The organism is Curtobacterium sp. MCBD17_021 (genome assembly GCF_003234525.1).
Taxonomy (GTDB): Bacteria; Actinomycetota; Actinomycetes; order Actinomycetales; family Microbacteriaceae; genus Curtobacterium.
The window spans coordinates 57,672-115,342 of sequence record NZ_QKTS01000008.1 but is presented as its reverse complement, the minus strand read 5'-3'; the positions used below and the strand labels follow the sequence as shown (position 1 = coordinate 115,342).

Below are 57,671 nucleotides of genomic sequence, written 5' to 3'. Positions count from 1 at the left end.
GGGTCACCGAGAACGGGATCACCTGCGAGGACTCGGTCACACGGACGACGATGCGGTCGTCGCGGGTCACCGAAGGACCGTCACCGTAGCCCGGCAGCAACCCGACGCGGAGGTCGGCATCCGTGCCCTCGGCGAAGAACACGTTGCGCAGCACGGCGACCGTGACGGTCTGCCGCCCGAGGACGTCCTGCAGGTCGAGCACCGTGTCGTCGACCTCGGGACGCAGGGGCAGCGCGTCCTCGTCGACGGTCACCGTGAGGAAGGCGGTGCTCGTCGCTCCCTGTTCGTCGGTGACGGTGTACGACACGGCGAAGTCCCCACGGGACGCCGACGCCGGCGGTGTGACCCGGACGGTCTCCCCGCCGAGGACCTCCGCCCGGACGTCGGACGAGGTCGGTTCGGCCGACGTGACGGTGAGGTCACCGCCTTCCGGGTCGGAGTCGTTCTCGAGCACGCGCACCGTGACCGTGCCACCGGGACGGATCGTGACGGCGTCCGGTTCGGCCACCGGGCTGCCGGCCTGGTCGGCGCGCGGGGCGATCCCGACCCGGACGGTCCCGGTGGCACGGGCGCCGAGCGCGTCGACGACCGTGTAGGTGAACTCGTCGGTCCCGGCCGCGTAGTCGCCTGCCGCGTAGGTGAGGGAGTCACTCGTCACGTCGGCGACGGAACCCTTGGCGGGGTTCGACGCGACGCCGACGACCTGTACCGAGTCACCGTCCGGGTCGGTCCCGGTGAGGGGTACCGCCACGCGGACGGACTGTCCGGCGACGACCCGCGCGGTCACGGTCGGGGGCACCGGCGCGGCGTTCGTCACACGGTCGCGCTCGCGCACCGAGACGGACACGGTCGCATCCGCGGTCTGCCCGTCGGGACCGGCGATGCGGTAGGCGGCGGTGTACGTCCCCGGCGTGGTCGGCGCGAGGTAGCGCAGGTGGTCGCCCGAGACGAAGAGCAGTCCGCCGCCCCGCGGGACGCCCTGCACGAGGTCCGGCAGCAGCGACAACGCCTCACCCTCCGGCTGGCTGTCGTTGTCGAGGACGTCGATGTCCGTCACGGCCCCCACACGGACGGTCGCCGTGTCCGGTTGGGCCACCGGTGGCTGGATGCGGTCCGGTCTCGGGATCTCGACCACGGTGACGGTGCCGGTCGCGGTGGCGAGCCCGTTCGACACCGTGTACCCGAAGGAGACCGGCCCGTCGAGCGGGGCGGTGAGCGCCACCCGGATGACGTGCTGGTCGAGCACACTCGCCCGGACACCGGATGCTGACGGCGGCCCGTCCAGCCCGGTGACGAGCAGCACCCCGCCGGCGGGGTCGGAGTCCGTCGCCGTGACGTCGGTGTCCTTCGAGGAGAGCGTGGTGACGAACACCGTCTTCGGGGTGGTGACCGGGGCAGCGGAGGCGTCCGGTGGGGCCTGCACGGTGACGCGGATGACGCCGCTCGCGGTCTTCGTCCCGTCCGAGACGGTGTACTCCAGCTGCCAGTCCCCTGCGGACCGGGCCTCGACCCGGACCGTGCCGGCGTCGTAGCTCGGGGTCACCGTGAGTCCAGGGGTCGAGGAGACGCTCGTCAGGGTGACCGCACCGTTGCCACCGCGGACGTGCTCGAGCGGCTCCACCGTGAAGGCCTCGTCGGCGTAGCCGTCCACGGGGAAGGCGTCCGCCCGCAGCGGGACGTCCCCCTGGGCGGCGACGGCCACGGTCACCGAGCCCCGACCAGGCTCGCGACCGTCGCTCACCGTGATCTGCTGGACGCGGTCGCCCGTCTTCCCGCTGTCGTTGCGGTAGTCGAGCAGCCCGTCCGGTGTCGTCGAGGTGTGGTCGCCGTCGGACGGGGCTGCCGACGCGAGGTACACGGGGTCGCCGTCCGGGTCGATCCAGTCGCCGAGCACGTTGGTCGAGACGTGTCCGCCCTGCACGACGTCCGCCGTGGTGTCGCGGGCCTGACGCGGCGGGTCGTTCTCGGACTCCGGCCGGACCGTCACCCGGACCGTGGCGGTGGCCGACCCACCGTTCCCGTCCGTGATCGTGTACGGGAAGGACACGACACCGGTAGCGGTCGCCGGCAGGGCGATCTGCAGCTGCTGGCCGTTCGACACCACGGCCACCCGCGCCACGGGCTCGTCGACCGGGCCGAGCTCGTCGATGACGAGCGGGTCGCCGTTCGGGTCGTGGTCGTTCAGCAGCACCGGCAGCGTGGTCGTCCGCCCCGGGCGGGCTCCGAGGTCGTCGTCGACGGCGACGGGCGGCGCCTGGTCCTCCTCGACCTCGGCCTCGTCGTCGGAGGTCCGCTCCTGCTGCTGGTCGGCTTCGCGGTCGACGAGGTCGGCCCAGTTGTCGATGAGCTGGCCGCTGCGGTCGACCGCCCAGGACCGACCCGTCTCAGGGTCGTTCGCGACGACGGCCTCGCCGTTGTGGACGATCTGCAGCGCAGCGCCGCCGGGCATGCGGTCGAGTCGCTGGAGGGCGCGGCCGCTGCACGTGTCGACGGCCTGACCGCCGTTCCAGGCTCCGAAGGTGCACCGCCCGTCGAGCCACGGCCGGGCGGCGCGGCCGGACACGTCGAGCGTCGTCCCCGTCACGGCCCCGGACGTGGAGACGCGGACGAGTCCCGCCGATCCCGCGACCACGACCGTGTCACCGTCGGCGCTCGAGTGCTGCAGCGCCGGCGCCTGACCGACCCGGTCACCGAGCTCGACGTCCCGCCCGTCGACCGAGAGCACGCGGTCCGTCCGGTCGAGGACGGCGACGTGGTCGCCGATCGCCGCGACCTGGAAGTCGTGATCCCGGTCCATCCGGACCGTCCACCGCTGCCGCACCGAGGGCGAGTCGCCGAGGGACACGAGCGAGGCCGTCCCGGTCCGTGGCGAGTACACGCCCACGCGCTCCTCGGACGCGTCGAACACCGCGTCCGCGCCGAGCGTCAGGTCCGGTTCCGTCGATGCGTCGAACTCGTCGAGGTCGGCTGCGGGGGTCGTCCAGAGCCCGCCGGTCTCGCCGTTGCCCACGACTGCGGTCGCACCGGCGAAGAGCACGCGGGGGCTCCCGGGAGGCAGTGTGACCGCGTCCCCGAGGGTCGCGTCGGTGACGTCGACCCGGGCGACGGTGCCCTTCGTCTCGTCCACGCTGTAGACGGTCGAACCCCGTTGGAGGACCGACACGGCGTCCGACGAGGTCTCGACCGCCGTGTTCAGCTCGAGGATGCCCGGGTTCGCGCGGCCGATGGCGCCGTACTCCGCGGACGGGACCCAGACCGTGCCGTCGCCGAGGTCGACGCGCTGGGCGTGGTAGCCGTCGGAGAGGAGCGCGGTACCGGCGACGACCGCGCCCACGACGACCGCGACCGCAGTCGTCACGGTCGCCGAGCGTCGCCCACGGAGGAGCCGTCGGATCACGACGCCGCGCCGATCGTCGCACAGCGCTCGTCACTGCTGTCGCCGGTCCGACCGTCACGGTTCACCGCGACGCTGATGCACTGTTCGGCCCCTGGGCGTCCGGTGACCACGAAGGTCGTGCCGGACTGTTGACTGGTCGTCCCGTCGGCGGTCACGACGAACGTGTCGCCGGGCCGGAGGCCGGGGTCGGTCCACCGGAAGGTGACGGACGAGCCGCCCGCCGTCGCGCGGAGGTCGGTCACGACGGGCACGGCGTCGGCACCACCACGGGTGACCACGACCAGGGTCGTGACGGCCAGGGCGGCGATGACGACGGCCGAGGCGACGGAGGCCCAGAGGACGGCGCTGCGGGGGCCGCGGCGACCGCGGACGGCCGACGCGCTGCGGTGCACCGTCCCGACGCCGCTCGGAGCGGTCGCTGCCGCCCCGCCCCGGAGCGTCGCCGGGGTGCGCCGACGACGTCCGGTGCGGGTCGGGCTGCCGATGCCGCCGACGACGGTCCGCTCGCCCTCGCGCGCCGGACTCGAGACCGCCCATGCCTCGACGGCGACCTCGGCCGGGGTCTGCGGGAGGCTGAGTTCGGCCTCGACCTGCTGGAACCCCCGGACGAGGTCCATGACCGTCGTCGGGCGGTGCTGCGGGCGCCGTGACATGGCCGCCGCGAGCAGGCGCTCCAGCGTCGGCGGGACGTCCGGCCTGCCGGTGGCGCGGGGGCCGCCCTTGTCGATCCGCGCCATCAGCGCCGCAGCGCTGTTGTCGCCACCGGGCACCTCGAACGGGCTGCGTCCGGCGAGGAGCGAGGACACGGTCGCCGCGAGCGAGTAGACCTCGGACTGGATCGTCCCGCGGGACTCGTCGGCGAGGACCTCCGGCGCCGACCACGGGATCGACATGCCGATGGGCTCGTCCGGGTCTGCCTCGCCGAGGGTGGCGGCGATGCCGAAGTCGGACAGGACCGGGTTGCCGTACGCCGTGAGCAGGATGTTCGAGGGCTTGACGTCACGGTGCAGGACGCCCTCACGGTGGGCGGTCTCGAGCGCGGAACCGATGCGCACCCCCACTGAGAGCACCTGCGACACGGGCACGGGCTCACGCCGGTACCGCTCACTGAGGGACGCGGAGCACAACTCCATCACCAGGTACGGGCGACCGTCGGCGGCGACACTGGCCTGGAAGACCGTGAGGATCGAGGGGTGGGTGCTGAGGCGGGCCATGAGGTTGGCCTCGGCCTGGAACATCTGCCGGACCCGGTCGTCGACGACCTCGTCGAGCAGGACCTTGACGGCGACCTGGCGCCGTGGCATGTCCTGCTCGTAGAGGAACACGTCCGCGAAGCCCCCGGACCCGAGGACGTGCACCGGGCTGAACCCCGGGAGGACCGGAGGGGTCGACGGCAGCCTGCGCGCCATGGTCGCTCCTTCCCGTCAGAGTGGCGTGGACACGATACCGCAGTGGTATTCCAGTGCTGGTGGCCCGGAGGTGTCCGGTGCTCCGGTCACGGGGTCGGCGGTCATCGTCTCGGGAGCGTGTCCTCGACGTCGTCGGTCGACTCGGGGGCCTCGTCGACCTGCAGCACCACGACGGTCACGTTGTCCCGGCCGCCGGCGATGACCGCATCGCCGACCAGCCGTTCTGCCAGCTCCTGCGGGTCGTCCACCTTGGCGGCGATCCGCGAGATGCCGACGTCGCCGATCTCCTTGGTGAGGCCGTCGGAGCACACGACGTAGCGGTCCCCCGTGCGCAGCGGGATCGTCCACCAGTCCGGCTCCGGGGGTTCCCCGAACCCGACGGCTCGGGTGATGACGTTGCTGTCCGGGTGCGACTCGGCGTCCTCGGCGCGGAGGACACCGGCGTCGACCATCTCCTGGACGACCGAGTGGTCGATCGTCAGGCGCTTGAGCGGTCCCCCGGCTTCGCTGCGGTAGGTGCGTGAGTCCCCGACGTTGAACACGAGTGCGGCGGGCTGGCCCTGCCCGGCGACGAGCGCGACGCCGGTGACGGTCGTCCCTGCACCGATCGCGTTGCCGCCGGCCGCGCGCTCGATGTCCGCCGTCGCGAGGAGCAGCGCGCGCTGGATGGTCTGGCGCGAGGCGAACGGCTCCCGGGTCGAGTCGGCGAGTCGACGGACGACGGCGTCCGAGGCACGGTCGCCCGCCAGGTGCCCGCCCATGCCGTCCGCGACGACGAAGTAGGGGGCGTCGACGACGTAGCTGTCCTCGTTGTGGTCACGGCGTCGTCCGACGTCCGTCGCTGCTCCCCACGAGAGCGTGAGGGTCGCACCTCCGGCGTCGGGCAGGGCGATCGCGTGGGAGGAGGTTGCACGGCCGAGTTCGGTCACGGTTCAGGATCGCTCTCTGGGGGTGTGGGACGGACCGGTGGAAGACGGTGGGGACGGCCACGGTCCGGACGAGTCACGGCCGCCGGGAGGGACGGACCGCACGAACGGCGACAGCACCTCGATCGTGTTGCCGTCGCCGATGTCGACAACCGTACCGGTCAGCACGACCATCGAGGCACCCGCGGGCATCCGGTGCGGCGGAGCGCCGGGCGAGCGCACGACGGTTCCGTTCGTCGAGTGGAGGTCGTCGACGACCGCGGTGGCACCGGCCGCGTGGACCAGGAGGTGCGAGGAGGACACCAGGCCGGTCGGCGACGGCACCATGACCAGTTCCGGGACCGGACCGAGGGCGACCCGCGGTGGCGACGGGTGACGGCCGACGAGCACCGGGCGGTCGAGACGGAGGACCCGGCCAGCGATCCGGACGGACGGGACCGTGCGGGTCGGTGCCGACTCGTCGCTGCCGTGCCGCGGGTCGCGCGGCGGGGCACGGTCCGGAGCCGGGGCTCCGCTCGGTGCGGAGGCGCCGGACGGAGCCGGGACAGCGGGGACACCCGGCTGGACCGACGGTGTGGCGGGACGGTGAACAGGCCGCACGACGGTGTCCTCGATCGCCGTCGACGGGTCAGCCGCGGACCCGTCGACCGACGGCCGGACGGCAGCGGCGGTGGCCGCCACCGAGGGCCCGTCGTCCGGATCGTTCCCCAGCGCGTGGCGGCCGCGAGGACGGAGCACGGTGTCCTCGACCAGGTCGTCGTCGTGCACGTGCGGCTCCTTCCGTCGGCACCACCACCGTAGACGATGCGGTGCACCCGCTCTCACCTCCGCCACGCCGGGGGCCGGCGGGTCCGGCACATCCGGTCGACGAGCGTCGCGAGGGGGTCGTCGGCGCCGAGGTCGAGGGCGTACCGGGCGCGTGTCGCAGCACGGAGTTCCGAGCCGAGTGCCCAGGAGCACCAGGCGCCGAGAGCCAGGGCTCCGGCGACGCCCACGACCGTCTGTCCGGAACCGCCCGTCCGGCTCCAGGCGCGCCAGGCCTCCACGCACCGGTCCCCCGCGCGACGCACGCGGTCCGGGTCCGGAGCAGGGCCGCGTCCCAGGAGCGCCGCAGGCATCGGCTCGGTGAAGGGATCGACGCCGGTCAGGCCGGACGCATCGGCTGGCGACGGATCCGCGAGGAACCGGAGGAGCGCGATCCGGGTCGCGAGCGCACCGCAGGTCGTCGTCACGACGACAGCCGCGGCGGCGGAGAGCGGCGCGGGGCCGACGAGCGCACGGGCGCCGGCCCGGAGCGTGATCGCAGCCGCGATCTCGTGGCTGTGGCGGAGGAAGGGCGCTGCGGAGGTCGGAGTGGTGGTGTCCATGTCGACGAGCCTGGCGACGACGGGACCAGCGATCCGCTCCCACCGACACGCGGTGGACAACCGCCGTCAGTGCGAGCCCCTGTGGAGGAGGGCCGACCGTCAGACCGCGACCGGCTCCAGGCTCTCGGCGACGAGGTCCCACGAGTTGCCGACGCGCTCGACGACGACCCCGCTGCCTGCGACCCAGTCGGCCAGCTCCGGCATCGACGACACCGACGCACCCGTCCTGCCGAGCAGGGACACCAGGCGCCCCTTCGCCGTCTTGTTCCAGTGGTTCAACGCCTTCCGCCGACCGTCACCGGCGATGCTGACCACCCGCAGCGGGACTGCGCCGGGAACGGGCCCGAGCGCGCGGTACCCCTCGGACCGGAGGTCGAGGACCAATCCGTCGGCCCGCGCCGACAGCGCTGCTGCCGCCGGGACGGGCCAGTGCGACGCCAGACGGAGGCCGGGAAGCCGCGAATCGTGCGACAGCCGGTACGCCGGCACCATGTCACCGGCACCGATCGGGCCGAACATCGCCGACTGGACGACGACGTGTCGGTCCCACCATGCCCGCGTCGCCGCATCCGCACCGAGCGCGTCCAACGGGTCGTAGAGCACACCCGTGTACCGCTCGATCGCTGGCATCGACGGGCTGGTGTCGAGCTCCAGGTTCCGCAACCGCTCGGTGACGGACTTCGGTCCGAGCTTCAACGCCGTCCGGGCAGAGGACTCCTCGGAACTGACGGAGCGGGCCGCGGTGATCACCGCGGCCCGCTCTGTGGCCAGTTCCGGGAAGGAGAGCGCCCCGAGGTCGAGGGGGCGCTCCGTGTCCCCGCCCTCCCGCTTCGTCTCCGACGGCGGGAGGAGGACGGTCAGTCCGGTCAGGACGCGAGCGCGGCCTGCCGCGCCACGATCGTGACCGTGTCGTGCTCGACGGAGAGGAAGCCGTCCTCCGCGTCGACCGCGACGGTCGAGCCGTCCGCCCGCGTGATGCGGACCTGACCCTGCGCGAGGGTCGCGAGCATCGGCTCGTGCCCCGCGAGGATGCCGATCTGGCCCTCCGTCGTGCGTGCGACGACCATGGTGGTGTCGCCCGACCAGACCTCGCGGTCGGCCGAGACGACACTCACGGTGAGACCCGCCATCTCAGCGGTTCTCCTTCTGGATCTGTGCCCACTTCTCTTCGACGTCGTTGATGCCACCGACGTTGAAGAACGCCTGCGTCGCAACGTGGTCGAACTGGCCGTCCGCGATGGCGCGGAAGGACTCGATGGTGTCCTTCAGCGGGACGGTCGAACCCTCGACGCCCGTGAACTTCTTCGCCATGTACGTGTTCTGCGAGAGGAACTGCTGGATCCGGCGAGCACGCTCGACGGTGATCTTGTCCTCTTCGGAGAGCTCGTCCACACCGAGGATCGCGATGATCTCCTGCAGTTCCTTGTTCTTCTGCAGGATCGCCTTGACGCGGGTGGCGGTCTCGTAGTGGTCGGCACCCAGGTACCGGGGGTCCATGATCCGCGAGGTCGACGTCAGCGGGTCGATCGCCGGGTACAGACCCTGCGACGCGATCTCACGCGACAGCTCGGTCGTGGCGTCGAGGTGCGCGAACGTCGTCGCCGGTGCCGGGTCGGTGTAGTCGTCGGCCGGCACGTAGATCGCCTGCAGCGAGGTGATCGAGTGACCACGCGTCGAGGTGATGCGCTCCTGGAGCACACCCATCTCGTCGGCGAGGTTCGGCTGGTAACCCACCGCGGACGGCATACGACCGAGCAGCGTCGAGACCTCGGAACCGGCCTGCGTGAAGCGGAAGATGTTGTCGATGAAGAGCAGGACGTCCTGCTTCTGCACGTCGCGGAAGTACTCCGCCATCGTCAGCGCCGACAGGGCCACGCGGAGGCGCGTTCCCGGCGGCTCGTCCATCTGGCCGAACACGAGGGCCGTCTTGTCGAAGACCCCCGCCTCTTCCATCTCACCGATGAGGTCGTTGCCCTCACGGGTGCGCTCACCGACACCGGCGAACACCGAGACACCACCGTGGTCCTGCGCCACGCGCTGGATCATCTCCTGGATGAGGACGGTCTTGCCGACGCCCGCACCACCGAAGAGGCCGATCTTGCCACCCTGCACGTAGGGGGTGAGGAGGTCGATCGACTTGATGCCGGTCTCGAACATCGTGGTCTTGGACTCGAGCTGGTCGAAGGCCGGGGCGTTGCGGTGGATCGGCCAGCGCTCGGTGATCTCGAGCTTCTCGTCCGTGTTGAGCACGTTGCCGAGGACGTCGAAGACCTTGCCCTTGGTGACGTCACCGACGGGCACCGAGATCGGGGCGCCGGAGTCGCGGACTTCCTGGCCGCGGACGAGACCGTCGGTCGGCTTCAGCGAGATCGCACGGACGAGGTCGTCGCCGAGGTGCTGCGCGACCTCGAGACCGATCTCCTGCGACGAGTCACCGATGGTGATCGTCGTGAACAGGAGGTTGTACATCTCGGGGATGGCGTCGTGCGGGAACTCGATGTCGACGACGGGACCCGTGACACGGGCGATCCGGCCGACACCGGGCGCCGACGACGTCTCGACCGCGGTGGTGGCGGTGTCGGTCATGGCTGGTGCCTTCCTGAGGGTGGGTTCTGTCCGCGAGCTGCGCGGACCACTACTTCTTCTTCGACGAGAGTGCGTCGGCGCCGCCGACGATCTCGGAGATCTGCTGCGTGATCTCGGCCTGACGCGCGTTGTTGGCGAGTCGGGTGAAGTCGCGGATCAGCGAATCGGCGTTGTCGCTCGCCGACTTCATCGCCTTCTGGCGGGCGGCGTGCTCGGAGGCAGCCGACTGCAGCATGGCGTTGAAGATGCGGCTCTCGATGTAGACCGGGAGCAGGGCGTCGAGGACTGCGTCGGCGTCCGGCTCGAACTCGTACAGCGGGAGGGGCTCGTCGTTCGACGGGGCCTCGACCCCGTCGACGACCTCCAGCGGGAGCAGCCGGACGACCTGCGGCTCCTGCGTGGCGAGGCTGAGGAAGCGGTTGAACACGATGTGGATCTCGTCCACGCCGCCCTCAGCCGTGTCCTGGAGGAACTTCGACACGACCGCGTCGCCGATCTCCTTGGCCGTCGAGAACTCCGGCTGGTCGGTGTTCCCGACCCACTGGCGCTCGGACGGACGCTCACGGAACGCGAAGTACCCGACGGACTTACGCCCGACCAGGTAGAAGACGACGTCCTTGCCCTCGCTGCGGAGCAGGGAGGCGAGCTCCTCGCCCTGCTTGAGGACGTTCGTGCTGAACGCGCCGTTCAGGCCCCGGTCCGACGTGAACAGCACCACGGCTGCGCGGGTCGAGGTCGCCGGCTCGGTGGTCAGGACGTGGTCGACGTTCGAGAACGTCGCCACGGCCGAAACCGCCCGCGTCACGGCCCGTGAGTACGGGCCGGACGCGGCCATGCGGGCCTGTGCCTTTTGGATCCGCGACGCCGAGATCAACTCCATCGCGCGGGTGACCTTCTTGGTGGTCTTCGCCGACTTGATTCGCTGTCGGTAGACCCGGACCTGTGCCGCCATCTAGCGACGACCCTTGACGATCTGCTCCTGGTCGACGTCGTCGGCCGAAGCGGACTCGACCTGCTCGGAGCCCAGGGTCTTGCCGTCGCTGGTCTGGAAGCCCTTGGTGAAGGCGTCGATCTCGCGCTCCATGGCGGCGACGGTCTCGTCGCTGAGCTGGTTCGTCTCACGCAGGGTGGTGAGCACGTCCGAGTTGCGGCGCAGGTGCTCGAGCAGCTCGCCCTCGAAGCGCAGCACGTCGGAGACGGGGACCTCGTCGAGCTTGCCGTTGGTGCCGGCCCAGATCGACACGACCTGCTCCTCCACCGGGTACGGCGAGTACTGCGGCTGCTTGAGCAGCTCGGTCAGGCGCGCACCGCGGTCGAGCTGACGACGCGACGCCTGGTCGAGGTCGGACGCGAACATCGCGAACGCCTCGAGCGAGCGGTACTGCGCCAGCTCGAGCTTCAGCGTGCCGGACACCTTCTTGATCGACTTCACCTGGGCGTCACCACCGACGCGGGACACCGAGATGCCCACGTCGACGGCCGGACGCTGGTTCGCGTTGAACAGGTCCGACTGCAGGAAGATCTGGCCGTCGGTGATCGAGATGACGTTGGTCGGGATGTACGCCGAGACGTCGTTCGCCTTCGTCTCGATGATCGGGAGGCCCGTCATCGAACCGGCGCCGAGCTCGTCGGACAGCTTCGCGCAACGCTCCAGCAGACGGGAGTGCAGGTAGAAGACGTCACCCGGGTAGGCCTCGCGTCCCGGCGGACGGCGGAGGAGGAGGGACACGGCTCGGTACGCCTCGGCCTGCTTGGACAGGTCATCGAAGATGATGAGGACGTGCTTGCCCTGGTACATCCAGTGCTGGCCGATGGCCGAACCGGTGTACGGGGCGAGGTACTTGAAGCCGGCCGGGTCGGAGGCCGGCGCGGCGACGATGGTCGTGTACTCCATCGCGCCGGCGTCCTCGAGCGCACCCTTGACGGACGCGATCGTCGAGCCCTTCTGGCCGATCGCGACGTAGATGCAGCGGACCTGCTTGTCGACGTCGCCCGACTCCCAGTTGGCCTTCTGGTTGATGATCGTGTCGATCGCGATGGCCGTCTTGCCGGTCTGGCGGTCGCCGATGATCAGCTGACGCTGACCGCGGCCGACGGGGATCATCGCGTCGATGGCCTTGATGCCGGTCTGGAGCGGCTCGTGCACCGACTTGCGGGACATGACGCCGGGAGCCTGCAGTTCGAGGGCGCGACGGCCTTCCGCGGCGATCTCGCCGAGACCGTCGATCGGGGCGCCGAGCGGGTCGACCACGCGACCGAGGAAGGCGTCGCCGACCGGAGCCGAGAGGACCTCGCCGGTGCGGGTGACCTCCATGCCCTCCTCGACGCCGCCGAACTCGCCGAGCACGATGGCGCCGATCTCGTCCTCGTCCAGGTTCTGCGCCAGGCCGAGCGTGCCGTCCGCGAAGCGGATGAGCTCGTTGGCCATGACGCCGGGGAGGCCTTCGACGTGGGCGATTCCGTCACCGGCGTCGGTGACGTGCCCGACCTCGGCCGTGGAGGCCTTCGTCGGCTCGTAGTTCGAGACGAAGTCCTTCAGGGCATCACGGATCTCATCGGGGCTGATGGTGATGTCTGCCATGGGATTTTCCTTGTGGTTTTCCGGGGCCCTTCGGCTCCGAGAGGGTGATGCTGCCGCGAGCGACAGTTCCCGTTGTGGACTTGGGTGGGGCGTCTTCGACCGTACGCTCAGCGCGCGAGCTGGAGACGGAGGTCGGCGAGCCGGGACGAGACGGTGCCGTCGATGACGTCGCCGCCGACCTGCACCCGGACCCCGCCGAGGACGGTGGGGTCGACGACCTGGTTGACGCTGATGTCCCGGCCGTACCGCTCGCCGATGCCGCGGGCGACGCGAGCCGCCTGCTCGTCGGACAGCGGGGCCGCCGTGATGACCGTGGCGACGAGCTTGTCCGCCTGGTCGGCGACGATCCGCGAGGCGTCACGGACGATCTCACCGATGCGGCGGCCGCGGGGCTGCTGCACGAGGTTCGACACGATCGTGATCGTCTGCACCGAGACCTTGCCGCCCAGGAGACGCTCGGCGAGCGAGCCCTTCTGGTCGGGGCTGCCGAGCTTGGTCCCGAGCGCGAGCTCGAGTGCGGCATCCGAGCGGACCGCGGTCTCGAAGGCGAACAGCTCGGCCTCGATCGAGGTCGACTGGTCCGCCGTCGCTGCCACGGCCCGGACGGCCGCGTCCTCGATGCCGGCGAGCAGGTCCCCCTGGGAGGACCAGCGCGACCCGGCCACCGCGCTCAGGACGGCGCGCGAGGCGTCGCTCTGACCGGCGAAGACACGGTCGATGAGGACCTTCTTGCCGGCGGTGTCGGCGGTCGGGTCGGCGAGCAGGTTGAGCAACTGCGGCGCACGGGCGATCGCACGCCCTGCGGCGAAGATCTCCGTCCCGACCGCGAGGTCGACGGCGCCGCCGAGGTCTGCGACGGCCGCCCGGGTGGACGACATCGCTTCGCGGGTGGCGCTACGCATGCTCAGTGCTCCGTTCCGGCAGCCGTCTGGGCGCCCTTCGACGACTCGAGGTCGGCGAGGAAGCGGTCGACGACGGCGGTCGCCTTGGCGTCGTCCTGGAGGGACTCGCCGATGACACCCGACGCGAGGTCGAGTGCGAGCGTTCCGACCTCGGTGCGGAGCGACTGGAGCGCGCTCTGGCGCTCGGCCTCGATCTGCGCCTGGGCGTTCGCGGTGATGCGTGCGGCATCGGCTGCGGCCTGCTCACGGACCTCGTTGCCGATCGCGGTCGCGTCGGCGCGGGCCTGCTCACGGATGCGCGATGCCTCGGCACGCGCGTCCGCCAGCTGCTTGTTGTACTCGTCGAGCGCAGCAGCGGCCTGTTGCTGGGCGGCTTCGGCCTTCTTGATGCCGCCCTCGATGGCCTCGGTGCGCTCATCGAGCATCTTCGTGATCCGCGGCGTGACGACACGCCACATGACCAGGAAGATGATGACGAAGGCGACCGCTGACCACACGATGTCGTAGATCTCTGGGATCAGCGGATTGTGGGTTTCCTCCGCCGCCAGGATGAGTGCAGTCTGCATCGAGAAGCCTTACGCAGTGAAGATGAAGTACGTCGCGATGCCGATGAAGGCCAGGGCCTCCGTGAAGGCGATACCGATGTACATGAGGGTGGTCAGGCGGCCCTGGAGCTCGGGCTGGCGAGCGACGGACTCGATCGTCTTGCCGACGACGATGCCGACGCCGATGGCCGGGCCGATCGCAGCGAGGCCGTAGCCAACCGTCGCGATGTTGCCGTTGATCTCCGCGAGAACGGTCGTTGCGTCCACGTGTTTTCCTTTCGAGGTGCGGGCCCGGCGGTCGCCGGCCCCGTAGGGGGTCAGAAGGGTGTCAGTGCTCGTCAGCCAGCGCGAGCTGGATGTAGACGGCCGTCAGCAGCATGAAGACGTACGCCTGGAGCAACCCGACGAGGACTTCGAAGAAGCTGAAGGCGATGCCGAACGCGAGCGTCCCGACACCGAACAACTTGAACAGGCTCTCGGCATCGAAGAAGAAGAACCAGGTTGCCGAGAAGAACAGCACCAGGAGCAGGTGCCCGACGACCATGTTCATGAGGAGTCGCAGCGTCAGGGTGACCGGACGCAGGACGAAGGTCGAGACGAGCTCGATCGGCGTCACGATGATGTAGAGGAACCACGGCACCCCGGGCGGGAAGAGCGAGTTCCGGAGGAACGTGCCCGGGTGCTTGCGCAGCCCCGCGTAGATGAAGGCGACGTAGGCGACGATGGCCAGGATCATCGGCATCGCGATGCGGCTCGTGCCGGCGATGTTCATGAACGGGATGAGACCCGTGAGGTTCATGAACAGGACGCCGAAGAAGATCGTCGCGAGGAGCGGCAGGAAGCGCTTGCCGTCCTTCTCACCCAGGTTGTCGAAGGTGTTCCGACGGACGACGTCGAAGGCGTACTCGATGAAGGCCTGTCCACGGTTGGGGACCAGCTTGAGCGCGCGGGTTCCGGCGAACGCGAAGACGAGGAGCACGGCCACCGCGAAGAAGCGGATGAGGACGATGCGGTCCATCTCGAACGCAGTACCGGCGAAGAAGATCGGGTCCGGGAAGAACTCGTTGATCGACGGACCATGGAACTCGGCGGCCTTGCTGCTCCCCGCCGCGACGGGGTTACCCGCAGCGATGAGGGACAGGGGAAGAGCGTGGGATAGCAGCGCTGTCTCCTGTGTCGGGGCGCGCACGCATGGCACGCGGAGGTGGACTGAAGTGGAGGCTTGCCCGTCCGAGCTCAAGCTCCGGCAGCGGGCTCCAGAAGCCTATCAGGTGTGTGCGGCTTCTCGGGCTCTCAGGCAGCCGGGTCGCGATCCTCAGCGTCCGTTCGGTCTCCGGGCAGGGACACACCGATCGGGACCCGCGACCTCGCGATGACCGTGACGTCGATCACGAGCGAGCCGATGACGCCGACGATGATCGCGACGGCGAGCACCGGGGTGCTCACCCAGTCCCGGTCCTTGAGCGCGACGAGCACGACGATGAACAGCACGAACTTCACGAGGAACGTGCCCATGATCGTGCCGAAGAAGGCACCCGAGACCATCTGTCCACCGGAGAACCGGATCGCCAGCAGGACGCTCACCGCGGTCAACCCGCAGAACACGACGCTCATCACCGCGCCGATGAGCCCCCCGGTCAGTCCGGGGCCGCCGTCGACGAACCAGCCGACGACGCCGCCGACGAGGGCGAGTGCGGCCGCCAGGCCCGCGCCCTGCACGAGGATGCGGCGGAACACCGGCCGGACGTGGTCGAGCGCGTTCGGTGCGGTCACGATGGGTCTCCAGAGGTCGAGCGGGGCCGGGGGCTGGTGTGCGGGTCCCGGACGGCGGCTGCGCGGTCGAGCGGGTCGTGGCTCGCGTCGAAGGGCGCACCCGGCGACGCGGTGGTCTGCGCGGCGATCTCGACCCGTTTCCGACCGAGCGGTGCGAACGTGACGATGGCGCACACCGTGAAGCCGACGGCGACGAACGCCGCGACCCACCACCAGTTGACGAACAGGAAGAGCAGGCACCCGAACGCGACGACCGCGGTCCAGGCGTAGAAGATGAGCACCGCGTGGAAGTGCGAGTGTCCCATGTCGAGCAGGCGGTGGTGCAGGTGCTTCCGGTCCGCCGAGAACGGGGACTTCCCCGCGCCGACCCGTCGGATCACGGCCAGGCCGAAGTCGAGGATCGGCACGACCAGGATGGCGAAGGGCAGCAGGATCGGGATGAAGGCCGGCAGGAGGTCGGTGCGGGTCCGGACCGCGGCGGGGTCGATGTTGCCCGTGATCGACACCGCACTGGTCGCCATGAGGAACCCGACGAGCAACGCACCGGCATCACCCATGAAGAGCTTCGCCGGATGCCAGTTGAGGACGAGGAAGCCCGCGCAGGCCCCGACGAGCACGGCGGTGAGCAGTGACGGGAGGTTGAAGAAGAACTCGGTCTCCACCACCACGCGGTTGATGAAGAACGTGTAGAGGAAGAACACGCCGCCGGCGATGATCGCCACCCCGGCCACCAGCCCGTCGAGTCCGTCGATGAAGTTGACGGCGTTCATGACGAGCACGACCGCGAGCACGGTGAAGATGAGGCTCATGTACGACGAACCGACGCCGAGCGTGTTGCCGATGGGCAACGAGACGATCGCGACGCCCTGCCACGCCAGGATCCCCGCCGCGATGATCTGTCCGGCGAGCTTCGTCATCCAGTCGAGGTCCCAGATGTCGTCCGCCACGCCGAGCACCACGATGATCGTCGCGCCAGCCAGGACCGCGATCACCCGGCCGGGTTCGGCGAACACGAGCCGGAAGTAGTCCTGGCCCGCGATGACCGGGAACAGGAACCACGCGCACAGCAGCGAGACGATGACGCCGAGGAACATCGCGATGCCCCCCAGCCGCGGCGTCGGCGTGCGGTGCACGTCCCGTTCGCGGACCTTCGGGTACCACCTGTACCGGATCCCGAGCTTCCAGACGAGCCAGCTGACGAGGAAGCTCACGACCGCCGAGATGACCCCCGCGAGCAGGTAGAACTTCACAGGACGAGGTCGTCCCCGACGACCCGCCGGATCTCGTCGTCCGGGATCACGCCGTGGCGGACGATGCGCAAGCCCTCCCCCGCGGCCAGGCCCGTCGCGTCCACGATCGTCGAGCCCGTCGACGCGGCGGCACCGTCGTGCGGCGCCAGCGCTCCGCCGTCGAGGTAGACGGCGACGCTGTCGCCGAGCATCCGCTCGGCGTCGTCCACGTCCATCGCCGCCGGGTCCCCGGTCGAGTTGGCCGACGAGACCGCCAACGGACCGACCTCGCGCAGGAGTTCCAGCGCGATGCGGGAGTCCGGCATCCGGAGCGCGACGGTCCCCCGCGTCTCACCGAGGTCCCAGTCGAGCGACGGCTGCGCACGGAGGATCACCGTGAGGCCGCCGGGCCAGAACTCCTCGACGAGCCGACGGACCGGCTCCGGGACCTCGCTCGCGAGGGCGTCGAGGGTGGCCACACCCGGGATGAGCACGGGCGGCGGGGACTGCCGCGTCCGACCCTTCGCGTCGAGCAGGCGCTGCACGGCCGACGCGCTGAACGCGTCCGCCGCGACGCCGTACACCGTGTCGGTGGGCACGACGACGAGTTCGCCCCGACCGAGGGCGGTCCGTGCGAGCCGCATGCCGGTCAGGAGCCCGTCGGGGTCGGAACAGTCGTATCGGGAAGCCATGACCTGCACGATGATAGTGCGCGAGGATAGGTGGCATCGTGAACGAGACGCCCGCGCCCCCACTCCTGTTCCTCTTCGACATGGACGACGTGCTCGTCCGCTACGACTGGATGACCCGCATGGCCGGGTTGACCGAGCTGACCGGGCACGACTTCGCCGAGCTCCGTCGCCGCTGGTGGGACACGGGCAACGAGCAGCGCGCCGAGGCGGGGCACTACGCCGACGGAGACGAGTACCTCGCGGCCTTCCAGGAGGCGATGGGGTGCGAGGTGCCGGAGTCCGAGTGGGCCCGGGTCCGCGGCGCCGCGATGACCGAGCTGCCCGACCGGGTCGAGGCCGTCCGGATCGCCAAGCAGCACGGCCGGGTCGCGCTCCTCACGAACAACGGGCCGCTGGCCGGTCGGTGGCTGCACCAGTGGGTCCCGTCCCTGCCGCCGCTCTTCGAGGAGCACCTCGACACCTCGAGCGCCTTCGGCGCCCGCAAGCCGGACCCGGACGTGTTCCGGCGCGTGCTCGAGCACCACGGCGTCCCCGCCGAGCGCACGTTCTTCGCCGACGACATGCCCGAGAACGTCGCCGGTGCACGGAGCGTCGGCATCACCGCCGTGCTCGTCGAGCGCGACACCGACCTGCGCCACGCGGTCCGCACCTTCGTCTCCGCGCACGAGACCACCCCGGTCGCGTAGGCGTCGCCGGCCTCGGCCCACGCCGCCGGTCCCCGGCCGACGCGCCAGCGGCGGACGGGCCGTGCCGGTGGGGAGAGACCCGGCACCGGTCACGCACGCCCCCGCCCGCTGGCTCCTCGGTGTCGCTGCACCGACACGACCGGACTACGCGCGGGTCGCGGTCGTGGTCCGGTCGCGTCCGGTGAGGTCGACGTGCGTCTGCGGGGACCGGAACCCCCGGTCCGCGAGGACCCGCCGGACGCCCTCACCCTGCTGTTCCGCGTGCTCGACGACGAGCGTCCCACCGGGGACGAGCAGGCGCCACGCGGTCTCGGTCAGGGCGCGCACGGCGTCCAGACCGTCAGGTCCCCCGTACAGTGCGAGTGCCGGGTCGTGGTCACGGACCTCCGGGTCGACGGGAACGGCGTCGTCGGGGACGTAGGGCGGGTTCGAGACGACGACCGACACCCGACCGTCGAGTTCCGGCAACGCGTCCGCGAGGTCACCCTCGACGAGGTGCACCGTGCCGCCGTGCGCCGCGGTGTTGCGCCGCGTCCAGGGCAGGGCCTCGGGCGAGCGTTCGACGGCGTACACGACGGCGTTGGGCACCTCGGTGTCCATGGCGATCGCGATGGCACCGCTGCCGGACCCGAGGTCGACGGCGATCGGCTCGGCGACGGCCGTGGCACGGAGCGCGTCGATGCCGAACTGCACGACCGACTCGGTCTCGGGCCTCGGGACGAAGACGCCCGGTCCGACGGCGAGGGTCAACGCCCGGAAGTGCGCCTCGCCGGTGACGTGTTGGAGCGGCTCACGGGTCCGCCGACGGGCGACGGCGTGCCGGAAGCGCTCGACGTGGTCCGGGGCGATCGCTCCCCCGGTCATCGCACGAGCCTGGACGGCCCCGCGGGAGGTGTCCGTCGCCCAGGCGAGCAGGAGTTCCGCGTCGACCTGTGGTGTCACCACGCCCGCCGCGGCCAGCGCCACGGCCGCCTCACGCAGGAGGCGGTCCGCCGCGAACGCGGGCTGCGGGCCGGACGCGGGGCGGGCCTCCCGGCCGGTCGCGTCCCCGGTGCGGGACGGGCCGGAGTCGGACGTGTCGTCCACGTCGGCGTCAGGCGTCCTGGTCGCCGATGGCGGCCAGCCTGGCCTCTTCGTCCGCCTGGATGGCGGACTGCACGACCGGCTCGAGCGCACCGTTCATGACGCGGTCGAGGTCGTACGCCTTGTAGCCCGTGCGATGGTCCGCGATCCGGTTCTCCGGGAAGTTGTACGTCCGGATCCGCTCCGACCGGTCCATCCCGCGGATCTGCGACTTGCGCGCGTCCGAGGCGATGGCGTCGCGCTCCTCCTGCTGCCGCGCGAGGATGCGGGCACGGAGGACGCGCATGCCGGCCTCACGGTTCTGCAGCTGCGACTTCTCGTTCTGCATGGCGACCGTGATGCCCGTCGGGAGGTGGGTGATGCGCACCGCGGAGTCCGTCGTGTTGACGGACTGCCCGCCGGGACCGGACGACCGGTAGACGTCGATCTTGAGGTCGTTCTGGTTGATCTCGACCTCTTCGGGCTCGTCGACCTCGGGGAAGACGAGCACCCCGGTCGTCGAGGTGTGGATGCGGCCCTGCGACTCGGTCGCCGGCACACGCTGCACGCGGTGCACGCCGCCCTCGTACTTGAGGTGCGCCCACACGCCCTGCGACGGGTCGGTCGTGTTCGACTTGATCGCGACCTGGACGTCCTTGTAGCCACCGAGGTCGGACTCGGTGCGCTCGAGCATCTCGACCTTCCAGCCCTTGCCCTCGGCGTAGTGCGAGTACATCCGGAGCAGGTCGGCAGCGAACAGCGCGGACTCCTCGCCGCCCTCGCCGCCCTTGATCTCCATGATGACGTCACGCCCGTCGTCGGGGTCACGCGGGATGAGGAGCCGGCGGAGACGCTCCTGGCGCTCCGCCAGCTGCTCCTCGAGCCCCGGGACCTCGTCCGCGAACGCCTCGTCCTCACGCGCGAGTTCCCGGGCGGCGGCGAGGTCGTCCCCCGCCGCCTGCCATGCCTCGTACGCGGCCTTGATCTGGCTCAGCTCGGCGTACCGCCGGTTGACCTTCTTGGCGCGGGCCGGGTCGGCGTGGAGCGCGGGGTCCGACAGCTGCTGCGTCAGTTCCTCGTGTTCCGCCAGCAGCCCTGCCACCGACTCGAACACGCGTTACTCCTGGTGGCCGTTGCCGTGGTGACCGTTGGTCGCCGGCACCGACTTCTGGATCTGGACGAGGAACTCGACGTTCGACTGCGTCTCCTTGAGGTTCCGGAGCACGACGTCCAGCGCCTGCTGCGGGTCGAGCCCGGCGAGGGCCCGGCGGAGACGCCACGTGATCGCGACCTCGTCGGCGGAGAGCAGCTGCTCCTCGCGACGGGTGCCCGAGGCGTTGATGTCAACGGCCGGGAAGATCCGCTTGTCGGCGAGGTGCCGGTTGAGGCGGAGCTCCATGTTGCCGGTGCCCTTGAACTCCTCGAAGATCACCTCGTCCATCTTCGCCCCGGTCTCGACGAGCGCGGTGGCGAGGATCGTGAGCGAGCCACCGTTCTCGATGTTCCGGGCGGCGCCGAAGAAGCGCTTGACCGGGTAGAGCGCGGCCGAGTCCACGCCACCGGAGAGCACGCGGCCCGACGGCGGGGTGGCCAGGTTGTACGCACGACCCAGGCGGGTGATCGAGTCGAGCAGCACGACGACGTCGTGGCCCAGCTCGACCAGGCGCTTGGCGCGCTCGATGGCGAGCTCGGCGACCGTCGTGTGGTCCTCGGCGGGGCGGTCGAAGGTCGAGGCGATGACCTCGCCCTTCACCGTGCGCTGCATGTCGGTGACCTCTTCGGGACGCTCGTCGACGAGGACGACCATGAGGTGCGCTTCGGGGTTGTTCGTCGACACGGCGTTCGCGATGGCCTGCAGCACGACGGTCTTGCCGGCCTTGGGCGGCGACACGACGAGACCGCGCTGGCCCTTGCCGATCGGCGACACGAGGTCGATGATGCGGGTCGACAGCTTGCCCGGCTCCGTCTCAAGGCGCAGGCGCTCGTTCGGGTACAGCGGGGTGAGGTCCTGGAAGTCGACGCGGGCCGCAGCCTCGTCGGCGGTCTGGCCGTTGATCGTGTCGATCTTGACCAGCGCGTTGTACTTCTGGCGGCTCTGCTGCTCGTTGTCCCGCGGCTGCTTGATGGCACCGACGACGGCGTCGCCCTTGCGGAGGTGGTACTTCTTCACCTGGCCGAGCGAGACGTACACGTCCTCCGGCCCCGGCAGGTAGCCGGTGGTGCGGACGAAGGCGTAGTTGTCGAGGACGTCGAGGATGCCGGCGATCGGGATGAGGACGTCATCCTCGGTGACCTCGGGTTCGAACTCGTCGTTCTGACCACCGCGGCCGCGCTTGCGGTCACGCTGGCGACGGGTCCGACCGTTCTCGGCCTCCTGCTCGGCGGCACGCTGCTGGTCGGCGCGCTGCTGGTCGCCACGCTGCTGGTCGCCGCGCTGCTGGTCGGCCTGCTTCTGCTGACCGTTCTGCTTCTGCTCGGCCTTGTCGGCGTTCTGCTGCTTGCCGTTCTGCTGCTTCTGCTCGCCCTTGTCGGCCTCGGCCTGCTGACCGTTCTGCTCGGCCTGGTCGCCGTTCTGCCCGCGGCCACGACCGCGGCCTCGGCTCCGACGGCCGCGACGGGCGCCGCCCTCGCTCTGCTCGCCCGCGTCGGCCTGGTCGGCCTGCTGGCCCTCGTCCTGCTGGACGGCGTCCTGGTCACCCTGCTCGAGCGCGTCCTCGACGGGGACCTGCGCCTCGGCGGTGGCGCCACCCCGGGCCTCCTGGCCGTCGGCCTGCTGCGCCTGGCGGTCACGACCGCGGCCACGACGCTGACCGCTCTGCGCGGCCTCCTGGGCGTCCTTCTCGGCACGGACCTGGTCGAGACCGGCGAGCAGGTCCTCGGTACCGGTGTGTCCGGCGTTCGTGTGCGACGCGGCGGCGGTCGGCTCGGTGGCGGTCACGGTGCCGCCGGAGGAGGCGCGGCGGCTGCGGCGGCCGCGCGACGGGGCCTCGGCGACCGGCTCGGCGGTCTGCTGGGCCGGAGCGGCGGCGACCTGCTCGGCAGGTGCCTGCGCGGCGGCGGCGTCCTGGGACGAGGCGTCCTCCGTACCCGGCGTGCCGGTGCCGGCACCGTCGAGGGTCGGCGTGACGGAGGCGGTCGCCTCGGCCGGGCGCTTGTCCTCGATGGAGGCGATGAGGTCGCCCTTGCGGAGCTTCGAGAGCCCCGTGATCCCGAGGGACGAGGCGATGCGCTGGAGCTCCGGGAGACGGAGCGCGCGCAGGTCAGTGGGGATCTCCACCGAACCGGTGGAGGTGGTGACGTCGGTCACGATGCTGTTGTTCCTTCCGACCGCAGAACGCGGAGAGTTTCCACCGTTCCCGTGGCGGGTGTGCGACGGCCGTCGTTCAGACGACGGACCGGGAACGGTGATCTGGAGAGAGTGCCCCACGCACCGGATCAGCGTGGCGGTCGACCTGGGATGGTCGACGCCTCCGCGAGTTCGGCTTCGAGCGTCGGGTGCGGCTTCACTGTAGCACCACCGAGGTCGACGGCCAGCATGAGCGGACGCCAGGCGGATTCGGCGTGTCGCTCGACCAGTTCGGCGGCCGCGAGGCGCTGCGCGGGGTCGCTCCCCATCACCAACAGGCTCGGTCCGGCCCCCGAGACGACGGCCGCGAGACCGTGCTGGCGGAGCAGGCCGATCAGGGCGTCGGTCTCGGGCATCGCGCTCGCCCGGTAGGCCTGGTGGAGGCGGTCCTCGGTCGCGGCGAGCAGCAGCTCGGGACTCTGGATGAGGGCCGCGACGAGCAGTGCCGAGCGCGAGACGTTGAAGGCGGCGTCCTCGTGCGGCACGGTCATCGGCTGCAGGGAGCGCGCGAGCTTCGTCGACAGCGTCGAGGTCGGCACGAAGACGACGGGCGAGACGCCGCGGTGCACGAGCAACCGCTTGTACGCGGGGCCGTCGGCGGTCATCCACGCGATCGTCAGGCCGCCGAAGAGGGCCGGCGCGACGTTGTCCGGGTGCCCCTCCATCTCGGTGGCGAGGGTCAGCAGCGTCGACGCGTCGAGGTCGACCACGCCGGCGAGGAGGCCGCGTGCCGCCATCAGTCCGGCGACGATCGCGGCGGCGGAGGACCCCATGCCGCGGCCGTGCGGGATGGCGTTCGTCGCGTGCAGCTCGAGCCCCGGCTGCTCGACGCCCGCGTGCTCGAAGCCGCGGCGGACCGCCCGGACGACGAGGTTGGTGTCGTCGGTCGGGACCTCACCCGCGCCGACGCCCACGATGGTGACGGTCGATCCCGGGGCACGGCGGACGCGGACGTCGACCTCATCGTAGAGGGACAGCGCGAGTCCGAGCGAGTCGAACCCCGGCCCGAGGTTCGCCGAGGTCGCCGGGACGCGCACGCGGACCGCCCGTCCGGCCGGTACAGCATCCAGGGCGGTCACGCCCTCCCCCGGTCCGGACGAGCGGTCGACGCTCACCGCGCGCTGACCAGTCCGAGCACGCCGGCGACGGCGGCGGTGTCGACCGGCACGCTCGTCGGCGTGACCTCGCCACCGTCCTGGGTACGGAGCGCCCACTGCGGGTCCTTGAGGCCGTGACCGGTGACCGTGATGACGACCGTCGCACCCTTCGGGACCACGCCGGCGTCGGACCGCTCGAGCAGTCCTGCGACACCGATGGCCGAGGCGGGCTCGACGAAGACGCCGACCTCGGCGGAGAGGATGTGGTGCGCGGCGAGGATCGCCTCGTCGGAGATCGCGCCGAAGTAGCCGTCGGTCTCGTCCCGGGCCTCGAGTGCGTACTTCCAGGACGCCGGGTTGCCGATGCGGATCGCCGACGCGATGGTCTCCGGGTGGGGCACGACCTCACCGCGGACGATCGGCGCCGAGCCGGCCGCCTGGAAGCCGAACATGCGCGGCATCTTCGACGAACGGCCCGAGGCGACGTCCTCGCGGTAGCCGCGGGAGTACGCGGTGTAGTTGCCCGCGTTGCCGACGGGCAGGAAGTGGAAGTCCGGCGCGTCGCCCAGGACGTCGACGACCTCGAACGCGGCGGTCTTCTGCCCCTCGATACGGTCGTTGTTGACCGAGTTGACCAGGTGCACCGGGTAGTTCGCCGACAGGTCCCGCGCGATGTCGAGGCAGTCGTCGAAGTTGCCCTGCACCTGCAGCAGCTGGGCGTCGTGGGCGACGGCCTGGCTGAGCTTCCCCATCGCGATCTTGCCCTCGGGCACCAGCACCGCGGCGGTGATGCCGGCGTGCGTGGCGTACGCGGCCGCCGAAGCGCTCGTGTTGCCGGTCGAGGCACAGATGACGGCCTTCGCGCCGTGCTCGACGGCCTTCGAGATCGCCATGGTCATGCCGCGGTCCTTGAAGGAACCCGTCGGGTTCATGCCCTCGTACTTCACGTACACCTGCGCACCGGTGCGCTCCGAGAGCCGTCGCGCCGGGATGAGCGGGGTCCCGCCCTCACCGAGCGTCACGATCGGGGTCGCGTCCGTCACGTCGAGTCGGTCGGCGTACTCGCGCAGGACTCCCTGCCACTGGTGGGCCATCAGGCTTCTCTCTCTGTCCGGTGGATCGGTGTGGGGTCGGTATCGGTGGTGCGGGTCGATCCGGGCGGACCCGGTGTCGGCCGGGAGGCCCGTGGTGCGCTCAGACGCCGACGACGCGCAGGACGCTGGTCACGTCGCGGACGACGTCCTCGCCGCGGAGTGCGACGACGGTGTCGGCCAGGTCGGCCTCGCGCGCCAGGTGCGTGCCGATGACGAGCGTGGCCGTCCCCTCGGCGGCACCCGTGGTGGTCTGCTCGACGGTCTCGACGCTGACGCCGTGGGCGGCGAGCACGCCGGCCACGGTCGAGAGCACCCCGGGGGCGTCCGACACGTGCAACGCGATCTGGTACCGGGTCCGGACCGTCCCGATCGGGAAGACCGGCAGCGCCGACTGGGTCGACTCCGCGACACCCGGGCCGCCGATGACGTGACGACGGGCCGCGGACACCAGGTCGCCGAGCACCGCCGAGGCCGTCTCGACCCCGCCGGCACCAGCGCCGTAGAACATGAGGTCACCCGCGGCCTCGGCCTCGACGAACACGGCGTTCTTCGCGCCGTGCACGCTCGCGAGCGGGTGCGACTCGGGGACGAGCGCCGGGTAGACACGAGCGCTGACGCCCTCCTGCCCGTCGGCGTCGGTGAGCCGTTCGCAGGTCGCGAGGATCTTCACGACGTAGCCGGCCTTCCGGGCGGCACGGACCTGCTCGATGGTCACCGAGGTGATGCCCTCGCGGTGCACGGCGGCGAGCGGGACCGACGTGTGGAACGCCAGCGAGGCCAGGATCGCGGCCTTCTGCGCGGCGTCGTAGCCCTCGATGTCGGCGGTCGGGTCGGCCTCGGCGTACCCGAGTTCCGTCGCGGTCGCCAGGGCGTCCTCGAAGGTGGCGCCCTCGCGGTCCATCAGGTCGAGGATGAAGTTCGTGGTGCCGTTGACGATGCCCATGATCCGCTCGATGCGGTCCCCCGCGAGCGAGTCGTGCAGCGGGCGGATGATCGGGATCGCGCCGGCGACCGCGGCCTCGTAGTAGAGCTGTGCGCCGACCTGCTCGGCCGCGGCGAACAACTCCGGCCCGTGCGTGGCGAGCAGCGCCTTGTTGCCGGTGACCACGTCCGCGCCCGACTGCAGCGCCTGCAGCACCAGCGTCCGAGCCGGTTCGATCCCCCCGATGAGCTCGACGACGATGTCGGCCCCGAGGATGAGCGACGCGGCGTCGGTCGTGAACAGCTCGCGGGGCAGGTCGACGTCCCGCTCGGCGTCGACGTCACGCACGGCGATCCCGACCAGCTCCAGACCGGCGCCGGCACGCGTGGCGAGCTCCGGACCGTGCTCGAGCAGGAGTCGGGCAACCTGTGAGCCGACCGAGCCGGCTCCGAGCAGCGCGACGCGGACGTTGCGGTATTCGATCATCTGGTGGGTGTCTCTCCGGTTCGGGCGGTCAGCGGGCGGCACCGGTGCCGGACACCGGCGCGACGCCGGTGTCGCGGGCGAGGAGGTCGTCGACGGTCTCGCCCCGCACGAGGATACGGGCCGCCCCGTCGGCGACCGCGACGACCGGCGGGCGTCCGACGTGGTTGTAGTTGCTCGCCAGGCTCCAGCAGTAGGCGCCGGTCGCGGCGACTGCGAGCAGGTCGTCCCGCCGCACGTCACCGGGCAGGTACTCGTCGTGGACCACGACGTCACCGCTCTCGCAGTGCTTGCCGACGACACGGGTGAGCACCGGGTCGGCGTCGGAGGTCCGGGCCAGGCGGGCCGTGTAGTCCGCGCCGTAGAGCGCCGGGCGGACGTTGTCGCTCATGCCGCCGTCCACCGACACGTACGTGCGGGTCGCCGACGGGCCGTCGTCGGTCTCCACCGTGACGGGCTTGATCGTGCCGACGCGGTACAGCGTCACGCCGGGCGGCCCGACGATGTAGCGGCCGGGCTCCACCGCGATCTCCGGCACCGGGATGCCGCGCGACGCGCACTCCTCGGCCACGATCGCGGCCAGGGCGTCGGCGACGTCCTCCGGCGCGAGGGCGGAGTCTGCCTCGGTGTAGTCGATGCCCCACCCGCCGCCGAGGTTGAGCTCCGGGACCGGCCCGCTGGCGACGAGGGTGGCGTGCACGTCCATCAGCCGACGAGCGGCTTCGCGGAAGCCGCTGTCGTCGAAGATCTGCGACCCGATGTGGGAGTGCAGTCCGACGAACGCGAGGGACGGTTCGGCGCGGACGGCCGTCGCTGCCGGCACGGCCTCGGACAGCGGGATGCCGAACTTCTGGTCCTCGCGAGCGGTTGCCAGGAACTCGTGGGTCGAAGCGTGCACGCCGCTGTTGATGCGGATGCGCACGCGCTGGACGACACCGGCGTCGGCGGCGATCCGGGCGACGCGGCCGATCTCCTCGTGGCTGTCGAGCACGATCGTGCCGAGGCCGATCGAGACCGCGCGCTCGAGCTCGGCGTCGGACTTGTCGTTGCCGTGGAAGCCCATGAGCGCGGGGTCGACGCCCGCGGCCAGCGCGACGGCGATCTCCCCCATCGTGCAGACGTCGAGACGGAGGTCGGCGTCGGCCATCCACCGGGCGACGTGGGTCGTCCAGAACGCCTTGGCCGCGTAGTAGACGTGCGCCCGCGTGCCGATGCGCGTGAAGGCGTCGGTGAACGCGTTCCGGACGCGCACGGCCCGCGACTGCACGTCACGCTCGTCCACGACGTAGAGGGGTGAGCCGAAGCGCGCGACGAGTTCGTCGGCAGCGACCCCGCCGATCGCGAGCATGCCCGCGTCGGTGCGGGTCGCGGAGGCGGGCCAGATGCGGTCGACGAGTTCGGAGGCGTCCGTCGGGAACCGCAGTCGCGGCGGCGCAAGGGGGTTCTCGCTCACGGGACCCGATCCTATCCGGCCGTGACGACCTCGCCGGCCCATGTGACGCCGATCGGGACGGGCCCGAGCTCAGCAGCGGCCGGTGGTCCGCAGGCCGTCCTCGCTGAGGGGCAGTTCGTCCGCCGTGATCCGGACCGTCGCGGCGGACTCCGTCACGCGGAGCGAGCGGACCCGGAGCTGCTCCGGCAGGAACTGCGCCGTGCAGACCGGGACCGGCACGTCGGAGACGCCGGGGATGTCGTCGACGTCCAAGCCGAGGGACGAGTTCGTGATCCGGACCGTCTCCGGGGTGATCGTGACGCCCCGACCGTCGGACTGCGCCGCGACCGACCCGTCGGCCGCGTACCCGATGTCGAAGCCGAGCACCGAGGTGGTGCCCCGCAGCTCGACGCCCCCGTCGATGAGCCGCAGCCGTTCGAAGAGCGGCGAGTACTTCGCCAGGTCCTCGACCGCTCCGGCAGCGAGCCTGACCGTGCCGTCGACGTCGTGCACCGCGCCCTGGCCGTCCACCGGCAGGTCGCGCGCCGTCACGTCGGCCGCGAGCGGGATGCCGTCCACCGTCAGCCGGTCCGACGTGATGTGCACCCGGTCGAACGTCCCCCCGACGAGCTGCGGGATCACCACGCCGTCGACGTGCGCGTCCACGGTGCCGGACGTGCCGTCGGGCAGCGACTGCTCGACCTGGTGCGCGATCGTGCGGTCGACGACCCCGCGGAGGACGGACTCCGCCACCACGACGAGCGCCGCGAGGACCAGGAGCACGACGACCAGGACGATCGCGAGCGTCCGGCCGCGGTGCCCCCGGGTCCGACCCGCGGCAGGTGCCGGCGTCACCACTACATCCGTTCGGGTGCGCTGACGCCGAGCAGACCGAGGCCGTTGCGCACGACCTGTCCGGTGGCGTCGTTCACCCAGAGACGGGTGCGGTGCAGGTCCGTCACCGGCTCGTCGCCGAGGGGCGTGACGCGGCAGGAGTCGTACCAGCGGTGGTACAGGCCCGCGAGCTGCTCGATGTACCGGGCGATGCGGTGCGGTTCGCGGAGTTCCGCGGCCTGGCGGACCACCCGCGGGTACTCGGCGATCGCCCCGAGGAGCGCGCTCTCGGACTCGTGCGTGAGCAGCGACGCGTCGAACACCGAGCGGTCCACACCGGACGCCGCTGCGTTCCGCGCGACGGAGTGCGTGCGGGCGTGCGCGTACTGGACGGTGAAGACGGGGTTGTCGTTCGTCCGCTTCGTCAGCAGGTCGAGGTCGATGTCGATCGCGGTGTCGCTCGCGAACCGGACGAGGGCGTACCGACCGGCGTCCACACCCACGGCGTCGACCAGGTCCTCCATCGTCACGACGGTGCCGTTGCGCTTCGACATCCGGAGCGGCTGGCCGTCCTTGAGCAGGTTCACCAGCTGCCCGATGAGGATCTCGAGGTTCTTGCCCGGCTCGTCGCCGAACGCCGCGCACATCGCCATCATCCGGCCGACGTAGCCGTGGTGGTCCGCGCCGAGCATGATGAGGTTCCGCTCGAAGCCGCGCTCGCGCTTGTCGAGGTAGTACGCCAGGTCGCCGGCGATGTACGCCGGCTCGCCGTCCGACTTGATGACGACGCGGTCGCGGTCGTCGCCGAAGTCGGTCGTCCGGAGCCACAGCGCGCCGTCCGCCTCGTACATCCGCCCCTGCTCCTGCAAGCGGGCGATGGCGCGGTCGACGGCCTTCGACTCGTGCAACGAGTTCTCGTGGAAGAAGACGTCGAAGTCGACACCGAAGTCGTGCAGCGAACGCTTGATGTCCGTGAACATGAACTCGACGCCCTCACGCCGGAACAGCTCCTGCGCCTCGTCGCGCGGCAGGTCCGCCACGTCGACACCGGGCTCGAGCGTCGCGAGCACACGGGCCGCGATCTCGCCGATGTACGCACCGCCGTAGCCGTCCTCGGGCGTCGGCTCCCCCAGTGCGGACGCCAGGAGGGACCGGGCGAACCGGTCGATCTGGTTGCCGTGGTCGTTGAAGTAGTACTCCCGGGTGACGAGCCCGCCCTGTGCCTGGAACACCCGGGCCAGGCTGTCGCCGACCGCGGCCCACCGGACGCCGCCCATGTGGATCGGCCCGGTCGGGTTCGCCGACACGAACTCGAGGTCGATGCGGACACCGTCGTAGAGGTCGCCGTGGCCGAAGGACACGCCCTGGTCCACGACGGTGCGCGCGACCTCGCCGGCGGCGGCGGCCTCGAGCGTGATGTTGATGAACCCCGGGCCGGCGATGTCGACGGACTCCACGCCGTCGAGTTCGGTCAGCTCGCCGGCGATCTCCGTCGCGAGCTCGCGCGGGTTCGTCCCGAGGCGCTTCGCGAGCTGCATGGCCGCGTTCGACGCCCAGTCGCCGTGCGCCCGGTTCTTCGGTCGTTCCAGGGCCACGTGGGACTCCTGGACCGTCACCGTGTCGGCAGCGCCTCGGCGCTCGACGATGCCCGTGAGGATCGACAGGTACGCGGCGGAGAGTTCGGCAGGAGTCACGGCGATCGAGTCTACCGGGACGCTCAGCCACCGCCCGGACCACGCCGGGAGCGATGCAGCATCATGGTCCGTCATGACCTCCCGCAGCCTCCGGGCGTCCGGCCTCGCCGCACTCGTCGTCCCCGCCGCGCTCGTGCTCGCGGCCTGCTCCGGGACGGACGGTGGTGGCCCCTCCGCCTCGGCCTCCCCCGGCGTCGTCGGGGAACGGGTCACGCAGTCTTGCCGCACCCTCGTGCCCGCGGCCGCCTTCGCCGTCTACGGGCAGGAGTTCGAACGGGTCCGGACGCCGCAGCCGGCGGACGGGTCACCCGTCGCGCAGATCGCCGCGCAGGACGGTCGCGTCTGCACCTGGCGGTCCACGACCGACGACAGCGTCACCGTCACCGTCGCCGTCGCCCACCTGCCCGCCGAGTCGCTCACCCGGCTCGAGGACGCCCTCTTCGAACAGGGCGGGTCGGTGCCCACCTACACCGTCGAGGGGTACTTCTCGCTCGCCGACGACGCCGGACGCGCCGACGCCTTCGCCGGCCCGTACTGGATCCACACCACTTCCGGCCTGTACACCGAGCCCGGCACCGCGCAGCCCGTCGTCGACGCCGTCCGGCAGGCGGTCGCACCGGACGCGACCGCACCGGCGACCGCGCCGAGCGGGTCGCCGACACCCTGAACGACCCACCGCCGGACGGGAGGCCCGCGCCGGCCGGGTGGGAGCCTCTCGTGACGACACGGCACGCCCGGGGAGCCGCCCGGGCGTACAGGAGGCCGGTCCGGACCTGCTACGGTTGGTGACACCCCAGGGCCCCCATAGCTCAGGGGATAGAGCACTGCCCTCCGGAGGCAGGGGCGGAGGTTCGAATCCTCCTGGGGGCACGGTCACATCCCCGCGCAAGCTGTCGTCCTCGCTGCGCTCGGTCGGCAGCGCTCGACGTCGCCTGCGGCGACCTTCCTCGGTGGTCACCGGGACGTCATCGCCTGCGGCGACCTTCCTCGGTGGTCACCGGGACGTCATCGCCTGCGGCGGCCGTCGCCCGCGGTCGCCGGGGCGCCTCGTTCCCGAACGCGACACCTTCGGGCTCTAGGATCACGCGGCGTGACGACGAACGTGCAACAGGAACTCGACCGCGGTGACCGGGCCGCACCGGCCAGGACCCTGCTCGACGTGCTCACCGCCACCGCCGAGGCGCACCCCGACGCCCTCGCCCTCGAGACCCCCGAGGGGCCGCTCGACTACCGCGCCCTCCTCACCCTCGTGCACGAGCGCGCCGACGACCTCGCCCGCCACGGTGTCCGCCGCGGCGACCGGGTCGGCGTCCGGATCCCCTCCGGCGGCCGGGACCTGTCCGTGTCGATCCTCGCCGTCCTCGCCGCCGGCGCCGCCTACGTCCCCGTCGACGCCGACGACCCCGAGGAACGCGCCACCCTCGTCTTCGGCGAGGCCGGCGTCGTCGGCGTCATCGGCGCCGGCGGCGTCCTGCGTGACCGCCAGGGGTCCGCGCTGCCCGTCACCGACCCGGCCGCGACCGCCGAGCAGCCGACGACCGAGGACGACGCCTGGGTCATCTTCACCTCCGGCTCCACCGGGGTACCGAAGGGCGTCGCCGTCACCCACCGCTCCGCCGCGGCCTTCGTCGACGCCGAGGCACGGATGTTCCTGCAGTCCGCACCGCTCGGCCCGACCGACCGGGTGCTCGCCGGGCTGAGCGTGGCGTTCGACGCCTCGTGCGAGGAGATGTGGCTCGCCTGGGGACACGGCGCCTGCCTCGTCCCCGCGCCCCGGTCCCTGGTGAAGAGCGGCGTCGACCTCGGCCCGTGGCTCATCGCGCACGGCATCACCGTCGTGTCGACCGTCCCCACCCTCGCGGCGCTGTGGCCCGACGACGCGCTCGAGTCCGTGCGCCTGGTGATCTTCGGCGGTGAGGCGTGCCCACCCGATCTCGCCGCCCGCATCGCCTCGCGCGACCGCGAGGTCTGGAACACCTACGGTCCGACCGAGGCGACCGTCGTGGCCTGCGGCGCCCTGCTCGACGGCAGCACCCCGATCCGGATCGGTCTGCCGCTCGACGGGTGGGACCTCGCGGTCGTCGACGCCGAGGGAGCACGCGTCGCTCCGGGGCAGGTCGGTGAGCTCGTCATCGGGGGCGTCGGCCTCGGCCGCTACCTCGACCCCGCGAAGGACGCCGAGAAGTACGCCCCCTTCCCGCAGCTCGGGTGGGAGCGGGCGTACCGGAGCGGCGACCTCGTGCGCTACGACCCGGAAGGCCTCGTCTTCCAGGGCCGTGCCGACGACCAGGTGAAACTCGGTGGACGGCGCATCGAACTCGGCGAGATCGACGCCGCCCTGCAGGCCCTCGACGACGTCGCCGGTGGAGCCGCGGTCGTGCAGCGGACCCCGGCGGGCAACCAGGTCCTCGTCGGCTACGTCGCTCCGGTCGCCGGCGCCGTGATCGACACCACGGCCGCGAACACCCGCCTGCGTGCGGAACTGCCCGCCGCACTCGTCCCGCTCCTCGCCGTCGTCGACTCGCTGCCGACGCGGACCTCCGGCAAGGTCGACCGGGCGGCACTCCCCTGGCCTCTCGAGGGAGCGGTCGGGACCGACCTGCCGCCGACCGTGGCCTGGATCGCCGAACGCTGGTCCGCGATCCTCGGTGTGCCGGTCGCCGACGTCGACGACGACTTCTTCGCGCACGGCGGTGGGTCCCTGACCGCTGCGCAGCTCGTGTCCGCGATCCGCGAGCGCTACCCCACCACCACCGTCGCCGACGTCTACGACCACCCGCGCATCGGAGCGCTCGCCGCCGCGCTCGACGAGTCCGGGCTGGTCGCCGCGGCCCGCCGGGACGTCCGCCCCGTCCCGCCCCGCACCGGGCTGGTCATGACGCTGCTCGGTCTGCCCCTGCAGGTGCTCCGCGGGCTCCGGCTGCTCAGCTGGACGGCCCTCGTCGCCGCGGTGCTGCACGCCACGACGATGCCGTTCCTGCCGGTGCTCCCCTGGCCGGTCCTCGTGCTCGCCCTCGTGCTGTTCGTCACCCCCGCCGGCAAGATGGCGCTCACCGTCGTCGCCGCGCGGCTCCTGCTGGCCGGGGTCCGACCCGGCGACCACCCGCGCGGCGGCTCGGTGCACGTGCGGGTCTGGCTCGCCGAACGGATCGCCGAGGCCGTCGACGGTCCCTCCACCGCCGGGGCACCGTGGATCAGCTACTACGCCAGGGCACTCGGCGCGACCGTCGGCCGGGACGTCGACCTGCACACGCTGCCGCCGGTGACCGGCATGCTGACCATCGGCAAGCGGGCCTCGGTCGAGCCGGAGGTCGACCTGGCCGGGCACTGGGTGGACGGCGACGTCTTCCGCCTCGGCACGGTGCACGTCGGAGCCGACGCGGTCGTGCACAGCCGCTCGACCCTCATGCCCGGGGCGCACGTCAGCGACGGCGCCGAGGTCGAGGCCGGCTCCGCGGTCGCGGGGACCGTCCCCGCGGGCGAACGTTGGGCCGGGTCCCCCGCCGAGCGCGTCGGCTCCGCACGCCACGGCCGGGAGGCCCGTCCCGCCTCCCCGAAGCGCTGGCTGCTCGCGTACGGGGTCGGGTCCGTCGCCGTCGCCGGGCTCCCCGTCGCCGGGGTCGCCGCCGGACTGGGCGCCGCCGCGGTGGTCGTCGGACGCCCGGCCTCGCTCGGTGCCGCGGTCGGCCCCTCGCTGCTCAGCGTCCCGCTCGTCACGGTCGTCGCCGGGCTGGTCTACGCCGGCCTCGTCGTCGCCGCGGTCCGGCTGCTCGGGCTCGGGCTGGCCGAGGGACGCCATCCGGTCCGGTCCCGGATCGGGTGGCAGGTGTGGAGCACCGAGCGCATCCTCGACGCCGCCCGGACGCTGCTGTTCCCGCTGTACGCGAGCCTCGTCACCCCGCTGTGGCTGCGGCTGCTCGGCGCCAGGGTCGGCCGGGACACCGAGATCTCCACCGTGCTGCTCATCCCGGCGCTGACGCAGATCGCCTCCGGGGCCTTCCTCGCCGACGACACGATGGTCGCGACCTACGAACTCGGCGGCGGACGCGTGCGGATCGGCCGGTCCAAGGTCGGGCGACGGGCCTTCCTCGGCAACAGCGGCATGACCGGAGCCGGTCGGTCGGTGCCGCGCGAGGCCCTCGTCGCCGTGCTGTCCGCGGTTCCGAAGAAGGCCAAGCGCGGGTCCTCGTGGCTCGGCAGCCCGCCGGTCCGACTCCGCCGGGCCGCCGCGCAGTTCGACGAGGAGCGCACGTTCCGCCCGCCGACGCGCCTCAAGGTCGCCCGCGGCGCGTGGGAACTCCTCCGCATCGTGGCACCGATGGTGTCGACGGCGATCGGACTCGGCGTCGCCGTCACGCTCCTGGCGCTCTGGACCGCCGTCGGCCTCGGCTGGACGGTGCTGCTCGCCGGCCCCGTGCTCATCGTCGCCGGAGCCGTCGCGGCCGGCGTCTCCACGCTCGCGAAGTGGGCGTTCGTCGGGCGCATCACCGCCACCGAGCACCCGCTGTGGTCGTCGTTCGTCTGGCGGAACGAGGTGCAGGACACCTTCGTCGAGACCGTCGCACGTCCGTGGTTCGCCGAGCAGGCGATCGGCACCCCGGCACTGGCCGCCTGGCTCCGGAGCCTCGGGGCGACGATCGGGCGCGGGGTCTGGTGCGAGACGTACTGGCTGCCGGAGGCGGACCTCGTCACCATCGGTGACGGGGCGACCGTCGCTCGCGGCACGGTCGTGCAGACCCACCTGTTCCACGACCGGGTCATGCAGCTCGACACCGTCACGCTCGACGCCGGTGCGACGCTCGGGCCGCACGGCGTGGTCCTCCCCGCCGCCGGCATCGGCCCGGGCGCGACGGTCGGCCCCGCCTCGCTCGTCATGCGCGGCGAGCTGGTACCGGGCGGCACGCTGTGGGCCGGCAACCCGATCGGTCCGTGGGAGCACCCGCCCTGGCGGAGCGGGACGACCGACCACGGGGGCCGCGAGCACCCTGGGCCGGTCGAGTCCGTCGAGTCCGTCGAGCGCGCCGAGGACCCGAGGCCGGTCGACGCCGTGGCAGACTGACCGGCACCGTGAAGCAGACCGACCCCGCCGCCGACCCGTACACACCCCACAGCGGCGACCGGCGGTGGACGAGCCGCCACTACGACCTGCAGCTCGACTACCGCGTCGCCACGAACCGGCTCGACGCGACGGCGACCGTCACGGCGACGGCGAACGAGCCGCTCGACAAGGTCGTGCTCGACCTGCACGGGCTCGGCGTCGACCGGGTGGACGTGGACGGTGTCCGCGTGAAGAAGGTCTCCGTCGGCGCGCACAAGACCACCGTGACCCCGGCGACGCCCATCGCTGCGGGAGCCGACTTCACGGTCCACGTGCGCTACCGCGGCGCTCCCCGACCGCTCCGGAGCCCCTGGGGGACGCTCGGGTGGGAGGAGCTGACCGACGGCGTGATCGTCGCGAGTCAGCCCGTCGGTGCACCGTCCTGGTTCCCCTGCAACGACCGCCCGGACGACAAGGCGACGTACCGCATCGAGGTCACCTGCGAGGCCGGGTACGAGGTCGTCGCGAACGGCGCACTCCTCGGGCGTGACCGGACCGCCCGCGGGACGCGGTGGACCTTCGCCGTGACCGAGCCGATGGCGACGTACCTGGCGACCGTGCAGATCGGCCGGTACCGAACGACGAAGCTGCGGGGCGGCGACGTCCCGGTCACCCTGCACCACCCGGCGGACCTCACCGCCGCCGCGAAGACCGACTTCGGGCAGGTCCCCGAGATGATCGCGCTGTTCACCGACCGGTTCGGGCCCTACCCGTTCGCCGAGTACGGGGTCGTGGTCACCGACGACGAGCTCGAGATCCCGCTCGAGGCGCACGGCCTCGCCGTCTTCGGCCGGAACCACGTCGACGGCGAGCACGGCACCGACCGACTCATCGCACACGAGCTCGCCCACCAGTGGTTCGGCAACTCGGTGACGCTCGGCGTGTGGCGTGACATCTGGCTCCACGAGGGGTTCGCCTGCTACGCCGAGTGGCTCTGGTCCGAACACCGCGGCGGCGCCACGGCGGACGACCTCGCGGCTGCGTACCGCGCCGGGCTGCTCGACCATCCTCAGGACCTCGTCGTGGCCGATCCGGGGGCGCCCGACATGTTCGACGACCGGGTCTACAAGCGCGGCGCCCTCGCACTGCACGCCCTCCGTCGGACGATCGGTGACACGGCCTTCACCTCGGGTCTCCGCACGGTGACGGAGCGACACCGTCACGGCACCGTGACGACGCCCGACGTCGTGGACGCGTTCGCCACCGCTGCGGGTTCCGACCCGGCCGCGGTCCTGCTGGTGCTTGGTCCCTGGATCGACGAGCCCGGCGTCCCGGCACTGCCCTGAGGCGTGTGCCGAGCACGGCGGAGACGACGTCCACGTCGTCCCTCGACGCCCCGCGTCAGGCCGGGGTCGACCTGAGCAGCCGGGTCACCGCGATCATCGCGCCGCCCACCACCGCCGGGATGCCGCCGCCGGGGTGCACCGACGCGCCCACCCGCCACAGCCAGGGCCGCCAGGGGTCGTTGTAGGAGGGGCGGTGGAACGGCCCGCTCAGCCACGGCGGACGCGCCGCCCCGTAGAGCGCGCCGTGCGGTTCGCCGCCGCCGCCGTAGTACTGCGGATCGAGCACCGTGTGCTCGTCGAGCAGGTCGGTGAGGGGCCGGTCGAGCCCCATCGCGCGGGAGACGCGGTCGACCTCACGGCGGACGAAGGGGTGCTCGATCGTGTAGTGACCGCCGTCCGCTGGCGCGGTGAGCAGGATGCCGAGGGTGCTGCGCGCGTTCGGGTACACCTCGCCCGCGCGGTACTGGTTGACGAACACCATGGTGTCCGCCGGTTCGTCGCCCGCCTCGAGGCTGCGGTGCAGCGCGGCCGGCTTCGTCGGCAGCACCACGCTGTGCGTCGCGATCCGAGCCGGCAGTTCCTCGCGCAGCACGCCGTACACCGCGATGGCCGAGCACGAGAGGGTGCGGTGGCGCCGGCGGCGAAGCACCGGGATCCGCGACGGACCCGTCAGCGTGGCGAGCCGGTCGGCGTCCAGGGCACTCACGACGAGGTCAGCGGGATGGTGCCCGGAGTCGGTGGTGACCGACCCGCGCTCGATGTGGGTGACGGCTTCGCCGGTGCGCACCTCGACCCCGGCGGCCTCGGCCAGCCGGCCCAACGCGAGCACGATCTCGTACACTCCGCCGCGCGGCACCCAAGCGCCGGTCTCGGCCATGATCGCCGGCATGCTCGCGTAGAGCGCGGGGGTGCGGGAGGGCGAGACGCCCGCGTTGAGGGTGTGGATCGCCATGATCTCGCGCAGCCCGTCCGGCAGCCACGGCAGGCTGTCGAGGTACGCGCGTGTGGTGAGGCGCGAGCCGTAGACGGCCAGCAGCCTGCGGAGCGCCGGCAGGGCAGCTCGGTCGAGGGGGTCGGCGAGCAGCAGTTCGGTCACGTCGTCGGCGAGGGGCGCGTGCAGGTCGGAGAACCGTCGCCAGGCGGGGTACCAGGGGTGGTCGGGTGCCACCGGGAGGGCCGTCTCCTCGCCGTCGTGGTGGTAGCGGCCCACCTCGGGCATCCGCACCAGGTCGAGGTGTCCGTCGTCGCGGGCGCGTCCGGGGGCATGCCCACCGTCGCCGAGTCTCCGCAGCAGCTCGTCCCACACCGCTGGGAACGTCACCAGCGACGGCCCGGTGTCGATGCGGTCCGCGCCCAGCTGGATGCGACGGCTCTTGCCGCCGAGCTCGGTGGAGGTCTCGAGCAGGGTGACGCGGTGACCCGCGTGCGCGAGCAACGCGGCGGCGGTGAGCCCCCCGATCCCGCCACCGACCACGACGACGCGGCTCACGGGGTTGCCCCCAGCACGATCGAGACCATGAGCAGCACCCCGGCGAACGACCCGGCGATGTACGGGAAGGCGACCGACAGTCGGTAGAGGCGGTGACCGGTCTCCGGCGTCGGGTCGCGCAGCAGGCACACCACGAGGATGCCCGCGATCAGGAGGTTGACGGCGGCCACGGGCACGCTCACCACGGCGAACAGCGCCGTCGAGAGGATCCACCAGGCGCCGCTCCACAGGGCGGTCCCGCGCGCACCGAGTCGAACCGCGGTGGTGGTGATGCCCGCGTCCCGGTCCTCCACGATGTCCTGGACCGCATCGAAGGCGTGCTTGGCCACGCTCCAGGCCATCAGGCCGAGGGCGGCGGGCCAGACCGGCGTCACCGCGAGGGCCGCGGGCACGATGACCAGTGGCAGCGCGTAGGCCGCGTTGCTCAGGGAGTCGAGGAAGGGCCGCGCCTTGAAGCGCAGCGGCGGTGCGGAGTAGAAGACGAAGACGCCCACGTAGAGCAGGATCGCCGCGTTCGCGAGCGGCGGAAGCGTGAGCAGGAAGAAGACGAGGAACGGGACGTTGACGGCAGCGACGGCCCAGGCGATGAGCCGCACCTCGGACTGCCGGATCCTGGCACCCTCGATGGAGCCCTTGCGGGGGTTGGCCGCATCCGTGTCCTGGTCGTAGATGTCGTTGACACCGTAGATGAGCAGGTTGAACGGCAGGGTGAGCCACAGGATGACCGGCAGTGCCCGCAGGTCGAACAGCGCGCCGGTGAGCCACACGGCGACGAGACCGGAGCCGATGGTGTTGATCCACAGCACCGGGCGCGAGATGAGCACGAGGCGGCGCACGGCGACACCGATCCCCGACGGCACGGTGCGCGACATCCGCTCACTGCCGTCAGTCACGGGTCCGAGGGTACCCGGCTCGCGTCGACGCCGGCCGACGGCTTCCGGGCCAGACTGGGTGGATGCGCATGATGCTGCTCACCGCCGGCACCCGGGGCGACGTGGAGCCCTTCGCAGCCCTCGCGCGACACGCCGCATCCCGCGGTCACGACGTACGGCTGGCGCTGCCCGACGACGCGGACGCGCCCGAAGAGGTGGACACCGTCGCGCTCGGTCTGGACGTACAGCGGGTGCTCTCCCCGGCCGGTCGCACCCCGTGGGCTCTCGCACACCACGTCCGCGCCGAGGTGCGGCCCGCGATGCGGCGGATGCTCGCCGCCGCGGTGCGCGAGACGGTCGCCTTCGACCCCGATGTGGTGGTGCACCACCCGCTGGTCCTCAGTGCCCCGATGGTGGCGGACTCACTCGGTGTGCCCCGCGTGCTGGTGGAGTTCGCGCCGGTGGCGACCCCGAGCGAGCACTTCCCCGCTGCCGGCGGTCCCACGGCCACCCGCGATCTCGGCTCGCACAACCGGTCCACGTACGCCGTACCGCGCACTGCCGCTCGCCTCTTCGACGCCGACGTGGCGCGCGCCGCTGCCGAGCTGCCGGACGGCCGTCGTCCCGCCCGACGGTCGCCGTCGCGGGCGACGCTCATGGCCGTGAGCCCCGCGCTGCTGCCGCGGCCCGACGACTGGCCGGAGCGGGTGCACCAGACGGGGGCCTGGTACGAGGAGGAGCCGACAGTGTCCCCCGACCCCGTCGTCGGCGACTTCCTGCGCACCGGCCCCTTCATCGTCGCCTCGTTCGGCTCCATGACGACGGGGGATGCGGAGGCCCGGGGGCACGCGATCGTCACGGCCGCCCGCTCCCGAGGCCTGCGGGTGCTGCTCGTCACCGGGTGGGGCGGGCTCGCGCTGCCGGCGGAGTGCCACGGCCCCGACGTGCTGGCGGTGCGGTCGGTGCCGTTCGGTGCGGTGCTGCCGGGCGCGACGCTCGCCGTCCACCACGGCGGGGCCGGCACCTCGCACGCCGTCGCCCGGGCCGGCGTGCCCGCCGTCGTCGTACCCGTCACCGCCGACCAACCGTTCTGGGCCGCCCAGCTGCATCGACAGGGGGTGGCCGCCGCCCCGATCCCGCTGCGCCGCTTGTCGGCCGGCGCCCTCGTGCCCGCGATGCACGAGGCACTGTCCCGCAGAGAGCGGGCGGCCGAGGTCGGCGGACTCATGCGCCGGGAGCACGGGGTGCATCGGGCGCTCGACGTGCTCGAGTCCCTCTGAGACCTGCCTCCCGTGGACGGTACGGACCGGGACGTTCCGACAGCCCAGCCCGTCGAGGAGACACGACCGAGCGGTCCCGCGCGCGCAGGTCCTGCACCCGGACGGCTGCACCGCCGGCAGCCACGGCGAGCACCAGGTCCGCGTCGAGCACGACGACGGTGACGGGGTGGTCCACTCCGTCGAACCGCGCGTGTCCACCGCGGACGGTCTCGCGGACGGTCCGACCGAGGACCGCTTCGACCCGCACCGGCTCGACCCGCAGACCGCGTCCGTCGCGTTTCAGCACCGCCTCCTTCACCGCCCAGCAGGCCGCGAGTTGCAGGCCGACGCCGTCCGGTCCCGCCGCCGCACGATCCCGCTCGCCGGCGGTGAACGCGTCGAGCGGAGCGGCCGTCACCCGTGACGGGCGCTCGACGTCGACCCCGATCCGCCCCGGTCCGACGGCGAGGACGAGGACCCCGGAAGTGCGCGCCAGGCCGACGCCGACCGGACGGCCGTCGACGAGGGCGTCCGGACGCCCGTGGTCGACGGCACCGCAGTGCGGACAGCGCCGGCGGACGCGCACCAGCGCGGGGTCGGACCGGGTGACCTCGGCGACGAACGCGAGGAGGGCCTCCCGATCGGCTGTGCGGGACGCCCCGGCGGCGGCCACACGGACCGACACGGTCCGCACGGCTCGACTCACCACCCGGGCAGCCTACGGTGCCGCGCACACGACGACGGCCCCGGTCCGATGGACCGGGGCCGAACGGGGTGCGGCGTCGTGCCGTCGCGCTGGTTCAGGCGTGGGTGAGGGCGATGAGCGCGACGTTCATCGTCGCGTACTTGCCCTCGGACCGGGTCGCCTGACGGACGCGTCCGCGGAGGACCTCGTACCGTCCGTCACGCTCGCGCACGAACCCGATCACGCCGCTCGCCGGCGTGGACACGCGGTGGTACCCGTCCTCGAGTGGGACGACTTCTGCGGTGGTCGCTCGCTCCATTGCTGCTCCCCTTCCTTCATTGGCGTGACATGACCATACCCCGTTTCGGGGGACAGCCGCCGGGCTCTGTCCGCAGAGTGCACCCCGCGGCTCGATCTCGGCGGGGTACAAGCGTTCTCGACTCGCTCCCGTCCTCCACAGCCCCGGCTCGTCCAGGAGTCGCCTGGATAGACTCCGGACGACGGCCACTGACCAGCTGGACGATGGCCACGGACGGAGGACGGATGCGCACGGTCGAGGTCAGGACGGACTCCGGGTCGTCGGGGGTGCCTGCCCGGGACGGCACTGCTCGGCCCTCCCGTCTCGCTCGCCTGCTCGCGGGAGTCGCTGCCACCGCGGTCGCCGCCTTGCTCGTCGTCTCCCCGGTCTCGGCTGCGCAGGCGAACCCGCCGGTCGACCTCGCCGGCGCCTACGTCCTCGACGACGCCGACGCCCTCACCGACGCGCAGCAGGCGGACGTCGAACAGGCCGTGCAGGACCTGTACCAGGAGACGCAGACGCAGCTGTTCGTCGTCTTCGTGCCGTCCTTCACCGACCCGAGCGACCACACCGCCTGGGGCACCGCGACCATGCAGCAGAACCAGGTCGAGACCGACAGCATCCTGCTCTCCGTCGCGGTCGACGAGCGCAACTACGACGTGCAGCAGACGAACGAGACCTCGATCACGTCGGGCGACGTCGAGCGCGCCGTCGACGGAGACCTGCTCCCGCGCCTCAAGCAGGGCCAGTGGGCTGCCGCCGCGGTCGCCTTCGCCGGCGGACTCCAGCAGAGCCAGCAGCCCGCCGACCTCACCTGGCTCTGGGTGCTGCTCGGTGTCGCCGTCCTGGCCGCGGTCGTCGCCGTCCTCGTCATCCGGCGCCGCAACAAGGGTCGTGCCGCCGCAGCCCGACGCGAGCAGGAACAGTCCCTCGCCGAACTCCAGCGGCGAGCCGGCGGAGCACTCGTCACCATCGACGACGAACTCCGTACCGCCGAGCAGGAGGTCGGCTTCGCGGCGGCACAGTTCGGCGACGAGGCAGCCGCCCCGTTCGCCGAGACGGTCTCGATCGCCCAACGCGAGGTGCGCAAGGCCTTCGCCCTGCAGCAGCAGCTCGACGACGAGGTCCCGGACACGCCGCAGGAGCGCGCCGAGTGGTCGAACCAGATCATCGCGATCTGCGAACAGGCCCACGCGGCGATCGAGTCGCAGACCGAGGCGTTCGACCAGCTCCGGGCACTCGAGCAGGGCGTGGACACCGCGTCCGCCGACCTCACCGCCGCGCTCACGGCCGCGCCGACCGCCGTGGCCGAGGCGCGGAGCGCCCTCGAACGGGTCCGGACCGCGTACCGCGGCCGGACGCTGGCGACCGTGGCCGACAACGTCGACCAGGCCGAGCAGGTGCTCGCCTACGCGGGCGAACGCGCCGACGCCGCCCGCACCGCCCTCGCCGCGGGCGACCGGGGCGAAGCCGTCGTCGCCGTCCGCGACGGTCAGCACGCGCTGGCCCAGGTACAACAGCTCACCGGGGCCGTGACCACGGCGGAGCGCACCTTCGCCGAGGCGTCCGACCGCGCCGAGGCGATGCGCGCCGACATCGAGGGCGACATCGCCGCGGCCGGCGCACTCCGCTCCGGCGGCCCCGACCTCGCGGCCGCGGTGGCGCGGGCACAGCGCGTGCTCCGGGCCGACGTCGACCCGCGCGACCCCGTCGGGGCGGTCGACGCGCTCACGAAGGCGAACACGGACATCGACGCCGCCCTCGCGACGGCTCGAACCGCCGAGGAGCAGCACCGACGTGCGACCCAGGCGCTCGACGCCGCCCTCCGCGATGCCCGCTCCCGGATCGGCCAGGCGCGCGAGTTCATCACCGTTCACCGCGGAGCCGTCGGCCCCACCGCACGGACCCGCCTGTCCGAGGCCGAACGGGCCTTCGACGACGCGCTCGACCTCGCCACCACCGACCCGCAGCGGGCGCTGCAGGCCGCCCGTGCCGCGGAGCAGTACGCCGCGGCGGCCATCGACGAGGCGAACAACGACACCACCGGTTGGCCCGGCGGTGGCATGGGTGGCATGGGCGGCGGTCGTGGCGGCCCACAGCTCGGTGGCCTCGTCACCGGCCTCGTCCTCGGCGGGCTGCTCGGCGGCCGCGGTGGCAGCTACGGCGGCGGCAGCTTCGGGGGCGGCGGCTTCTCCGGCGGCGGCCGCTTCTGAACGGCCCTCCATCGACCCAGCACTTCCATCCACGAAAGGAACCAGCAATGGCTAAGCAGACCATCTTCGGCCGGATCTCCTCGCTCGTCCGGGCGAACATCAACCAGATCATCGACGACGCCGAGGACCCGCAGCTGATGCTCGACCAGCTCGTCCGGGACTACTCGAACAACATCGCGGACGCCAAGAGCGCCATCGCCCAGACGATCGGGAACCTCCGCCTGCTCGAGCAGGACAACGAGGAAGACGTCCGCGCTGCGCAGGAGTGGGGCCAGAAGGCGGTCAACGCCTCGTCCGCCGCCGACAAGTACCGCGCCGAGGGCAAGACCGCCGAGGCCGACAAGTTCGACAACCTCGCCAAGATCGCCATCGGCAAGCAGATCGCCGCCGAGCAGGAGGTCAAGGACAACGCCGCACCGCTCGCCACCCAGAACGAGCAGGTCGAGAAGCTCAAGCAGGGCCTGGCCGGCATGGAGCAGAAGCTCGAGGAGCTGCGCGCCAAGCGCAACAGCCTCGTCGCCCGCGCGAAGACCGCCGAGGCGCAGTCGAAGGTGAACGACGCCATCGGCACGATCGACATCACCGACCCGACGAGCGACCTCGCACGCTTCGAGGAGAAGGTCCGCCGCGAGGAAGCGAAGGTCATCGGCCAGCAGGAGCTGCAGGCATCGAGCCTCGACGCGCAGTTCGAGAGCCTCGAGGACGTCGGCCGTGACGCCGAGGTGGAGGCCCGCCTCGCCGCCCTCAAGTCGGGTGGCAGCACCGGGGCCTGACCCGCGGCACCACGGCTGCTCCGGACGACGTCGGACCCGGCTGACAGACTGAAAGGATGCGCTTCCTCGTGGTCGGTCAGTGGCAGGGTTCGGCGTCGTCGCGCGCCATGCGGCTCGCGGACGGAGCGGCCGCCGTCGCAGCCGACCTCCCCCGGTCGGCGACGACGACGATCGACGTCCCCGCGGGCGCCGGCGACCGGCTCGACACCGCGGTCGCCCGGTACACCTCGGTCCTGGCCGTCTCCGGCTCCGTCGCCGAGGAGTCGGCCGTCGCCACCGAACCGGTGCTGGTCATCGGCGGGGACGGGTCGGCGGTGCTCGGCGCCTCCGTCCTGGTCGGCCCGGACACCGCCGTCGTCCGTCTGTCCGGATCGAGCGGCTACCGGGCCCTGAACCGCGCGCAGCCGGTGGCCGCGGAGACCGCCGCACTGCGCCTCCTGGTCGACCGCCCGGCCGACCTCTTCCCCGGCCTCCCGGTCGTCCCGGCCGGCTCGGTCGTCATCGCGGGGACCCGCGGGACCGAGGGCGCCGAGGCCGCTGCGCTGGACCGGGCGGGGATCGCGCACCTCGACGTCGACGCGGCCACTCCCGACGCACTCGCCGACGCCGTGCAACGGACCGGGGCCGACCAGGTGTTCGTGCACGTCGACCTGGACGTGCTCGACCCGTCGGAGGTCGACGGCCTGCTCGAACCCGTGCCCTTCGGCCTCGACGGGGCCGCGCTCGTCGCCCTCCTGCAGGCGGCGACCGCCGGACGACGCCTCGTCGGCGCCGCGTTGACCGGTTTCGCGCCCGTCGACCCGGACCGGGCCGTCGATGACCTCGGCGTGATCCTGCGGATCGTCGGTGCGTTGTCCACCGCAGCCCGGGCCTCCTGACCCGGCGGGCACCACCCGACCCGACCGTCCGCACCGGCCCCTCCACAGAGCGCACCGCTCCCGGCCGGGACTCCGCTCCGGGCGGCTACGCTCGGCCCCATGACGGACTACGACCTCATCGTGATCGGAGCCGGCGCTGTCGGCGAGAACGTGGCGGACTACGCCCACAAGCGCGGCCTGTCGGTCGCGGTCGTCGAAGCCGAGCTCGTGGGCGGTGAGTGCTCCTACTGGGCGTGCATGCCGTCCAAGGCCCTCCTCCGCAGCAGCCACGCGGTCGCCGCGGCCAAGCGCCTCGGTGGCGCGAAGGAGGCCGTCACCGGCACGGTGGACGCGGCCGCCGTCCTGGCCCGTCGCAACTCGTTCACGAGCAACTGGGACGACGCGTCGCAGGTGCAGTGGCTCGAGTCGTCCGACATCGCCCTGATCCGCGGGTACGCGAAGTTCACCGGCGCGAAGACCATCGAGGTCGACGGTACCTCGTACACCGCAGGGGCCGTCGCCGTCGCGACCGGCTCGCTGCACACGCTGCCGCCCGTCCCCGGGCTCGACGAGGCGAAGCCCTGGGGCACACGTGAGGGCACGAGTGCACAGGAGGTCCCGGAGAGCCTGCTCGTCATCGGCGGCGGGGTCGCCGGGTCCGAGCTCGCCACCGCATGGGCGGCCCTCGGTGCGAAGGTGACGCTCGTCGCCCGTCACGGCCTGCTGGGCGGCATGGAGCCGTTCGCCGGTGAACTGGTCGCCGACGCCATGCGCGAGGCCGGCATCGACGTCCGCACCGGCGTCAACCCGACGCGCGTGGACCGTGACGAGCACGGCCTCGTCACGACGACCTTCGACGACGGTACGACGCTCGTCACGAGCGAGGTCCTCGCCGCGACCGGCCGCGCCCCGGGTACCGGCAACCTCGGGCTCGAGGCCGTCGGACTCACCCCGGGCGAGTGGCTCGACGTCGACGACACCATGCTCGTCGCCGGCACCGACTGGCTCTACGGCGTGGGCGACGTCAACCACCGTGCCCTCCTCACCCACCAGGGCAAGTACCAGGCCCGCGCGGCGGGCGAGGCCATCGCCGCCCGCCTCCAGGGCACGCCCGTGCACGCCGAGCCGTGGGGCGCCCACGTGGCCACGGCCGACCACGCCGCGGTCCCGCAGGTGACCTTCACCGACCCCGAGGTCGCCAGCGTCGGCCTCACCGAGGAGCAGGCCCGGCAGCAGGGCATCGACGTCCGTGCGGTCGAGTACGACCTCGGCGCGGTCGCGGGATCGGCACTGCAGGCCGACGGCTACACCGGGCGCGCCAAGATGGTCGTCGACGAGTCCCGCGGCGTCGTCGTCGGCGTGACGTTCGTCGGTCAGGACGTCGCCGAGATGCTGCAGGCCGCGACGGTCGCCGTCGTCGGCGAGGTCCCGGTCGACCGGCTCTGGCACGCCGTCCCCGCGTACCCGACGATGAACGAGATCTGGCTCCGCCTGCTCGAGACGTACGGCCGCCCCGAGTAGTCGATGCGCAACCCGCTCGTCGACTCGCCGGTGTCCCGCGCCGGATGGGTGTTCGCGACGGCGGTCGGCCTGGCGATCGGCCTCCCGCTGTCGACCGGGCCCGTGCGGGTCGTCGACGGGTTGATCGTCTGCCGGGGCCTGCCGCGCTGGGTGTTCCGGCGCGGCGGGACGTGCGTCGGCTCGGTGTACCTGACGCGGGACAACGACGGTGACCGGGTCCTGCGGCACGAGCGGATCCACGTCGACCAGTGGCGGCGCTACGGCATGCTCATGCCACTGCTGTACGCGGTCGCCGGGCGTGACCCGCTGCGCAACCGCTTCGAGGTCGAGGCGGGGTTGGCGGACGGCGGCTACCGCTGACGGACGGCCCGGCCGCCCGCGCAGGACCCGCTCAGCGCGAGCGGCGCGGGACGACCAGGGGCGTGCCGGTCTCCGGGTCGGGCACGACCACGCACGGCAACCCGAAGACGTCCTCGACGAGCTCCGCGGTCACGACCGACGTCGGCGGCCCCTGCGCGACGATGGCCCCGTGCCGCATGGCGATCACGTGCGTCGCGTACCGGGCAGCCTGGTTGAGGTCGTGCAGCACCGCCACGACCGTGCGACCGGCCGCGTGCAGCGTCGAGGCGAGTTCGAGCACGTCGTACTGGTGCGCGATGTCGAGGAACGTGGTCGGCTCGTCGAGGAGCACGATGTCGGTCTCCTGCGCGAGCACCATCGCGATCCACACGCGCTGCCGCTGGCCACCGGACAACTCGTCGACGCCGCGGTCCGCGAGCCCGACGATGTCGGTCTGCGCCAGGGCGGCCTGCACGACCTCCCGGTCGGTCCCGCTCGACGGGTGCAGCAGGTCCTGGTGTGGGAACCGCCCGCGGGACACGAGGTCGCGCACGCTGATGCCGTCGGGTGCGATCGGCGTCTGCGGCAGCATCGCGACCCGTCGGGCCACGGCCTTCGGGCGGTACGAGGTGATCGGGCGACCGTCGAGGTAGACCGTCCCGGCGGTCGGCTTGAGCGTCCGCGCGAGCGCCTTGAGGAGCGTCGACTTGCCGCACGCGTTCGGACCGACGATGACGGTCAGCTCGCCGTCGGGCACGTCGACGTCGAGCCCGTCGACGACCACGCGGTCGTCGTAGCCGAGCCGCAGCCCGCGGGCACCCAGTGCGGTGACCGGCGCCTCAGGGGTGAGGTCGCTGGCAGGGCTCAACACTCCGCCTTGCCGTGCCGCCAGTACCCCATGAACGCGACCTGCTTCCGGTCCAGCCCGACGCCGCGCACGAGGTGCCGGCGGAGCTCCTTGACGCAGCCCGCCTCCCCCGCGATCCAGGCGTAGACGGGCAGGTCGTCGTCCTCGCGCGGGACGTCCCAGAGCACCTGGTGGTCGACGTCGACGTCCGCGAGTTCCACCGCCGCCGCGTCACGCCCGCCGGCGAGGACGGGCTGCGGCACCGCGACGGTGGACGCCCAGGCCTGCACGTGGTCGGCCATGCGGACACCGTGCGAGGCGCCGTTGCGGGCGATCCACCGGACCTCGACCCCGGCGGGAGCGGAGACCGGCAGCCGGTCGGCGTCGGTCGGGACCTCGATGAACACGTGTCCGACGGCCGAGACGTCGAGGGCCTCGAGGATCGCGCAGATCGCGGGAGCGGCGGTCTCGTCGCCTGCGAGCAGGATCCGGTTCGCCGAGCCGGGCGCGAACTCGGCGGCACCCGAGGGCAGGTCCTCGGGCGACTCCGGCACCCTGGGACCGACGATCCGGAGCTCGTCGCCGACCCGGCACGCGGAGACCCAGCGCGAGGCCGGGCCGGTGTCGCCGTGGGCCACGAAGTCGATGTCGAGCTCGTGGGCGTCGGGCCGGAACGACCGGACCGTGTAGGTGCGGATCGGGTTGCGGGTGGCGTCCGGCAGCGCACGCCAGGCGGCGAACCAGTCCGCGCCCTCCGGCAGGTCGGAGAAGCCGTGTCCGTCGAGCGGCAGGAGCACCTTGATGCGCTGGTCGAGACCGACCGCGGAGAAGTCGGCGAGCTCGTCGCCCGTCAGCGTCACCCGGACGAAGTGCGGGGTGAGCGAGGTGACGGCCGCCACGCGGACGGAGAAGACGCGGTACCGGGCTGCCACCCTCTGAGTATGGCATGCCTTACCTAACGAGGCCAGGACGGTCGGGGAGCGCAGGCCGTCGGGGAGCGCAGGCCGTCGGGGAGCGCAGGCATCGCGCACTGCGGGACACTGGACGGGTGTCCGAGCACGATGACGAATTCGCCGACGTCCCGACCCTCGCCGCCGCGAGCGGCGTGACGGAGCCGCTCCGCGCCTCCAGGCAGGTGGTCCAGGCGGGTGACGGCGACGTCTCGGCGATCCGCTGGTCCCGGACGGACCCACCGGCACCCGGACGGGAGGCCCGGATCACCTACCTGCACGGGCTCGGCATCGACGCGCACAGCTTCGACCAGACCGCGATCGCCGTGGACGCGCCCGCCGTCGCGCTCGACCTGCCCGGTCACGGCCGGTCCGCGTGGCGGGAGGACGCCGACTACGCGGCGGCCGCGACGGCGCCGACGGTCCTCGCCGCGCTCGACGCCCTCGACGTCCCGCCGGGGCTCGTCGTCGGGCACTCGCTCGGCGCGATCCTCTCCGCCCGGTTGACCGCGCTCGCACCGGACCGGGTCACCGGTCTCGTGCTCGTCGACATGTCGCCGGACTTCGCGCAGCGCGCCGTCGACCGGATCGCCCGCGCCCTCGAGACGGAGGAGCCGTTCGCCGACCTCGACGAGGTCGTCGAACGGGCGATCGCGGCCCGGGTCGGCGACGATCGACCGGCGTTGATGCGGGAAGCGCGGCACACCACCCGTCTCGGAGCGGACGGGCGTCTCGTGCGGCGGCACCACTTCCCGCACCTCGGTGCCGGCCGGACCGCCTCGGTCGGACGGTTCGCCGACGCGTGGCCGGACCTGGAGCGCCTCGACGTCCCGCTGCTGCTCGTGCGCGGCGACCGCGGCTACGTCTCCCCCAGACTGCAGCAAGGGTTCGCGGAGCGGCTGCCGCAGGCCACCGTGGTCACGGTCGAGTCGCGGCACGCCGTGCAGACACAGGCGCCGCTGGCCCTCGCCGCCGCGGTCCGGGAATGGGCCACGACGCACCGTTTGTTGGATGGCGTCGAAGAACCGCCGACGACTTCGTCCCCGACCTGACACCGCCGGTACCGCACCGGCCGGTAACCTCGTCCGAGCGCCGCTGACGACCGTCGTCGCGTCGCCCTCGTTCCGGCCCACCGTGGGACGGCTCCGGGAAGGAACCCAGCATGCGTCCGCTCCACCGCACCGCCCTCGTCGCGACGGCTCTCGCCGTCGCGACCTCGGTCGCCCTGGCCGGCTGCTCCGGCGGCTCCGACGACACCCGCGGCGGTCCCGACGCGACGGTCCGGGTCGGCCTGGTGCTCGAACCGACGAGCCTCGACATCCGCACCCAGTCGGGCAACGCACTCGACCAGGTCCTCATCGACAACGTGTACCAGGGGCTCGTCGGTCGGACCGCGGCCGGCGGGATCCGCGACGTGCTGGCCTCGTCACACGAGGTGTCCGACGACGGGCTGACGTACACCTTCACGCTCCGCGACGGCGTGACCTTCCAGGACGGCGAGCCCGTCACCGCGGACGACGTCGTCTGGTCGCTCGAGGACGTCAAGGCGAACGACTCGTACGTCGACGCGGACGACCTCGCCTCGGTCGACACCGTCACGGCGACCGGGGACGACCAGGTGCGACTGCAGCTCACCCGCCCCGACTCCGACCTGCTCTGGAACCTGACCGGACGCGCCGGGCTCGTGCTCGAGCAGGACGCCGACAACGACCGGACGGAGACCGCGAACGGCACGGGCCCGTTCGAGGTCGCGAACTGGAAGCAGGGCGATTCGCTCACGTTCCGGCGGAACCCGGACTACTGGGGCACCGAGGCGAAGGTCGCGAAGGTCGTCTTCCGCTACATCACCGACCCGTCGACGGCCGTGAACGCGATGGCCGGCGGAGACCTCGACGTGCAGACCGCGGTCGACGGCACGCTGAAGAGCCAGCTCGAGGGCACCTCCGGCATCACCCTGCACACCGGGAAGACGACCGACAAGTACACGCTCGCCTTCAACGACCGCGAAGCCCCCTTCGACGACGTCCGCGTCCGCCGGGCCATCCGTCAGGCGATCGACCCGAAGGCGGTCATCACGGCCATCGGCGGCGGTGGCGTCGAGCAGGGCGGGCCCATCCCGGCGCTCGACCCCGGGTACCAGGACCTCACCGACGTCGACGCCTACGACCCCGCGGCCGCGCGGAAGCTCCTGCGTCAGGCCGGTGTGACGAAGCCGACGCTCACCCTGACGTACGCGAACGTGTACCCGACGGCGATCGGGGACGTGCTGACCTCGCAGCTCGCCGACGTGGGCATCACCCTGGAGGTGCAGCGCGTCGACTTCGCGACCTGGCTCGACACCGTCTTCACGAAGAAGGACTTCGACCTCAGCGTGGTGAACCACACCGAGGCGCGGGACTTCGGCAACTGGGCGGACCCGGACTACTACTTCGGCTACGACAACGCACAGGTCCAGCGGCTGTACGCGGCCTCCCTCGCCACCACCGACCAGGACGAGAAGGTCGACGCCCTGCGGCAGGCGGCACGGATCGTCAGCGAGGACGCGGCCGCCGAGTGGCTCTACACCGCCACGACGACGACGGCGGTGCGCGAGGGTGTCACGGGCTTCCCGTTCGACAGCACCACGACACGGTTGGACCTGGCGGACCTCGCCGTCTCGTAGCATCGCACCGTGACCCGATTCCTCGTCGGGCGGGTGCTCCTGCTCGCCGTCGGCCTGCTCGTGGCGAGCCTGATCGTCTTCGCGACGCTCCGGGTGCTGCCCGGCGACGTCGCCCAGGTCGTCGCCGGGGCCGAGGCGACGCCCGCACAGGTCGCCGCCCTCCGCGAGCAGCTCGGGCTCGACCGACCGGTCGTCCTGCAGTACCTCGACTGGATCGGTGGGCTGTTCCACGGCGACCTCGGGACCTCGCTCGTCACCCGTGGTCCGGTCGCTCCCGAGATCACGCAGAAGCTCGCGGTCACCCTGCCGCTGGCCGGCATGTCCCTGGCGGCCGCGCTCGTCATCGGCGTCCCGCTCGGGGTGGTCGCCGCGGTCCTGCATCGCCGACCGGGCGGAGCGGTGATCTCCTTCGCCGCCCAGGCCATCGCCGCGATCCCCGTGGTCTGGGCGGGGATGCTCCTCGTCGCCCTCTTCGCGGTCACCCTGCACTGGCTGCCGGTGCAGGGCTTCCCGCTCGACGGCTGGCAGACGCCCGACCGGGCGTTGGCGGCGCTCGTGCTGCCCGCGCTGACGATCGGCGCGGTCGAGGGCGCCGTCATCCTCCGGTTCACCCGGTCGGCCACACTGTCCGTCCTCGACGCCGACCACGTCCGCACCGCCGCCGCCGTCGGCCTCACCAAGAACGCAGCACTGCTCCGACACGGTCTGCCGAGCGTCGCCCTGACCGTGCTCGCCGTCCTCGGGGTGCAGATCGCCGGGCTCCTGGTGGGGGCCGTCGTCGTCGAACAGCTCTTCTCCCTCCCCGGCGTCGGCCGCATGCTCGTGACCGACGTCGGACGGCGGGACATCACGAAGGTGCAGTCCGAACTCCTCGTGCTCACCGGGCTCGTACTGCTCGTCGGGTTCGCCGTCGACGTGCTGCACCGAGCACTCGACCCCCGGCAGCGGGAGGCCGCATCGTGACCGTGCTCCGTCGTCTGCTCGCCACCCCGACCGGGGTGTTCGCCGTGGTCGTCCTCGGGTTGCTCGTCGTCCTGGCGACGGTGTCGCTCGTCTGGACGCCGCAGGACCCGTTCCGCACCGATCCCGTGGCGCAGTGGGAGCGGCCGAGCGCTGCGCACTGGTTCGGCACCGACGCCGTCGGCCGGGACATCGCCAGCTACCTGCTCGCCGGCACCCGGACCGCTGTCGTCGTCGCGGTCGGCTCGGGCGTCATCGCGAGCGTCGTCGGCATCGTGCTCACCGCGATCGGCTCGCTCACCGCACGCTGGGTCCGCGAGACCACCGCCGTGCTGCTCGACGTCCTGGTCGCCTTCCCCACCCTGCTCACGGCGATGCTGCTCACCGCCGTGTACGGCGGGTCCCTCGGGGTCGTCGTCGTCTCGGTGGGGCTCGCCTTCGGCGTCACGATCGCGCGCGTCGCCCGCGGGGAGATCCGCCGCATCGCCCGGAGCGACTACGTGGTCGCCGCCCGCGCGTCCGGCGTGGGTCCGGTGGGCGTCCTGTTCCGCCACCTCGTGCCGAACGCCGCGCCCCTGTTCACCGTGCAGCTCTCGCTGGCGATGGCGACGGCCGTCCTCGCCGAGGCCGGGCTGTCCTACCTCGGCTACGGCGCCGACGCGGGCACGGCATCGTGGGGACGGTTGCTGTCGGACCTGCAGACCTACATCGGGGTGCACCCCTGGAGTGCGACCTGGCCGGGTGCCGCGATCGCGGTCGTCGTGGCCGCGCTGTCCCTGCTCGGTGACGCCGTCCGGGACGCGACCGATCCCCGCCTCACCTCGGGGCGCCGCGGTCCCGACGGGTCGGCGAGCCCGACGAGCCCCGCCGTCACCGGGACGGAGGGCATCGCATGAGCGGCGACACACCGGCCCCGCCCGGCCTCGACGTCCGCGGCCTGACGGTGCGGATCGCGGGGCGGACGGTGCTCGACGACGTGACGTTCGCCGTGCCTCCCGGCCGCCGGGTGGGCGTGATCGGCGCGTCCGGCTCCGGCAAGTCCATGACCTCGCTCGCCCTGATGGGCCTGGAGCCGGCCGGTGCGAGCGTCACCGGCAGCATCCGCCTGGACGGTCGGGAGCTCGTCGGCCTGCCCGACCGTGAGCGCGCCCGGATCCGTGGGGCGGCCATCGGGATGGTCTTCCAGGAGCCCGGCTCCGCCCTCGACCCGCTCCGACGGGTCGGCGCGCAGGTCGTCGAACCGCTCCGACTGCACCGCGGGCTCGACCGCCGCGCCGCCGCCGCGGCAGCGGTCGGACTCGCCCGCGACGTGGGCCTGCCCGACCCGGAGACACTCCTGCGGCAGTACCCGCACCAGCTGTCGGGCGGACAGCGGCAACGGATCTGCATCGCGATGGCGATGGCGGGCGAGCCGGCGTACCTCGTCGCGGACGAGCCGACCACGGCGCTCGACGTCACCACCCAGGCGCGGATCCTCGACCTGTTCGAGTCGCTCACCGCCTCCAGGGGGACCGGGATGGTGTTCGTGACCCACGACCTGGCGGTGCTGTCTCGCATCGCCGACTCGGCCGTCGTGCTCGAAGCCGGTCGCGTGGTCGAGCAGGGTTCCGTCGCCGACCTGCTCGCCGGACCTCGCCACCCCGCCACCGTCGCGCTCGTCGACGCAGCGCGAGCCACCGCCAGGAGGACCCCGTGACCGACCTCCCCGCACCGGCCACCGGTGGACCGGCACTCTCCGCCGTCGACCTGCACCGCACCTACCGCCTCCCCCGCCGCAGCCCGTTCGAGCCGGGCGCCCTGCGCACCGCGGTCGACGGCGTCGACCTGGTCGTCCCCGCCGGCGCGCGGCTCGGGATCGTCGGCGAGTCCGGGTCCGGCAAGTCGACCCTCGTCCGACTGCTGGCCGGACTGGAGGCCCCCACCACCGGCAGCGTGACTGCGTCCGGCCGCCCCGTGGACGCGCGAGCTCCGGCTGCCGCCGGCCGCTGGTACCGGCGCGAAACCGGCATCGTCTTCCAGGACCCGGTCGCATCGCTCGACCCGCGGATGCGCGTCGGCGCGATCGTCGCCGAGCCGCTCCGCGCGCTGCGGATCGCGGGCGACCACCGGGCCACGGTCCGTGCCGTGCTCGAGCGGGTCGACCTGCCCGCCGACGCCGCCGACCGGTACCCGCACGAGTTCTCGGGCGGGCAGCGGCAGCGGATCGCGATCGCGCGGGCCGTGGTGCACCGGCCGCGGATCCTGTTCGGGGACGAGCCCATGAGCGCACTCGACGTGGTGGTGCGGGCGCGGGTGATCGACCTGTTCCGCTCGTTCGTCGACGACCTCGGGGCGACGCTCGTGCTCGTGTCGCACGACATCGGCGTGGTGCAGCGGCTGTGCGACACCGTGGCGGTGATGTCGGCGGGGCGCATCGTCGAGCACGGGCCGGTGTCCCTCCTCGACGCCCCCGCGCACCCGGTGACACAGGCCCTGGTCGCTGCGGCGCCGACGCTGCCGTAGTGGCGCGCGCAGCGGTCCTCCCCCGGGTTCCAGGACCTCGGCACCTCAGGACGGCGGATGCGACGATCGTGGAACCCGGACGCGTGCGGGCGGCGCGTCGTGGAACCGACGGGCGTGCGTGGCACGGCGCGGGTCTCCTGCACCGGGGGCCGGCGCGCGACTCCTCACCAGACGGACGGGTGCCGCCGTTGCCACCGCAGCCGACGCTCGAGCTGCGCCCCGATCGCCAGGAGCACGCGCTCCCCACCCGGACGCCCGATGAGCTGCACGCCCATCGGGAGCCCCGCTCCGTCCGGGTGCCCCTCGGCGGTCACCCCGACGGGCAACGTGATCGCGGGCAGCCCCGCCACGTTCGCCATCGACGTCCACGGCGAGTAGGCGCACTGGCGCCGGAAGTCCTCCGCCGGGTCCTCGCCGTACCAGCCGAGCGGACGCGGGGTCAGCGCGAGCGTCGGGGTGAGGACCGCGTCGAACCGGTCGAACGCGCGGGTGAGGGCGACGGAGAACGCGTCGAGCCCCGCCATCGCGTCGAGCACCTGCGCGCCCGTCAGTGCCCGACCGCGTTCGACCAACCAGGCGACGAGCGGCGTCAGCGCGGACAGGTCGATCCCCGGGAGCCGGGCGATGCCGGCACCTGACGACTCCCATGCCACCTGGAACGGCTCGGCGTACGGCACGCGCGGCATCGTCACGTCCTCGACCCCGTGTCCGACCTCGCCGAGCACACGGACGGCGGTGTCCACGGCCTCCCGGGCCGCCGGGTCGACGACCACGTCCACGAAGTCGTCCCACGGTGAACCCTCCAGCAGACCGACGGCGAAGCGTCCCTCACCGCGGACGGCTGCCGCCGTGAACGGCCCGTCACCGACGTCGGGCGTCACGAGCGCGTACGGCTGCCGCTCCGGCAGCCCGGTCGGCGCCACGAGCGCGTCGAGCAGCATGCCGGCATCGGCCACGGTGCGGGTCAGCGGTCCGGCGACGGCCAGGCCTCCCAGGCCGGCGCGCCCAGGCATGGAGGGCACGCGCCCGCGGCTCGGCTTCAGACCGACCAGGCCCGTGGCGGCCGCGGGGATCCGCACCGATCCGCCGCCGTCCGACCCGACGGCCGCGGGCAACAGGCCGGCAGCGACCGCGACGGCAGCGCCGCTCGACGACCCGCCCGGGGCGCGCGTGGCGTCGTAGGGGTTCCGCGTCGTGCCGAAGCGCGTCTCCGACGACGACGACATGCCGAACTCCGGCGTCGCCGTCTTGCCGAGGCTGATCGCCCCGGCGTCGTCGAGCGCGGTGACGAGCGGGTGGTCGGCCTCCGCCGGGTCTCCCGGCAGGGCGGCGGTGCCCGACCGGGTGGGGACTCCGCGTCGGTCCGTCAGGTCCTTGTCCCCGGACGGGAGGCCCCACAGCGGTCGCGACGTCGGCACCAGGTCGCCGAGGTGGTCGGCCCGGGCACGCGCAGCCTCGGCGTTGACGGTGACGAACGCGCCGAGCTCCGCGTCGAGCCGGTCGATCCGGGCGAGGTAGTGGTCGGTGACCTCGCGGGCGGTGGCATCGCCGCGGCGGATCCAGTCCCAGAGTTCCTGCGCGGACAGGTGGTGGAGTTCGAACACGGACCGAGCCTAGGCGGACGCGGTCGGACCCGGTCCTTGACCGTGTCGCGGTCCGGGGCCAAGCTCGCCGCATGGACTTCGGCGGAGTGCTCGGCGCGGACGCGCCCGACCCGGAGCTCGAGCAGCGGGCCGCGGTCCGTGCGCTCGGGTTCGACGTCGCCGGTCTCGTCGCGCAGCGGCACCTCGAGGACTCCGGCTCCCTCGGCGTGCAGACCAGCGAGTCCGACGGCATGCTCGTGCGTGCGACCGTGTCCCGGCAGTACACGCTCTGGCGGAACCCCGACGACCGGGACGACCCGGTGAACCTGGCGGTGCTGGACGACGAGCGGCGACGGTCGCTCGAGGAGGTCCCGCCGTGGCCGCGCCCGGACTGGCTCGTCGCGACCGTCGAGCGCCTGCGGTACCCGATGCTCTGGGAGGCGGTCCAGACGCACCGGACCGCACCCGATCCGACCCGTCCCACGTCGGCGGAGACCCTCGTCCAGCACGTGCAGTACGTCCTGGTCAACCAGTACCGCGACGAACACGCCCTCCCCGAGCTGACCGAGCACCCTTGGCCCACCCTGGTCGACGAGCGCAGCGTCCAGTCCGGGCACCCGGTCCTGGTCGACGGCGTCGAGCGTCCGGGTCTGCTCCTCGACACGGACCCCTTCGTGCTCGGCATCGCCGCGGAGCTCGACGACGAGCGACTCGTGACCGCGGTGTTCCCCCGCGACGAGCTGCCCCTGCTCACCGTCGCCTTCGACTCGGCCGCTCCGCTCGGCTGACGCGAGGCAGGCGCCGGCCCCGCGCCGAGCCTCCCGTCCGGTCCCCCGCTGGCCCGGCGAGGTGGGACGATGTGGGGATGACCGCCACGCTCGTCGCCAAGGGACTCGCCGGCGGCTACGCCGCCCGCACGCTGTTCGACTCCCTCGACCTCACGGTCGCCCCCGGTGACGTGATCGGCGTCGTCGGTGTGAACGGCGCCGGCAAGTCGACCCTGCTGCGCCTGCTGGCCGGGGTCGACGAGCCGCTCGACGGGACGGTGTCCCTGTCGCCGACGGACGCGTTCGTCGGCTGGCTGCCCCAGGAACACGAGCGCGTCCCCGGCGAGACCGTCGCCGGCTACGCCGCCCGCCGGACCGGCTGCGCCCAGGCCACGCTCGAGATGGACGCGACGGCCCTGGCCCTCGGCGAGCCGGACGCCGGTGACGCAGCCGCCGACCGTTACTCGGTCGCCCTCGAACGGTGGCTGGCGTCGGGCGCGGCGGACCTCGACGAGCGGATGCCGGTCGTGCTCGCGGACCTCGGGCTGACCCTCGACGCGCCCGACGGCTCGGTCACGGCCGAGTCGCTCATGACGTCGCTGTCCGGCGGGCAGGTGGCCCGGGTCGGACTGGCGGCGCTGCTGCTGTCCCGG

Annotated in this window: 51 protein-coding genes and 1 tRNA gene (2 of these 52 cut by a window edge); 19 read left to right on the top strand and 33 right to left on the bottom strand. The window is 72.4% G+C overall.

Annotated features, from left to right (window positions below):
• The 17 genes from DEI83_RS09265 to DEI83_RS09185 form a co-directional block, all read right to left on the bottom strand.
• Positions 1-3,358, bottom strand: the 5' portion of a protein-coding gene (locus DEI83_RS09265) for an Ig-like domain-containing protein (protein ID WP_146243281.1). The gene continues 2,501 nt to the left of window position 1, outside the view; 3,358 of the gene's 5,859 nt are visible here — the first part of the coding sequence; the start codon lies at positions 3,356-3,358; its stop codon lies beyond the left edge, outside the window.
• A 35-nt stretch (positions 3,359-3,393) separates the two neighbouring features.
• On the bottom strand, positions 3,394-4,806 hold the full coding sequence (locus DEI83_RS09260; protein WP_111081664.1) for a serine/threonine-protein kinase: 1,413 nt from the start codon (positions 4,804-4,806) through the stop codon (positions 3,394-3,396).
• Positions 4,807-4,907: 101 nt separating this feature from the next.
• Positions 4,908-5,735 carry a PP2C family serine/threonine-protein phosphatase gene (locus DEI83_RS09255; RefSeq protein WP_111081663.1) on the bottom strand — a complete coding sequence of 276 codons (828 nt, stop codon included), beginning with the start codon at positions 5,733-5,735 and terminating at the stop codon, positions 4,908-4,910.
• A gap of 3 nt (positions 5,736-5,738) precedes the next feature.
• Positions 5,739-6,500, bottom strand: a complete 762-nt coding sequence (locus tag DEI83_RS09250; protein ID WP_111081662.1) for a hypothetical protein — start codon at positions 6,498-6,500, stop codon at positions 5,739-5,741.
• Between the two features lie 53 nt (positions 6,501-6,553).
• Positions 6,554-7,099, bottom strand: coding sequence for a hypothetical protein (locus tag DEI83_RS09245; RefSeq protein WP_111081661.1), 546 nt, complete (start codon positions 7,097-7,099; stop codon positions 6,554-6,556).
• A gap of 99 nt (positions 7,100-7,198) precedes the next feature.
• Positions 7,199-7,960 carry a YaaA family protein gene (locus DEI83_RS09240; protein WP_111081660.1) on the bottom strand — a complete coding sequence of 254 codons (762 nt, stop codon included), beginning with the start codon at positions 7,958-7,960 and terminating at the stop codon, positions 7,199-7,201.
• A 5-nt stretch (positions 7,961-7,965) separates the two neighbouring features.
• Positions 7,966-8,229 (bottom strand): F0F1 ATP synthase subunit epsilon, encoded by a 264-nt coding sequence (locus tag DEI83_RS09235; RefSeq protein WP_110825108.1) that lies wholly within the window; start codon positions 8,227-8,229, stop codon positions 7,966-7,968.
• 1 nt (position 8,230) lies between these two features.
• A complete protein-coding gene (gene atpD / locus DEI83_RS09230; protein ID WP_111081659.1) occupies positions 8,231-9,685 on the bottom strand; it encodes a F0F1 ATP synthase subunit beta in 1,455 nt (484 codons plus the stop codon).
• A gap of 49 nt (positions 9,686-9,734) precedes the next feature.
• Positions 9,735-10,637: a F0F1 ATP synthase subunit gamma gene (locus DEI83_RS09225; protein ID WP_110825110.1), complete on the bottom strand. Its 903-nt coding sequence runs from the start codon at positions 10,635-10,637 to the stop codon at positions 9,735-9,737.
• A complete protein-coding gene (atpA, locus tag DEI83_RS09220; RefSeq protein ID WP_111081658.1) occupies positions 10,638-12,266 on the bottom strand; it encodes a F0F1 ATP synthase subunit alpha in 1,629 nt (542 codons plus the stop codon). It abuts the gene before it with no gap.
• A 107-nt stretch (positions 12,267-12,373) separates the two neighbouring features.
• The gene (locus DEI83_RS09215; protein ID WP_111081657.1) at positions 12,374-13,168 is read right to left on the bottom strand and encodes a F0F1 ATP synthase subunit delta; all 795 of its coding nucleotides are present in this window, start codon (positions 13,166-13,168) and stop codon (positions 12,374-12,376) included.
• 2 nt (positions 13,169-13,170) lie between these two features.
• Positions 13,171-13,734, bottom strand: a complete 564-nt coding sequence (locus tag DEI83_RS09210; RefSeq protein WP_111081656.1) for a F0F1 ATP synthase subunit B — start codon at positions 13,732-13,734, stop codon at positions 13,171-13,173.
• A 9-nt stretch (positions 13,735-13,743) separates the two neighbouring features.
• Positions 13,744-13,980: an ATP synthase F0 subunit C gene (gene atpE / locus DEI83_RS09205; protein ID WP_058729232.1), complete on the bottom strand. Its 237-nt coding sequence runs from the start codon at positions 13,978-13,980 to the stop codon at positions 13,744-13,746.
• Between the two features lie 61 nt (positions 13,981-14,041).
• The gene (atpB, locus tag DEI83_RS09200; protein ID WP_258371140.1) at positions 14,042-14,902 is read right to left on the bottom strand and encodes a F0F1 ATP synthase subunit A; all 861 of its coding nucleotides are present in this window, start codon (positions 14,900-14,902) and stop codon (positions 14,042-14,044) included.
• Between the two features lie 104 nt (positions 14,903-15,006).
• Positions 15,007-15,486: a hypothetical protein gene (locus tag DEI83_RS09195; RefSeq protein WP_111081655.1), complete on the bottom strand. Its 480-nt coding sequence runs from the start codon at positions 15,484-15,486 to the stop codon at positions 15,007-15,009.
• Positions 15,483-16,736 (bottom strand): MraY family glycosyltransferase, encoded by a 1,254-nt coding sequence (locus tag DEI83_RS09190; protein WP_111081654.1) that lies wholly within the window; start codon positions 16,734-16,736, stop codon positions 15,483-15,485. The genes DEI83_RS09195 and DEI83_RS09190 overlap by 4 nt, the downstream gene beginning before the upstream one ends.
• Positions 16,733-17,407 (bottom strand): L-threonylcarbamoyladenylate synthase, encoded by a 675-nt coding sequence (locus tag DEI83_RS09185; protein WP_111081704.1) that lies wholly within the window; start codon positions 17,405-17,407, stop codon positions 16,733-16,735. The genes DEI83_RS09190 and DEI83_RS09185 overlap by 4 nt, the downstream gene beginning before the upstream one ends.
• A gap of 38 nt (positions 17,408-17,445) precedes the next feature.
• Between DEI83_RS09185 and DEI83_RS09180 the strand changes: the two genes are divergently transcribed.
• The gene (locus DEI83_RS09180) at positions 17,446-18,093 is read left to right on the top strand and encodes an HAD family phosphatase (RefSeq protein ID WP_258371139.1); all 648 of its coding nucleotides are present in this window, start codon (positions 17,446-17,448) and stop codon (positions 18,091-18,093) included.
• Positions 18,094-18,237: 144 nt separating this feature from the next.
• Here the strand turns inward: DEI83_RS09180 and prmC are convergent, their stop codons facing one another.
• From prmC to argS, 9 genes are all read right to left on the bottom strand, one after another.
• On the bottom strand, positions 18,238-19,074 hold the full coding sequence (gene prmC / locus DEI83_RS09175) for a peptide chain release factor N(5)-glutamine methyltransferase (RefSeq protein WP_111081702.1): 837 nt from the start codon (positions 19,072-19,074) through the stop codon (positions 18,238-18,240).
• A 112-nt stretch (positions 19,075-19,186) separates the two neighbouring features.
• On the bottom strand, positions 19,187-20,269 hold the full coding sequence (prfA, locus tag DEI83_RS09170) for a peptide chain release factor 1 (RefSeq protein WP_111081653.1): 1,083 nt from the start codon (positions 20,267-20,269) through the stop codon (positions 19,187-19,189).
• A 3-nt stretch (positions 20,270-20,272) separates the two neighbouring features.
• Positions 20,273-22,462, bottom strand: a complete 2,190-nt coding sequence (gene rho, locus DEI83_RS09165; protein ID WP_111081652.1) for a transcription termination factor Rho — start codon at positions 22,460-22,462, stop codon at positions 20,273-20,275.
• Between the two features lie 128 nt (positions 22,463-22,590).
• Positions 22,591-23,580 (bottom strand): homoserine kinase, encoded by a 990-nt coding sequence (gene thrB, locus DEI83_RS09160; protein WP_111081701.1) that lies wholly within the window; start codon positions 23,578-23,580, stop codon positions 22,591-22,593.
• A 32-nt stretch (positions 23,581-23,612) separates the two neighbouring features.
• Positions 23,613-24,692, bottom strand: a complete 1,080-nt coding sequence (thrC, locus tag DEI83_RS09155; protein ID WP_111081651.1) for a threonine synthase — start codon at positions 24,690-24,692, stop codon at positions 23,613-23,615.
• 100 nt (positions 24,693-24,792) lie between these two features.
• Positions 24,793-26,100: a homoserine dehydrogenase gene (locus DEI83_RS09150; protein ID WP_111081650.1), complete on the bottom strand. Its 1,308-nt coding sequence runs from the start codon at positions 26,098-26,100 to the stop codon at positions 24,793-24,795.
• A 28-nt stretch (positions 26,101-26,128) separates the two neighbouring features.
• On the bottom strand, positions 26,129-27,550 hold the full coding sequence (lysA, locus tag DEI83_RS09145) for a diaminopimelate decarboxylase (RefSeq protein ID WP_111081649.1): 1,422 nt from the start codon (positions 27,548-27,550) through the stop codon (positions 26,129-26,131).
• Positions 27,551-27,619: 69 nt separating this feature from the next.
• On the bottom strand, positions 27,620-28,384 hold the full coding sequence (locus DEI83_RS09140) for a DUF2993 domain-containing protein (RefSeq protein ID WP_146243280.1): 765 nt from the start codon (positions 28,382-28,384) through the stop codon (positions 27,620-27,622).
• Positions 28,385-28,386: 2 nt separating this feature from the next.
• The gene (gene argS, locus DEI83_RS09135) at positions 28,387-30,057 is read right to left on the bottom strand and encodes an arginine--tRNA ligase (protein ID WP_111081647.1); all 1,671 of its coding nucleotides are present in this window, start codon (positions 30,055-30,057) and stop codon (positions 28,387-28,389) included.
• A 73-nt stretch (positions 30,058-30,130) separates the two neighbouring features.
• Between argS and DEI83_RS09130 the strand changes: the two genes are divergently transcribed.
• The 4 genes from DEI83_RS09130 (at position 30,131) to DEI83_RS09115 (ending at position 36,441) form a co-directional block, all read left to right on the top strand.
• Entirely contained in the window at positions 30,131-30,724 is a 594-nt protein-coding gene (locus tag DEI83_RS09130; protein WP_111081646.1) for a hypothetical protein, read from the top strand.
• Between the two features lie 131 nt (positions 30,725-30,855).
• A tRNA-Arg gene (locus tag DEI83_RS09125) sits at positions 30,856-30,927 on the top strand.
• Positions 30,928-31,147: 220 nt separating this feature from the next.
• Positions 31,148-35,116 carry a Pls/PosA family non-ribosomal peptide synthetase gene (locus DEI83_RS09120; RefSeq protein ID WP_111081645.1) on the top strand — a complete coding sequence of 1,323 codons (3,969 nt, stop codon included), beginning with the start codon at positions 31,148-31,150 and terminating at the stop codon, positions 35,114-35,116.
• A gap of 8 nt (positions 35,117-35,124) precedes the next feature.
• Positions 35,125-36,441 (top strand): M1 family metallopeptidase, encoded by a 1,317-nt coding sequence (locus tag DEI83_RS09115; RefSeq protein WP_258371138.1) that lies wholly within the window; start codon positions 35,125-35,127, stop codon positions 36,439-36,441.
• Between the two features lie 55 nt (positions 36,442-36,496).
• Here DEI83_RS09115 and DEI83_RS09110 read toward each other — a convergent pair whose 3' ends face one another.
• Together DEI83_RS09110 and DEI83_RS09105 are read right to left on the bottom strand one after the other, a co-directional pair.
• Complete coding sequence (locus DEI83_RS09110) at positions 36,497-37,930, bottom strand: NAD(P)/FAD-dependent oxidoreductase (RefSeq protein WP_111081644.1); 1,434 nt, start codon at positions 37,928-37,930, stop codon at positions 36,497-36,499.
• On the bottom strand, positions 37,927-38,823 hold the full coding sequence (locus tag DEI83_RS09105) for a UbiA family prenyltransferase (RefSeq protein WP_258371137.1): 897 nt from the start codon (positions 38,821-38,823) through the stop codon (positions 37,927-37,929). The genes DEI83_RS09110 and DEI83_RS09105 overlap by 4 nt, the downstream gene beginning before the upstream one ends.
• Positions 38,824-38,885: 62 nt before the next feature.
• Here DEI83_RS09105 and DEI83_RS09100 point away from each other — a divergent pair, with 62 nt between their 5' ends.
• Positions 38,886-40,082: a glycosyltransferase gene (locus DEI83_RS09100; RefSeq protein WP_111081642.1), complete on the top strand. Its 1,197-nt coding sequence runs from the start codon at positions 38,886-38,888 to the stop codon at positions 40,080-40,082.
• Here DEI83_RS09100 and DEI83_RS09095 read toward each other — a convergent pair.
• Positions 40,027-40,767, bottom strand: a complete 741-nt coding sequence (locus tag DEI83_RS09095) for a 4'-phosphopantetheinyl transferase superfamily protein (protein WP_181431145.1) — start codon at positions 40,765-40,767, stop codon at positions 40,027-40,029. The genes DEI83_RS09100 and DEI83_RS09095 overlap by 56 nt on opposite strands.
• Positions 40,768-40,861: 94 nt before the next feature.
• Positions 40,862-41,065, bottom strand: a complete 204-nt coding sequence (locus tag DEI83_RS09090) for a hypothetical protein (protein WP_111081640.1) — start codon at positions 41,063-41,065, stop codon at positions 40,862-40,864.
• 224 nt (positions 41,066-41,289) lie between these two features.
• On the opposite strand from DEI83_RS09090, the gene DEI83_RS09085 reads away from it, so the two are divergent.
• From DEI83_RS09085 to DEI83_RS09065, 5 genes are all read left to right on the top strand, one after another.
• On the top strand, positions 41,290-43,257 hold the full coding sequence (locus tag DEI83_RS09085; protein WP_111081639.1) for a TPM domain-containing protein: 1,968 nt from the start codon (positions 41,290-41,292) through the stop codon (positions 43,255-43,257).
• Between the two features lie 47 nt (positions 43,258-43,304).
• A complete protein-coding gene (locus DEI83_RS09080) occupies positions 43,305-44,030 on the top strand; it encodes a PspA/IM30 family protein (RefSeq protein WP_111081638.1) in 726 nt (241 codons plus the stop codon).
• Positions 44,031-44,086: 56 nt separating this feature from the next.
• Positions 44,087-44,908 carry an arginase family protein gene (locus DEI83_RS09075; RefSeq protein ID WP_111081637.1) on the top strand — a complete coding sequence of 274 codons (822 nt, stop codon included), beginning with the start codon at positions 44,087-44,089 and terminating at the stop codon, positions 44,906-44,908.
• Positions 44,909-45,007: 99 nt separating this feature from the next.
• Complete coding sequence (locus tag DEI83_RS09070; protein WP_111081636.1) at positions 45,008-46,408, top strand: NAD(P)/FAD-dependent oxidoreductase; 1,401 nt, start codon at positions 45,008-45,010, stop codon at positions 46,406-46,408.
• 3 nt (positions 46,409-46,411) lie between these two features.
• Positions 46,412-46,768: a Fe-S oxidoreductase gene (locus DEI83_RS09065; protein ID WP_111081635.1), complete on the top strand. Its 357-nt coding sequence runs from the start codon at positions 46,412-46,414 to the stop codon at positions 46,766-46,768.
• A gap of 31 nt (positions 46,769-46,799) precedes the next feature.
• Here DEI83_RS09065 and DEI83_RS09060 read toward each other — a convergent pair whose 3' ends face one another.
• Both DEI83_RS09060 and DEI83_RS09055 read right to left on the bottom strand, forming a co-directional pair.
• Positions 46,800-47,618 carry an ABC transporter ATP-binding protein gene (locus DEI83_RS09060; RefSeq protein ID WP_375334659.1) on the bottom strand — a complete coding sequence of 273 codons (819 nt, stop codon included), beginning with the start codon at positions 47,616-47,618 and terminating at the stop codon, positions 46,800-46,802.
• The gene (locus DEI83_RS09055) at positions 47,612-48,526 is read right to left on the bottom strand and encodes a siderophore-interacting protein (protein ID WP_258371136.1); all 915 of its coding nucleotides are present in this window, start codon (positions 48,524-48,526) and stop codon (positions 47,612-47,614) included. Before DEI83_RS09055 ends, DEI83_RS09060 begins: the two co-directional genes overlap by 7 nt.
• 116 nt (positions 48,527-48,642) lie before the next feature.
• Between DEI83_RS09055 and DEI83_RS09050 the strand changes: the two genes are divergently transcribed.
• The 6 genes from DEI83_RS09050 (at position 48,643) to DEI83_RS09025 (ending at position 54,668) form a co-directional block, all read left to right on the top strand.
• The gene (locus tag DEI83_RS09050) at positions 48,643-49,596 is read left to right on the top strand and encodes an alpha/beta fold hydrolase (RefSeq protein WP_181431143.1); all 954 of its coding nucleotides are present in this window, start codon (positions 48,643-48,645) and stop codon (positions 49,594-49,596) included.
• A gap of 110 nt (positions 49,597-49,706) precedes the next feature.
• Entirely contained in the window at positions 49,707-51,206 is a 1,500-nt protein-coding gene (locus DEI83_RS09045; protein WP_111081633.1) for an ABC transporter substrate-binding protein, read from the top strand.
• Positions 51,207-51,215: 9 nt separating this feature from the next.
• Positions 51,216-52,169, top strand: a complete 954-nt coding sequence (locus DEI83_RS09040) for an ABC transporter permease (protein WP_111081632.1) — start codon at positions 51,216-51,218, stop codon at positions 52,167-52,169.
• 2 nt (positions 52,170-52,171) lie between these two features.
• The gene (locus tag DEI83_RS09035; RefSeq protein WP_258371143.1) at positions 52,172-53,062 is read left to right on the top strand and encodes an ABC transporter permease; all 891 of its coding nucleotides are present in this window, start codon (positions 52,172-52,174) and stop codon (positions 53,060-53,062) included.
• The gene (locus DEI83_RS09030) at positions 53,059-53,862 is read left to right on the top strand and encodes an ABC transporter ATP-binding protein (protein ID WP_111081631.1); all 804 of its coding nucleotides are present in this window, start codon (positions 53,059-53,061) and stop codon (positions 53,860-53,862) included. Before DEI83_RS09035 ends, DEI83_RS09030 begins: the two co-directional genes overlap by 4 nt.
• Positions 53,859-54,668, top strand: a complete 810-nt coding sequence (locus tag DEI83_RS09025; protein WP_375334658.1) for an ABC transporter ATP-binding protein — start codon at positions 53,859-53,861, stop codon at positions 54,666-54,668. Before DEI83_RS09030 ends, DEI83_RS09025 begins: the two co-directional genes overlap by 4 nt.
• Before the next feature lie 164 nt (positions 54,669-54,832).
• Here the strand turns inward: DEI83_RS09025 and DEI83_RS09020 are convergent, their stop codons facing one another.
• Complete coding sequence (locus DEI83_RS09020; protein ID WP_111081630.1) at positions 54,833-56,272, bottom strand: amidase; 1,440 nt, start codon at positions 56,270-56,272, stop codon at positions 54,833-54,835.
• 71 nt (positions 56,273-56,343) lie between these two features.
• Between DEI83_RS09020 and DEI83_RS09015 the strand changes: the two genes are divergently transcribed.
• Together DEI83_RS09015 and DEI83_RS09010 are read left to right on the top strand one after the other, a co-directional pair.
• On the top strand, positions 56,344-57,039 hold the full coding sequence (locus tag DEI83_RS09015; protein WP_111081629.1) for a hypothetical protein: 696 nt from the start codon (positions 56,344-56,346) through the stop codon (positions 57,037-57,039).
• Positions 57,040-57,116: 77 nt separating this feature from the next.
• Positions 57,117-57,671: the beginning of an ABC-F family ATP-binding cassette domain-containing protein gene (locus tag DEI83_RS09010; RefSeq protein WP_111081628.1), read on the top strand. It continues 1,110 nt past the right edge of the window; 555 of the gene's 1,665 nt are visible here — the first part of the coding sequence; the start codon lies at positions 57,117-57,119; the stop codon falls past the right edge of the window.

Excerpts from the sequence above, each read along its gene's own strand:
- DEI83_RS09260 (WP_111081664.1), bottom strand. The coding sequence starts at position 4,806 with ATGGCGCGCAGGCTGCCGTCGACCCCTCCGGTCCTCCCGGGGTTCAGC.
- DEI83_RS09245 (WP_111081661.1), bottom strand. The coding sequence starts at position 7,099 with ATGGACACCACCACTCCGACCTCCGCAGCGCCCTTCCTCCGCCACAGC.
- DEI83_RS09235 (WP_110825108.1), bottom strand. The coding sequence starts at position 8,229 with ATGGCGGGTCTCACCGTGAGTGTCGTCTCGGCCGACCGCGAGGTCTGG.
- atpD (WP_111081659.1), bottom strand. The coding sequence starts at position 9,685 with ATGACCGACACCGCCACCACCGCGGTCGAGACGTCGTCGGCGCCCGGT.
- DEI83_RS09225 (WP_110825110.1), bottom strand. The coding sequence starts at position 10,637 with ATGGCGGCACAGGTCCGGGTCTACCGACAGCGAATCAAGTCGGCGAAG.
- atpA (WP_111081658.1), bottom strand. The coding sequence starts at position 12,266 with ATGGCAGACATCACCATCAGCCCCGATGAGATCCGTGATGCCCTGAAG.
- DEI83_RS09215 (WP_111081657.1), bottom strand. The coding sequence starts at position 13,168 with ATGCGTAGCGCCACCCGCGAAGCGATGTCGTCCACCCGGGCGGCCGTC.
- DEI83_RS09210 (WP_111081656.1), bottom strand. The coding sequence starts at position 13,734 with ATGCAGACTGCACTCATCCTGGCGGCGGAGGAAACCCACAATCCGCTG.
- DEI83_RS09185 (WP_111081704.1), bottom strand. The coding sequence starts at position 17,407 with ATGGCTTCCCGATACGACTGTTCCGACCCCGACGGGCTCCTGACCGGC.
- thrC (WP_111081651.1), bottom strand. The coding sequence starts at position 24,692 with ATGGCCCACCAGTGGCAGGGAGTCCTGCGCGAGTACGCCGACCGACTC.
- DEI83_RS09150 (WP_111081650.1), bottom strand. The coding sequence starts at position 26,100 with ATGATCGAATACCGCAACGTCCGCGTCGCGCTGCTCGGAGCCGGCTCG.
- DEI83_RS09130 (WP_111081646.1), top strand. The coding sequence starts at position 30,131 with ATGACCTCCCGCAGCCTCCGGGCGTCCGGCCTCGCCGCACTCGTCGTC.
- DEI83_RS09100 (WP_111081642.1), top strand. The coding sequence starts at position 38,886 with ATGCGCATGATGCTGCTCACCGCCGGCACCCGGGGCGACGTGGAGCCC.
- DEI83_RS09090 (WP_111081640.1), bottom strand. The coding sequence starts at position 41,065 with ATGGAGCGAGCGACCACCGCAGAAGTCGTCCCACTCGAGGACGGGTAC.
- DEI83_RS09085 (WP_111081639.1), top strand. The coding sequence starts at position 41,290 with ATGCGCACGGTCGAGGTCAGGACGGACTCCGGGTCGTCGGGGGTGCCT.
- DEI83_RS09080 (WP_111081638.1), top strand. The coding sequence starts at position 43,305 with ATGGCTAAGCAGACCATCTTCGGCCGGATCTCCTCGCTCGTCCGGGCG.
- DEI83_RS09075 (WP_111081637.1), top strand. The coding sequence starts at position 44,087 with ATGCGCTTCCTCGTGGTCGGTCAGTGGCAGGGTTCGGCGTCGTCGCGC.
- DEI83_RS09070 (WP_111081636.1), top strand. The coding sequence starts at position 45,008 with ATGACGGACTACGACCTCATCGTGATCGGAGCCGGCGCTGTCGGCGAG.
- DEI83_RS09065 (WP_111081635.1), top strand. The coding sequence starts at position 46,412 with ATGCGCAACCCGCTCGTCGACTCGCCGGTGTCCCGCGCCGGATGGGTG.
- DEI83_RS09045 (WP_111081633.1), top strand. The coding sequence starts at position 49,707 with ATGCGTCCGCTCCACCGCACCGCCCTCGTCGCGACGGCTCTCGCCGTC.
- DEI83_RS09030 (WP_111081631.1), top strand. The coding sequence starts at position 53,059 with ATGAGCGGCGACACACCGGCCCCGCCCGGCCTCGACGTCCGCGGCCTG.
- DEI83_RS09015 (WP_111081629.1), top strand. The coding sequence starts at position 56,344 with ATGGACTTCGGCGGAGTGCTCGGCGCGGACGCGCCCGACCCGGAGCTC.